Here is a 57,671-nt window from a genome sequence, read left to right as displayed (position 1 = left end):
TCTATTGATGGCACCAAGCTGCCGGATGAGGTGGAAGAAGCCATTGAAGCTGAAATGGAAAAAGAGATCACCTGTGTTGATTCCGCAGAGCTGGGTAAAGCGAACCGTATCGTTGATGCGGCGGGTCGCTATATCGAATTCTGTAAAGGCACCTTCCCGAATGAGCTGAGCCTGGCGCACCTCAAAATTGTGGTGGACTGCGCAAATGGCGCGACCTACCACATTGCCCCGAATGTCTTCCGCGAGCTCGGTGCGAAAGTGATCGCCATTGGCTGTGAGCCGGATGGTCTGAACATCAACGAGCAGGTCGGTGCGACGGACGTTCGTGCCCTGCAGGCGCGCGTTCTGGCAGAAAAAGCCGATCTGGGCATTGCGCTGGACGGCGACGGTGACCGCGTGATCATGGTTGATCACGAAGGTAACAAGGTCGACGGCGACCAGATCCTCTACATTATTGCGCGTGAAGGTCTGCGTCAGGGTCAGTTGCGCGGCGGTGCGGTCGGAACGCTGATGAGTAACATGGGCCTGGAACTGGCGCTGAAACAGATCGGTATTCCGTTCGTTCGCGCGAAAGTGGGTGACCGCTATGTGCTGGAAAAATTGCAGGAGAAGGGCTGGCGTATCGGCGCGGAGAACTCAGGTCACGTGATCCTGCTCGACAAAACCACCACCGGTGACGGAATTGTGGCCGCGCTGCAGGTGGTTGCCGCAATGGCGCGCAACCATATGAGCCTGCACGACCTGTGCAGCGGCATGAAAATGTTCCCACAGATTCTGGTCAACGTACGTTTTACTGCCGGCAAAGGCGACCCGCTGGAAAATGAGAACGTGAAAGCGGTGATGGCGGATGTTGAAGCGGCCCTCGGCAGCCGTGGACGCGTGCTGCTGCGTAAGTCTGGTACCGAACCGCTGATCCGCGTAATGGTGGAAGGCGAAGACGAAGCGCAGGTAACCGAATTTGCGCACCGTATTGCGGATGCCGTAAAAGCTGCATAATCTTGCACGCTAAATGTTTAAAAAGGCGGCGTTTGCCGCCTTTGTTTTAAGCAATTAATGGCTTTTTGCTGTTTTTTTCCGCAGTTGATACAATGCGTCGAAAATGCCCTTGCGAAGGTGATTCGCTTTGGTTAGTATTCACACCCGCTTCAGTGGGAAACAAAAATCCTGCTAATTGGTCGAAGCATTGGTATGCGGCAAATCCGCAAGGAACAGGTTGATTATGTACGAAGCTCTTTTAGTTGTTTTCCTTATTGTAGCCATCGCTCTCGTAGCGCTGATTATGCTGCAGCAAGGTAAAGGCGCTGATATGGGAGCCTCCTTCGGAGCAGGCGCTTCCGGTACGCTGTTTGGTTCAAGTGGTTCTGCGAACTTCATGACCCGCACTACGGCGATTCTGGCTACGCTGTTCTTCATCATCAGCCTGGTGCTTGGCAATATCAACAGCAACAAGACCAGCAAAGGAAGCGAGTGGGAAAACCTGAGCGCGCCAGCGAAAACTGAGCAGACTCAGCCAGCTGCACCGGCTAAGCCAACCAGCGATATCCCGCACTAAGTATTCTGTACCGAGGTGGTGGAATTGGTAGACACGCTACCTTGAGGTGGTAGTGCCCTAACGGGCTTGTGGGTTCGAGTCCCATCCTCGGTACCAATATTCCAGAAGAAAGACGTCGAAAGACGTCTTTTTTTTCGTCTGTAAATTATGTGTAGTTTTTCGTAGGCCCGGTAAGCGCAGCGCCACCGGGCAAAATGGCGGGTGGCGCTGCGCTTACCCGCCCTACGAAAGGCCAAATAAAAAAGGCGTCCCCAGGACGCCTTTTGCATGCTACATCAGCGATTATTTCTTATCGCTGTGCTCCAGGTTTTCAACCTGCGGCAGGCCGTTACCTGAACTGGCTGACAGCAAACCGTTCTCAACATAGTTGAACAGCTTTTCACGGGTATCGGTGATGTCCAGGTTACGCATGGTCAGCTGGCCAATACGATCGTCCGGTGAGAACACAGATTCACCTTTCTCCATGGTCAGACGCTCTGCTTTATAGGTCAGGTTGTCAGACACGGTGTTCAGAATGGAGTAGTCGTTACCGCGACGCAGTTCCAGGGTTACTTCACCGGTGATTGCACTCGCCACCCAACGCTGCAGCGCATCACGCAGCATCAGCGCCTGCGGATCGAACCAGCGGCCCTGATACAGCAGTTTGCCCAGCTGACGGCCGTGAGAGTGATACTGCTCAATGGTGTCTTCGTTGTGAATGCCGGTCAGCAAACGCTCGTAAGCGATGTGCAGCAGCGCCATCCCCGGGGCTTCATAGATACCACGGCTTTTCGCTTCGATGATACGGTTTTCAATCTGATCGCTCATGCCCAGACCATGACGACCGCCGATGCGGTTTGCTTCCAGCATCAGCTCCACATCGTCAGAGAAGGTTTTGCCGTTCAGCGCAACCGGATGACCGCGTTCGAAACGTACGGTCACTTCTTCTGCCGGGATCTTCACGTTCTCGTCCCAGAACTTCACGCCCATGATAGGGTTAACGATCTTCACGCTGGAGTTCAGGAATTCCAGGTCTTTCGCTTCGTGCGTCGCACCCAGCATGTTGGAGTCGGTGGAGTAAGCTTTCTCGACTGACATCTTATAGTCAAAACCGCAGGCGATCATAAACTCGGACATCTCATGACGACCACCCAGCTCGTCGATGAAGTCGGTATCCAGCCACGGTTTGTAAATCTGCAGTTCGGCGTTGGTCAGCAGGCCATAACGATAGAAACGTTCGATATCGTTTCCTTTATAGGTGCTGCCGTCACCCCAGATGTTAACGCCGTCTTCTTTCATGGCGGCAACCAGCATGGTGCCGGTCACCGCACGGCCCAGCGGAGTGGTGTTGAAATAGGTCAGGCCGCCGGTGGTGTTATGGAATGCACCACACTGAATCGCCGCGATACCTTCCGCGACCAGTTGCTTACGGCAGTCAATCAGGCGCGCGTTCTCTGCACCATACTCTTTCGCGCGACGAGGAATAGCATCATAATCGTCCTCATCCGGCTGACCCAGGTTCGCAGTATAGGCATACGGAACCGCTCCCTTCTGGCGCATCCACAGCAGTGCAGCGCTGGTATCCAGGCCACCTGAGAAAGCGATGCCAATACGTTGTCCTACCGGAAGATGCTTGAGAATCGTCGTCATAGAATAAAACCCTGCTTGATTGACTGATTAGAGACCGCTTTCGCTCTCTTGTGCATTTTTATGCAAAATAAGTGAGTATTCATTTAATCATCTTTTGGCGAAGACCGGAAGAGACTCGTGCGTTTTTTGTAAAAATTTTGGTCTGATCGATCTGGCGGAAGTCGCCTTGACAGGTGGGGTCAACTATCAATATACTAAACGCCGATTTTACGTCCCGTCTTCGGTACCAAATCCCAGCATTATTTGCAAATTCTGTCCAAAACGCGTAGAATTTGCCACGTTTCAGGCGCGGGGTGGAGCAGCCTGGTAGCTCGTCGGGCTCATAACCCGAAGGTCGTCGGTTCAAATCCGGCCCCCGCAACCACTTTCCCATAAAGTTCTTTTTCAAATATACTGTGAAGACTTAGAGCCTTCGTAGCTGGATTTGAAAAAATTCTTTAGGAAAGTGCTCCAGGCCACAGTTGTGGCTATAGGGTTCAGTTATCTAAAGCCCCGATTTATCGGGGTTTTTTGTTATCTGACTACAGAATAACTGGGCTTTACGCCCTTTTTTTATGTCTTGGGGGTGGGCTTGTCCACATTAGAGCAAAAATTAACAGAGATGATTACTGCACCGGTCGAAGCACTGGGCTACGAACTGGTCGGCATCGAATTCGTTCGCGGCCGTACATCGACGCTGCGCATCTATATTGATAGTGAAGATGGCATCAATGTTGATGATTGTGCTGATGTCAGCCACCAGGTGAGTGCGGTTCTTGATGTTGAAGACCCAATTACCGTTGCGTACAACCTGGAAGTTTCCTCACCTGGCCTCGATCGCCCGATGTTCACGGCCGAGCACTATGTGCGCTTTACCGGTGAAGAAGTGGCTCTCGTTCTGCGTATGGCCGTACAGAACCGCCGTAAATGGCAGGGAATTATCAAAGCCGTTGATGGTGAAATGATCACGGTGACAGTCGAAGGCAAAGATGAAGTGTTCGCGCTGAGTAATATCCAGAAGGCGAACCTGGTTCCCCACTTTTAACAGTCTGGATTGAGGTGAAAAGCCCGCGATGAACAAAGAAATTTTGGCTGTTGTTGAAGCCGTCTCCAACGAGAAATCACTGCCGCGTGAGAAGATTTTTGAAGCGCTGGAAAGTGCACTGGCTACAGCAACCAAGAAAAAATACGAACAAGAGATCGATGTTCGCGTAGAAATCGATCGTAAAAGCGGTGACTTCGATACATTCCGTCGTTGGGTAATCGTTGAAGAAGTGACCCAGCCGACCAAAGAGATCACGCTGGAAGCCGCCCGTTTTGAAGACGAAAGTCTGAACGTGGGTGACTACGTTGAAGATCAGATTGAATCTGTGACCTTCGACCGTATCACCACCCAGACCGCTAAACAGGTTATCGTGCAGAAAGTGCGCGAAGCCGAGCGCGCGCTGGTTGTCGATCAGTTCCGCGATCAGGAAGGCGAAATCATCACCGGCGTGGTGAAGAAAGTGAACCGCGACAACATCTCCCTGGAGATCAAATCCGAAGGGTTGCCGGGTAACGCTGAAGCCGTGATCCTGCGTGAAGATATGCTGCCGCGTGAAAACTTCCGCCCAGGCGACCGTATTCGCGGTGTTCTGTACGCCGTTCGTCCTGAAGCGCGTGGTGCACAGCTCTTCGTGACCCGTTCTAAACCAGAAATGCTGGTAGAACTGTTCCGTATCGAAGTACCGGAAATCGGTGAAGAAGTTATTGAGATTAAAGCGGCGGCTCGCGATCCGGGCTCCCGTGCGAAAATTGCGGTGAAAACCAACGACAAGCGTATCGACCCGGTCGGTGCTTGCGTCGGTATGCGCGGTGCGCGTGTCCAGGCAGTTTCTACTGAGCTGGGCGGCGAACGTATTGATATCGTTCTGTGGGATGACAACCCGGCGCAGTTCGTGATCAACGCAATGGCTCCGGCTGATGTGGCGTCTATCGTTGTTGACGAAGACAAACACACCATGGATATCGCTGTTGAAGCGGGCAACCTGGCGCAGGCAATCGGCCGTAACGGCCAGAACGTACGCCTGGCGTCACAGCTGAGCGGCTGGGAACTCAACGTTATGACCGTTGATGACCTGCAGGCTAAGCATCAGGCTGAAGCCCATGCGGCGATCGATACCTTCACGAAATACCTGGATATTGACGAAGACTTCGCCACTGTTCTGGTTGAAGAAGGTTTCTCTACGCTGGAAGAACTGGCCTATGTGCCAATGAAAGAGCTGCTGGAAATTGACGGTCTGGATGAACCAACCGTTGAAGCCCTGCGTGAACGCGCTAAAAACGCACTGACCACCCTGGCACTGGCTCAGGAAGAAAGCCTTGGCGATAAGAAGCCGGCTGATGACCTGCTGAATCTGGAAGGTCTTGATCGTGCGATTGCGTTCAAGCTGGCTGCCCGTGGTGTTTGTACGCTGGAAGATCTCGCTGAGCAAGGCGTTGATGACCTGGCTGATATCGAAGGTTTAACCGACGAGAAAGCCGGCGAGCTCATCATGGCCGCACGTAATATTTGCTGGTTCGGCGACGAAGCGTAATAAACTGTAGCAGGAAGGAACAGCATGACTGATGTAACTGTAAAATCGCTGGCTGCTGAGATTCAGACCTCCGTGGACCGCCTGGTACAGCAATTTGCTGATGCAGGGATCCCGAAGTCCGCTGATGACTCGGTGACCGCGCAAGAAAAACAAACCTTGTTAACGCACCTGAACCGTGAACACGGCTCTACGCCTGACAAGTTAACGCTGCAGCGCAAAACGCGTAGCACGTTAAACATCCCTGGTACCGGTGGCAAAAGCAAATCGGTACAAATTGAAGTCCGCAAGACGCGCACCTTTGTAAAACGTGATCCGCAAGAGGCAGAACGCCTTGCTGCGGAAGAGCAGGCACAGCGTGAAGCGGAAGAACAAGCTCAGCGTGAGGCGGAAGCAGCCGCCAAACGTGAAGCAGAATTAAAAGCTGAACGTGAGGCCGCAGAAAAAGCGAAACGCGACGCAAGTGATAAAGTGAAGCGTGACGCTGCGGAAAAAGACAAAGTGAGCAATCAACAGACAGACGAAATGACCAAAACCGCCCAGGCTGAAAAAGCCCGCCGTGAAAATGAAGCTGCCGAGCTGAAGCGTAAAGCGGAAGAAGAAGCCCGCCGTAAGCTGGAAGAAGAAGCTCGCCGCGTCGCCGAAGAAGCGCGTCGTATGGCTGAAGAAAATGAGAAGAACGGTGTTGATACCGCTGAGCAGTCTGAAGACACCAGCGACTATCACGTGACCACTTCTCAGCACGCACGTCAGGCTGAAGATGATAACGACCGTGAAGTAGAAGGCGGCCGTGGCCGTGGTCGTAATGCAAAAGCAGCGCGTCCGGCGAAAAAAGGTAACAAGCACGCTGAATCCAAAGCTGACCGTGAAGAAGCACGCGCGGCGGTTCGCGGTGGTAAAGGCGGCAAGCGTAAAGGTTCCGCTCTGCAGCAGGGCTTCCAGAAGCCGGCTCAGGCCGTTAACCGTGACGTTGTGATCGGCGAAACCATTACCGTTGGCGAACTGGCGAACAAGATGGCGGTTAAAGGCTCTCAGGTCATCAAAGCGATGATGAAGCTGGGCGCGATGGCAACCATCAACCAGGTGATCGATCAGGAAACTGCACAGCTGGTTGCGGAAGAGATGGGCCACAAAGTTATCCTGCGTCGTGAAAACGAGCTGGAAGAAGCAGTAATGAGCGACCGTGACACAGGTGCTGCGGCAGAACCGCGCGCACCGGTAGTGACCATCATGGGTCACGTTGACCACGGTAAGACCTCTCTGCTTGACTACATTCGCTCTACCAAGGTTGCCTCTGGCGAAGCGGGTGGTATTACCCAGCACATCGGTGCATACCACGTAGAAACTGACAACGGTATGATCACCTTCCTGGATACCCCGGGCCACGCCGCGTTTACCTCTATGCGTGCTCGTGGTGCTCAGGCGACGGATATCGTTGTTCTGGTTGTTGCGGCGGACGACGGCGTCATGCCGCAGACCATCGAAGCGATCCAGCACGCGAAAGCAGCCGGTGTGCCGGTTGTGGTTGCCGTGAACAAGATCGATAAGCCAGAAGCGGATCCCGATCGTGTTAAAAACGAACTCTCCCAGTACGGTATCCTGCCGGAAGAGTGGGGCGGCGAAAGCCAGTTCGTACACGTGTCTGCGAAAGCGGGTACCGGTATCGACGAACTGCTGGACGCGATCCTGCTGCAGGCCGAAGTTCTGGAGCTGAAAGCCATCCGTAACGGTATGGCGAGCGGTGCGGTTATCGAATCCTTCCTGGATAAAGGACGTGGCCCGGTTGCTACCGTTCTGGTTCGTGAAGGTACGCTGCATAAAGGCGATATCGTTCTGTGCGGTTTCGAATACGGTCGCGTTCGTGCGATGCGTAACGAACTGGGTCAGGAAGTGCTGGAAGCGGGTCCGTCCATTCCAGTGGAAATCCTGGGTCTGTCCGGTGTTCCGGCTGCTGGTGACGAAGTGACCGTTGTGCGTGACGAGAAGAAAGCGCGTGAAGTGGCACTGTATCGTCAGGGCAAATTCCGTGAAGTTAAACTGGCTCGTCAGCAGAAATCTAAACTCGAGAACATGTTTGCCAACATGACCGAGGGCGAAGTTCACGAAGTGAACATCGTGTTGAAAGCCGACGTTCAGGGCTCTGTGGAAGCGATCTCCGACTCCTTGCTGAAACTGTCTACCGACGAAGTGAAAGTGAAGATCATCGGTTCTGGCGTAGGTGGTATCACCGAAACCGACGCAACCCTGGCTGCTGCGTCCAACGCTATCCTGGTTGGCTTCAACGTTCGTGCGGATGCGTCTGCACGTAAAGTGATTGAATCCGAAAGTCTGGATCTGCGTTACTACTCCGTCATCTATAACCTGATCGACGAAGTGAAAGCAGCGATGAGCGGCATGCTGTCTCCTGAGCTGAAACAGCAGATCATCGGTCTGGCTGAAGTACGTGACGTGTTCAAATCACCGAAATTCGGTGCGATCGCGGGCTGTATGGTTACCGAAGGTAACATCAAGCGTCACAACCCAATCCGCGTACTGCGTGACAACGTGGTTATCTACGAAGGCGAGCTGGAATCCCTGCGCCGCTTCAAAGATGACGTTAACGAAGTCCGTAACGGCATGGAATGTGGTATCGGCGTGAAGAACTACAACGACGTTCGCGTTGGCGATATGATCGAAGTGTTCGAGATCATCGAAATTCAGCGTACCATCGCTTAATTACCGATTGTAAGCCGGGATCGCCTCGCGCCACCCGGCAATAATTTCAAAAAGGGGCTTTAGCCCCTTTTTTGTCTGGAGAATTTATTATGGCGAAAGAATTTGGTCGCCCTCAGCGCGTAGCGCAGGAAATGCAGAAAGAGATCGCACTCATTCTGCAACGTGAAATTAAAGACCCACGCGTCGGCATGATGACCACCGTTTCCGGTGTGGAAATGTCCCGTGACCTGGCCTATGCCAAAGTGTTCGTCACCTTCCTGAACGATCAGGACGAAGCCGCAGTGAAAAACGGCATCAAAGCGCTGCAGGAAGCGTCTGGTTTCATCCGCTCTCTGCTCGGCAAGGCGATGCGCCTGCGTATCGTGCCTGAACTGACCTTCTTCTACGACAACTCGCTGGTCGAAGGTATGCGTATGTCCAACCTGGTGACCAGCGTGGTTAAACATGACGATGAGCGCCGTGTTAACCCGGCGGACGACAGCAAGGAGGACTGATGAGTCGTCCTCGTCGTCGTGGTCGCGACGTGCATGGTGTGCTGCTGCTGGATAAACCCCAGGGCGCTTCCAGCAACGACGTGCTGCAGAAAGTTAAGCGTATTTATAACGCCAACCGTGCGGGCCACACCGGCGCGCTCGACCCGCTGGCAACCGGCATGCTGCCGGTCTGTCTGGGAGAGGCGACAAAATTTTCCCAGTACCTGCTCGACTCCGATAAGCGTTACCGCGTTATCGCTAAGCTGGGCCAGCGCACGGATACCTCCGACGCGGATGGTCAGGTCGTGGAGGAGCGTCCGGTGACGTTCAGCGCGGAGCAGCTTGATGCGGCGCTGGAGAGCTTCCGTGGGGATACGATGCAGGTACCGTCGATGTATTCGGCGCTGAAGTATCAGGGGAAAAAACTCTACGAATATGCGCGCCAGGGCATTGAGGTCCCGCGTGAAGCCCGTCCGATTACCGTGTATGAGCTGCTCTTTATTCGCCACGAAGGTGATGAGCTGGAGCTGGAAGTGCACTGTTCGAAAGGGACCTATATTCGCACCATCATCGACGACCTCGGTGAAAAGCTGGGCTGCGGCGCGCATGTGATTTACCTGCGTCGTCTGGCGGTGAGCAAGTATCCGGTGGAGCGGATGGTGACCCTGGAACATTTGCGCGAGCTGGTTGAACAGGCGGAAGCGCAGGGGATCGCGCCGGCAGATTTGCTGGATCCGCTGCTGATGCCGATGGACAGTCCGGCTGCGGACTTCCCGGTTGTTAATCTTCCTTTAACATCGTCCGTTTACTTTAAGAACGGCAACCCGGTTCGTACGGCGGATGCTCCGCTGGAAGGTCTGGTGCGCGTGACCGAAGGTGACGAAGGGAAATTCATCGGGATGGGCGAAATGGATGGCGAAGGGCGCGTTGCGCCGCGTCGTCTGGTCGTCGAATATCCGGTCGACGCGTGACGGTGATAACGGCTCACCTTGCGATAAGCAGGGGAGACGAGTAGAATATCGCCGCTTAACGCCTGGTAAATTGTTTAACAATCTGCGGGGCGTACATGGGATTGCTGAATTAGAGATCGGCATCCTTACATTCTTTATACTTTGGAGTTTGAAAATGTCTCTAAGCGTTGAAGCTAAAGCTAAAATCGTTTCTGAGTTTGGTCGTGGTACTAACGACAGCGGTTCTACCGAAGTTCAGGTTGCACTGCTGACTGCACAGATTAACCACCTGCAGGGTCACTTTGCAGAGCACAAAAAAGATCACCACAGCCGTCGTGGTCTGCTGCGTATGGTTTCTCAGCGTCGTAAACTGCTCGACTACCTGAAACGTAAAGATGTTGCACGCTACACCGCGCTGATCGAGCGTCTGGGTCTGCGTCGCTAATTCTTGCGAGTTTCAGAAAAGGGGGCCTGATGGCCCCTTTTTTCAAGCAGACGGCAGCAATTCACTGGAAACTATTGTATTGTTGCTATAAATGATCTTCATTGCAGAGGTTCGCGCGGCTAATGAGAGGCTTCACCCAGGGGGGTGTTGGTTGTCATTAGTCGCGAGGATGCGAAGAAGGTCGGGTCAAATCGACAGCACACCGGTGGTGTGCTGTCAAACATTTAAGAAAGGACAGAACTTTGCTGAATCCGATCGTTCGTAAATTCCAGTATGGTCAACATACCGTCACGCTGGAAACCGGCATGATGGCACGTCAGGCTACTGCTGCCGTTATGGTAAGCATGGATGACACCGCGGTATTCGTTACCGTTGTGGGCCAGAAAAAAGCTAAACCAGGTCAGGACTTCTTCCCGCTGACCGTTAACTACCAGGAGCGTACCTACGCTGCCGGTAAAATCCCGGGTGGCTTCTTCCGTCGTGAAGGCCGTCCAAGCGAAGGCGAAACCCTGATCGCGCGTCTGATTGACCGCCCGGTTCGTCCGCTGTTCCCGGAAGGCTTCGTTAACGAAGTACAGGTTATCGCGACCGTTGTTTCCGTTAACCCACAGGTTAACCCGGACATCGTGGCGATGATCGGTGCGTCCGCTGCCCTGTCACTGTCTGGTATTCCATTCAATGGCCCAATCGGTGCCGCGCGCGTCGGTTACATCAACGACCAGTACGTACTGAACCCAACTCAGGAAGAGCTGAAAGAAAGTAAGCTGGACCTGGTGGTTGCGGGTACTGAAGCCGCTGTGCTGATGGTTGAATCCGAAGCTGAACTGCTGAGCGAAGACCAGATGCTGGGTGCTGTGGTCTTCGGCCATGACCAGCAGCAGGTTGTTATCCAGAACATCAACGATCTGGTGAAAGAAGCCGGTAAACCACGTTGGGACTGGCAGCCAGAAGCAGCTAACGACGCACTGAATGCACGCGTTGCAGCTCTGGCAGAATCTCGTCTGAGCGATGCGTACCGCATCACTGACAAACAGGAGCGTTACGCTCAGGTTGACGTGATCAAGTCTGAAACTATCGCAACGCTGGTTGCTGAAGACGAAACGCTGGATGCTAACGAGCTGAGCGAAATTCTGCACGCTATCGAGAAAAACGTTGTTCGTAGCCGCGTTCTGGCAGGCGAGCCGCGTATCGATGGCCGTGAAAAAGACATGATCCGTGGTCTGGATGTGCGTACTGGCGTGCTGCCACGTACTCACGGTTCCGCGCTGTTCACCCGTGGCGAAACGCAGGCGCTGGTTACCGCGACCCTGGGTACGGCACGTGACGCACAGATCATCGACGAACTGATGGGCGAGCGTACTGACAGCTTCCTGTTCCACTACAACTTCCCTCCGTACTCCGTAGGCGAAACCGGTATGGTTGGCTCGCCGAAGCGTCGTGAAATTGGTCACGGTCGTCTGGCGAAGCGCGGCGTGCTGGCAGTCATGCCAGAAGCAGACAAATTCCCGTACACCGTACGTGTGGTGTCTGAAATCACCGAATCCAACGGTTCTTCTTCTATGGCTTCCGTGTGTGGTGCCTCTCTGGCGCTGATGGATGCAGGCGTGCCAATCAAAGCCGCCGTTGCGGGTATCGCAATGGGCCTGGTGAAAGAAGGCGACAACTATGTTGTTCTGTCTGACATTCTGGGCGACGAAGACCACCTGGGCGATATGGACTTCAAAGTGGCGGGTTCCCGCGACGGTATCTCTGCGCTGCAGATGGATATCAAAATTGAAGGTATCACCAAAGAGATCATGCAGGTTGCTCTGAACCAGGCTAAAGGTGCGCGTCTGCACATCCTGGGCGTGATGGAACAGGCTATCAACGCGCCACGCGGTGATATCTCTGAATTCGCACCGCGTATTCACACCATCAAGATCAATCCAGACAAGATCAAAGATGTTATCGGTAAGGGCGGTTCCGTAATCCGTGCGCTGACCGAAGAGACTGGCACCACCATCGAAATCGAAGATGACGGTACTGTGAAGATCGCAGCAACCGACGGCGAGAAAGCGAAATTCGCGATCCGTCGCATCGAAGAAATCACTGCAGAAATCGAAGTGGGCCGCGTCTATGCAGGTAAAGTGACCCGTATCGTTGACTTTGGCGCGTTCGTTGCCATCGGTGGCGGTAAAGAAGGTCTGGTTCACATCTCTCAGATCGCTGACAAGCGCGTTGAGAAAGTGACCGATTACCTGCAGATGGGTCAGGAAGTACCGGTTAAAGTTCTGGAAGTTGATCGCCAGGGCCGTATCCGTCTGAGCATTAAAGAAGCAACCGAGCAGTCTCAGCCAGCTGCTGCGCCAGAAGCACAGGCCGCAGAACAGCAAGGCGAGTAAGTTGCCATTTGCCCTCCGCTTTGCGGAGGGCCTATTATCAGGCAGGACGCCTTGTTAAGCCGCCGGGGGACAGGACGTTCATCCAATAGTTGTCTTCGGGAGTGGGAAATGAAGCCTTTTTTGCGCTGGTGTTTCGTTGCGACAGCTTTAACGCTGGCAGGATGCAGCAACTCTGCCTGGCGTAAGAGCGAAGTCCTCGCAGTGCCATTGCAACCGACTTTGCAGCAGGAAGTGATCCTGGCACGCATGGAACAAATACTTGCCAGTCGGGCTTTAACCGATGACGAACGCGCACAGCTTTTATATGAGCGCGGAGTGTTGTATGATAGTCTCGGTCTGAGGGCATTGGCGCGAAATGATTTTTCACAAGCGCTGGCTATCCGACCTGATATGCCTGAAGTATTCAATTACTTAGGCATTTATTTAACGCAGGCAGGCAATTTTGATGCTGCCTATGAAGCGTTTGATTCTGTACTTGAGCTTGATCCAACTTACAACTACGCGCACTTGAATCGCGGTATCGCATTGTATTACGGCGGTCGTGACAAGTTAGCGCAAGATGATCTGCTGGCGTTTTATCAAGACGATCCTAATGATCCTTTCCGTAGCCTGTGGCTTTACATCGTTGAGCGGAAGCTCGATGAGAAGCAGGCAAAAGAGGCACTGAAACAGCGCTTCGATAAATCGGACAAGGAACAGTGGGGATGGAACATTGTCGAGTTCTACCTGGGCAACATTAGCGAAGCAACGCTGATGGAACGCCTCAAGGCGGACGCAACGGATAACACCTCGCTCGCTGAGCATCTCAGTGAAACCAACTTCTATTTAGGTAAGTACTACCTAAGTCTGGGGGATAAGGACAGCGCTACGGCACTGTTCAAATTAGCGGTTGCTAACAACGTACACAACTTCGTTGAGCACCGTTATGCATTGTTGGAATTATCGCTCTTGGGCCAGGAGCAAGACGACCTGGCAGAATCGGACCAGCAATAGCTGACGACATAAACATCAGCCCGTAATCTTTTGATTGCCATCACCTTAACTGGTGAGGGCGTTGTTGTTCGTCAATACACCTACTTTGAGCCGGTTCACACTTTTCAATGAAAATTGCTAATCATTTTCACGATGAGCTAAGTAGACTGGCCGCCATTGACATTGAGGCACTCGTACTACATGGCTGAATTCGAAACCACTTTTGCAGATCTGGGCCTGAAGGCTCCTATCCTTGAAGCCCTTAACGATCTGGGTTACGAAAAACCATCTCCGATCCAGGCTGAGTGTATCCCACACCTGCTTTCTGGTCGTGACGTGCTGGGCATGGCCCAGACTGGTAGCGGTAAAACTGCAGCGTTCTCGCTGCCGCTGCTGAACAACATTGATCCGGACCTGCGTGCACCGCAGATCCTCGTTCTGGCTCCAACCCGTGAACTGGCTGTTCAGGTTGCAGAAGCCATGACGGAATTCTCTAAACATATGCGCGGCGTAAACGTGGTTGCCCTGTACGGCGGCCAGCGTTATGACGTGCAGTTACGCGCCCTGCGCCAGGGCCCACAGATTGTTGTCGGTACGCCGGGCCGTCTGCTGGATCACCTGAAGCGCGGTACCCTGGACCTCTCTAAACTGAGCGGTCTGGTACTGGATGAAGCAGATGAAATGCTGCGTATGGGCTTCATCGAAGACGTTGAAACCATTATGGCGCAGATCCCGGACGGTCATCAGACCGCGCTGTTCTCTGCAACCATGCCGGAAGCTATCCGTCGCATTACCCGCCGCTTCATGAAAGAGCCGCAGGAAGTGCGTATTCAGTCCAGCGTAACCACTCGCCCGGACATCAGCCAGAGCTACTGGTCTGTGTACGGCATGCGTAAAAACGAAGCGCTGGTACGTTTCCTGGAAGCGGAAGATTTTGATGCGGCGATTATCTTCGTTCGTACCAAAAACGCGACCCTGGAAGTGGCTGAAGCCCTGGAGCGTAGCGGCTACAACAGCGCAGCGCTGAACGGTGACATGAACCAGGCCCTGCGTGAGCAGACTCTGGAGCGTCTGAAAGACGGTCGTCTGGATATCCTGATTGCAACCGACGTGGCAGCACGTGGTCTGGACGTTGAGCGTATCAGCCTGGTTGTTAACTACGACATCCCGATGGATTCCGAGTCTTACGTTCACCGTATCGGCCGTACCGGTCGTGCGGGTCGTGCTGGCCGTGCGCTGCTGTTCGTTGAGAACCGCGAGCGTCGTCTGCTGCGTAACATCGAACGCACCATGAAGCTGACCATTCCAGAAGCGGACCTGCCAAACGCAGAGCTGCTGGGCAAACGCCGTCTGGAAAAATTCGCCGCCAAAGTACAGCAGCAGCTGGAAAGCAGCGATCTGGATCAGTACCGCGCGCTGCTGTCGCAGATTCAGCCTGTTGCTGAAGGCGAAGAGCTGGATATGGAAACCCTGGCTGCAGCACTGCTGAAAATGGCTCAGGGCGAACGTAGCCTGATCGTGCCACCAGATGCGCCGATGCGTCCTAAACGTGAATTCCGTGACCGTGACGATCGCTTCGAACGTCGTGGCGACCGTAACGATCGTGGCCCACGTGGTGACCGTCCAGAGCGTGGTGGTGAAGACCGTCCACGTCGTGAACGTCGCGACGCAGGTGACATGGAACTGTACCGCATTGAAGTGGGCCGTGATGATGGCGTTGAAGTTCGTCACATCGTTGGCGCGATCGCTAACGAAGGTGACATCAGCAGCCGTTACATCGGTAACATCAAGCTGTTCGCATCCCACTCTACCATCGAGCTGCCAAAAGGCATGCCGGGTGAAGTACTGCAGCACTTTACGCGTACCCGCATCCTGAACAAGCCGATGAACATGCAGCTGCTGGGCGATGCACAGCCACGTCCTGACCGTGGCGGCGAACGTCGTGGCGGTGGTCGCGGTTTCGGCGGCGAGCGTCGTGAAGGCGGTCGCAGCGAAGGTCGCGGTGGTGAAGGTCGTCGTTTCTCCGGCGAGCGCCGCGAAAGCCGTGGTCCACGTCGTGAAGAAGGCACCAGCCGTCGTCGTTTTGGTGACGCGTAAGCCTTACGCTTCTGACGTAAAGTAAAATATACAGCCCCGATACATGCTATCGGGGCTTTTTTTATTCCCTTTGTACTCTTGTACTGGTACAGTGCGTCACATTAAAATGCAGAACCGCATGATTGACTGGAGAAAAGGCTGTATGGCGACACTAACCACCACCCAAACGTCACCTTCGCTGCTTGGCGGCGTGGTGATCATCGGCGGAACCATTATAGGTGCCGGGATGTTCTCCCTGCCCGTGGTCATGTCCGGTGCGTGGTTCTTCTGGTCGCTGGCCGCGCTGGTCTTTACCTGGTTCTGTATGCTTCATTCCGGGCTGATGATCCTCGAAGCCAACCTGAACTACCGCATTGGCGCGAGCTTCGACACCATCACCAAAGACCTGCTGGGCAAAGGCTGGAACCTGGTGAACGGTCTGTCCATCGCGTTTGTGCTCTATATCCTGACCTACGCATATATTTCGGCGAGCGGTTCGATTCTGCATCACACCTTCTCTGAGATGTCGCTGAACGTTCCAGCGCGTCTGGCCGGGCTGTGCTTTGCGCTGGGCGTGGCGTTTATCGTCTGGATGAGTACCAAAGCGGTAAGCCGGATGACGGCAATCGTACTGGGCGCGAAGGTCATCACCTTCTTCCTGACCTTCGGCAGCCTGCTGGGGCACGTGACGCCCGCCACGCTGTTTAACGTTGCCGAAGTGAATACCTCCTATACGCCGTACCTGCTGATGACGCTGCCTTTCTGTCTGGCGTCGTTCGGCTACCACGGCAACGTGCCGAGCCTGATGAAGTACTACGGCAAAGATCCGCGCACCATTGTGAAGTGTCTGGTCTACGGCACGCTGCTGGCGCTGGCGCTGTACGTCATCTGGCTGCTCGGAACGATGGGCAACATCCCGCGCCCGGAATTTATCGGTATTGCGCAGAAGGGCGGTAACATTGACGTGCTGGTGCAGGCGCTGAGCGGCGTGCTGAACAGCCGCAGCCTGGATCTGCTGCTGGTTATCTTCTCTAACTTTGCGGTGGCGAGCTCTTTCCTCGGCGTGACGCTGGGCCTGTTTGACTACCTGGCGGATCTGTTCGGCTTTGATGATTCTGCGATGGGGCGCTTCAAAACCGCGCTGCTGACCTTCCTGCCGCCGATTGTGGGCGGCCTGCTGTGGCCGAATGGCTTCCTGTACGCGATCGGCTATGCCGGACTGGCGGCAACCATCTGGGCGGCAATAGTGCCCGCGCTGCTGGCGCGTAAATCACGTAAACGCTTCGGTAGCCCGAAATTCCGCGTTTGGGGCGGTAAGCCGATGATTGCGCTGATCCTGGTGTTCGGCGCTGGCAATGCCCTGGTACACGTGCTGTCGAGTTTTAATCTGTTGCCGGTGTACCAGTAAACATTTTGTGCCGGATGGCGGCTACGCCTTATCCGGCCTACGCGTCCCCGTAGGCCTGGTAAGCGAAGCGCCACCTGGCAAAAAGGCTACCCCACCAACTCCTCTTTCACCTGCATGGCTAAATCAAACGAGTGCAAACGCGCCTGGTGATCGAAAATCTGGCCGTTAACCATAATTTCATCCGCCTGCGTTTCACGCAGTACCGCCTCCAGTCCGTGACGCACTTTCGCTTTATCGCCTACCAGCGACATGCTCAGCGCCTGCTGAACGCCATACTGCTCTGAAGCTGACCACAGCTGATGCATATTCTCCACCGGTGGCGGAAGCTGGCCCGTCTCCCCGCGACGCAGCTTCACAAACGCCTGCTGCATGGAGGTGAACAGGAATTCCGCGTCGCGATTGCTGTCGGCAGCAATGATGTTGATACACACCATCGCGTACGGTTTCTCCAGACGCTCGGACGGTTTGAAGTGCGTACGGTAAAGATGCAGCGCCTGATGCAACATATCCGGCGCGAAATGGGAGGCAAACGCAAACGGCAGCCCCAGCTGTGCGGCGAGCTGCGCGCTGTAGAGGCTTGAGCCCAACAGCCATACCGGGATCTTCTCGCCGTAACCCGGTACCGGGCGCACGTGCGGGTTCGGGTCACGCGCGTCGAACCAGTCCACCAGTTCGGCCACGTCGCGTGGGAAGTTATCAATATCGCCGCTCATATGGCGACGCAGGGCGCGCATGGTCGGCTGGTCGCTGCCGGGCGCACGGCCAAGCCCCAAATCGATACGGCCAGGATAGAGGGTATTCAGCGTGCCGAACTGCTCGGCGATCACCAGCGGGGCGTGGTTCGGCAGCATCACGCCGCCGGAGCCCAGGTGCAGCGTGGTGGTATTTGCCGCCAGATAACCAATCAGTACCGAGGTGGCGGCGCTGGCAATGCCCACCATGTTGTGGTGTTCGGCCAGCCAGTAGCGGTGATAGCCACGCTTTTCGGCCAGCTGAGCCAGATCCAGAGAGTGCGAAAAGGCTTCTCTCGCCGAGGAGCCTTGTGGGATCGGCGCCAGATCCAGCACCGAAAACGGAAGGGTTTTGTCAGTCATAACAGCTCACTTTGTCGACGGTGAATCTTTAATACTGCATTAAAAAATGATAACCGTTGTTAACAAAGTGAGCCTTTTTTAGGCCTGAAGTTCCAGCCCGGCCAGGCGCTTCCAGTAGCCGTTACAGTCGCTGTTCGCCGTCAGCGGCAGCGGAGCGGCACCGTTTTCGTTGGCGCGGAAGGCATCCAGCATCGCGAACACGCCGTTATCGAGCGGCGACAGGCGCACCATATCTACCAGCCCGTCCATCGACGCCAGCTCGTTGCCGAGGTTATAGACATAGCCGCTCATGGTCTGAATACCGTTGAGAACAAACACCTGCTGGTTCTCCTGCGACAGCATGCTGCGCCCGTTCGGGTACTTAATGCAGCAGGTTTCGCACTCGTCTTTCGGACGATCTTCCGAGCGTGCGGTAAAGCAGCGGGCGGAATAGGCCAGCGGCAGATGCCCGTAGCTCAGCACTTCCACTTCAAACTTGTTGCGAATACCCAGCTCTTCGCACTGCGTGAGCAGGTTTGCCAGCCAGTCGCGGGAGAGTTCAACCGGCATGCACCAGCGCGTCATGCCCTGTTTGAGCAGCAGGCGCAGGGTCACGGCGTTGTAGCAGTTCAGGGCATGGCCCGCGACAAACGGCAGCCTGCGTTCGGCGCACATGTTCACCACGCCGAGATCGCTCGCTTCCAACAGGAACTCGCCGTTCTCTACGTAGCGCTTCAGCTCACCCAGTTCGGAAGAGGCCTGCACCAGCGCAAGCGTGGAGAGCACCACCTGCTTGCCGCTGCCGGCCAGGCTTTTCGCCATCTCCAGCCAGTCGCCCACTTTGGTGGCGCGGCGCTTGCTGCACACCGCCTCGCCGAGGTAAATCACATCGGCGCTGCTGGTGGCGGCCTGTTGGTAAAAGTCTTCCAGCGTCTCTTTTGGCCAGTAGTAGAGCACCGGCCCTAATGAATATTTCATGATTTTCTCACTGCCATTTACGGTGATACGCGCCCAGCGTGGTTTGCGTGCCTTCGGACATCGATCCGAGCGTCTCCATCCAGGCCTGCTGCGGAGCGTAGTTCTGCGGGTCCGCCATGCAGCGGTCGATGGCCTGACGCCACACTTTCGCCACCTGGCTCACGTAGGCCGGGCTACGCTGACGACCTTCGATTTTCACCGAGGCAATATTGGCCGCCAGCAGTTCCGGCAGCAGCTCCAGCGTGTTGAGGCTGGTGGGCTCTTCCAGGGCGTGGTAACACTCGCCGTCGACCAGATAGCGGCCTTTACACAGGGTGGGATAACCAGCGTTTTCACCGTCCTGATAGCGGTCGATCAGCACCTCATTCAGGCGGGATTCCAGCCCCTGCGGCGTTTGCTGCCAGCGGACAAAGCGGGCAGGGGAGCAGGCCCCGACGGTATTTGGCGACTCGCCGGTCAGATACGAGGAAAGATAGCAACGGCCTTCGGCCATAATGCACAGGCTGCCAAAGGCAAAAACTTCCAGCGGCACTGGCGTGACGCGTGCGAGTTGCTTAACCTGATGAATAGAGAGCACGCGCGGCAGCACCACGCGGGCCACGTCAAAGTTTCGGTGATAAAAACGCACGGCCTCTTCGTTGGTGGCAGATGCCTGAACAGAGACGTGGCGCTCAATATGGGGATAGCGTTCTGCCGCATACTCAAGCATGGCGAGGTCGGCCAGAATCAGCGCATCGGCACCCAGTTGTGCCGCCATATCCACCGCGCGCTGCCAGCGGGCGTACCCGTCAGGATGAGCAAAGGTATTGATGGCGATATGCAGCTTGCGGCGGTGCTGGTGAACGAAGTTAACGGCTTCCTGAAGCTTTTTCTCCGTAAAGTTGAGGCCAGCAAAATGGCGGGCATTGGTGTCATCTTTCAGCCCGATATAGACCGCATCGGCCCCATTTTCGATGGCCGCCTTAAGCGCCGGAAGGTTTCCGGCAGGGCAGAGCAGCTCCATAATTTATCCTGATGTTGTCGATCGCAAAAATGTTAACGAGCTGGGATTTTAATTAACCCATACGCGACAATTTTTGATTTAAGGCAGCTAATGGCGTATTGATGGCACCAATAATGAGGTTGTCCGGACGACGGTTTGTTGATTTACGCCGCTATGTTGTGCGTCGGATATGGCAAAATAGCATGACTATAGATATCAGGGAGTAAAGCTCGTGCTGGATAAACTGCGTTCACGTCTCGTACAATTTGGCCCATCAATGCTGAGCGTGCCGGTCAAGCTGGCGCCGTTCGCGCTTAAACGTCAGGTGCTGGAGCAGGTCCTGAGCTGGCAGTTCCGCCAGGCGCTGCAGGATGGCGAGCTGGAATTCCTGGAAGGCCGCTGGTTGAGCATTGAAGTGCGTGACATCGGGCTGCGTTGGTTTACCTCCGTTGAGAATGACCAGCTGATCGTCCGCGAAACCGCCGAGGCGGACGTGAGCTTTAGCGCCAACGCCAGCGATCTGCTGATGATCGCCGCGCGTAAACAGGATCCGGATACGCTCTTCTTCCAGCGCCGTCTGGTGATTGAAGGCGACACGGAGCTGGGCCTGTACGTGAAGAATTTAATGGATGCCATTGAGCTGGAGCAGATGCCGAAAGCGCTGCGCGTGATGTTGATGCAAATGGCAGATTTCGTTGAGGCCGGGCTGAAAGCCCCGCCGGACAGTAAACACACTTCAGTAGGTGAGCCATGCTGATTCGAGTCGAAATAGGGATTGATGCGCCGGGGATCGATGCGCTGCTGCGCCGTGCTTTCGCGAGCGATGCCGAAGCCCAGCTGGTCCACGATCTCCGCGAAGACGGTCTGATTACGCTGGGGCTGGTCGCCACCGATGACGAAGGTCAGGTGGTGGGCTATGTTGCCTTCAGTCCTGTCACCGTTCAGGGCGAAGAGCTGCAGTGGGTCGGTATGGCGCCGCTGGCGGTGGATGAAAACTATCGCGGGCAGGGGTTGGCGCGTCAGCTGGTCTATGAAGGGCTGGATTCGCTCAATGAGTTCGGTTATGCGGCCGTTGTTGCGCTGGGCGATCCGGCGTTCTATGGCCGTTTAGGCTTCGAGCAGGCCGCGCATTACGATCTGCGCTGCCGCTGGCCGGGTACGGAATCCGCGTTCCAGGTGCACCGTCTGGCGGACGACGCGCTCAACGGCGTCAATGGCCTGGTCGAGTACCACGACCATTTCAATCGCTTTTAATCAGGCTCTCGCGTAGCGCCTCAAAGGAGCCGTCTCCGGTCACGAGGCGCTCTTTCTGGCGCTTCGTCAGCTGTTTGATGCGGTATTCCAGCTTGAGCGCCAGCGATCGGTCACCGACGGGCGCCGAAAAGGCGAGCTGTAATTCCCCTTTCCCTCGCAGCGCTTTTGCCCCTTTCCCCGTTTGATGTTGTAAAAAACGCCGCGCCACATCGGTGGTTATTCCGGTGTAGAGTGCGTTATCAGCGGTTCGGACGAGATAGAGAAACCAGCACACGGTAAACAGATTCAGTATGTTAAGGTGAACGCACCATAGCATGAGAGAGAACGAAAATGGAAACACTGGCAGCCATCAACCGCTGGCTGGCGAAGCAGCACGTCGTCACCTGGTGCGTCTACAGCGAGGGTGAGATGTGGTGCGCAAACGCGTTTTACTACTACGATCCGGAGCGCGTCGCGTTTTATGTCATGAGTGAAGACAAAACGCGTCATGCGCAGATGACCGGCCAGCAGGCGAAGGTCGCGGGCACGGTGAATGGCCAGCCGAAAACGGTCGCGCTGATCCGTGGAGTACAGTTTAAAGGGGAAATCCGTCGTCTGGACGGAGAAGAAAGCGACGCGCGTCGTAAGCACTACACGCGCCGCTTTCCGGTTGCCGCTGCGCTAAAAGCCCCGGTGTGGGAAATCCGGCTCGATGAGCTGAAATTTACCGACAACACCCTGGGCTTCGGCAAGAAGCTGCACTGGCTACGCGCCGAGCAGGCGTAGCGCTTCGCGGTTAAACGCCGGGAGATCGTCCGGGGTCCGGCTGGTGATCAGCTGGTCTTTGTCGTTGACCACCTCCTGATCGTAAAACTCGGCCCCCGCGTTTTTCAGATCGATAACGATCGGTTTCACCGCCGTGAGCTTACGCCCGCGGACAACCTCCGCGCTGATGAGCAACTGCGGGCCGTGACAGATGGCAAAGACCGGTTTGCCGGTAGAGACAAAGTCCCGGGTGAAGGTCACGAACCGCTCGTCTCCGCGCAGGGAATCCGGTGAATGGCCGCCGGGTAACAGCAGGGCGTCAAAATCGGAGGGGCTAACGTTATCGATGGTCTCATCAATGGTTACGGTCGCCTCGCCCTTATGACCTGTCACCGTTTTGCCCGCTTCTTTCTCGATGGTGATGACCTCATGTCCCGCCTTGCGGAATGCCTCCGCAGGAGAGGTGAATTCTGAATCTTCAAACTCGTCGGTAATCAAGACTGCGATTTTCTTGCCCATGCTTCCTCCGTTGTTTTGGCTTCAGACTGATTTTTCTCCGCTTGTGGTAAATACTTACCTGTAACAGACTTCTAAGTGTGGTCGACGACGCTGAGTTCGCAAACGGACAATTCTGTAAAGGGGATACGATGAGTCAGGTACTGATTACCGGGGCTACCGGGCTAGTGGGCGATCATCTGCTGCGGCTGCTGATTCAGGATCGCCGCGTGAACTACATCGCCGCCCCGACGCGTCGACCGCTGGCGGACATCTCCGGCGTCTTTAATCCGCACGATCCTCAACTGACGGATGCGCTGGCGCAGGTGCAGGATCCCATTGATATCGCGTTTTGCTGTCTGGGCACCACGCGGCGGGAGGCGGGGAGCAAAGAGGCATTTATCCACGCCGACTATACGCTGGTGGTGGACACCGCGCTTACGGCGAAAAAGCTGGGGGCCAGACATTTTCTGGTGGTCAGCGCGCTGGGCGCCAGTGCCGGATCGCCTTTCTTCTACAACAAGGTGAAGGGCAAGATGGAGGATGCACTGATTGCGCAGAAATGGGAGCAGCTGACGATTGTGCGCCCCTCGATGCTGATCGGCCACCGCGACGAGCGTCGCTTTAACGAGTCGATCCTGGCCCCGCTGTTTCGGATCCTTCCCGGCAACTGGAAAGCCATCGAGGCGCGGGATGTCGCGCGGGCGATGTTAAAAGAGGGACTGGCCCCGTCAAAAGCGGGCGTAAACATTATCCCTTCGGCAAAACTGCGTGAAATCGCGCAGGGCGAGGCGTAAACTCCCCCGGCTAATTACTCATACTCTCCGGGGAATGCTATGACTGGTCAGTCTTCATCTCAGGCGGCAACACCTGTTCAATGGTGGAAGCCCGCACTCTTCTTTCTCGTGGTCATTATTGGCCTCTGGTACGTGAAATGGCAGCCGTACTACGGCAAAGCCTTCACCGCCGCCGAAACGCACAGCATCGGTAAATCTATTCTCGCTCAGGCGGATGCCAGCCCGCTTCAGGCGGCGTGGGACTATGCCATGGTCTACTTCCTTGCCGTCTGGAAGGCTGCCGTCCTGGGCGTGATCCTGGGCTCTCTGATTCAGGTGCTGATCCCGCGCAACTGGCTGGTGAAAACCCTCGGGCAGCCGCGCTTTCAGGGTACGTTGCTGGGAACGATCTTCTCCCTGCCGGGCATGATGTGCTCCTGCTGTGCTGCACCCGTGGCGGCAGGCATGCGCCGCCAGCGCGTATCAATGGGCGGCGCACTGGCGTTCTGGATGGGCAACCCGCTGCTCAACCCGGCGACGCTGGTGTTTATGGGCTTTGTCCTGGGCTGGCATTTCGCGTTCATTCGTCTGGTGGCAGGACTGCTGACCGTGCTGGTGGTGGCGACGCTGGTGCAAAATCTGGTGAAGGATAAGACGCCAGAGTCCGCGTCTGTTGAGCTGGACGTCAGCGAGCCGCAGGGCGGGTTCTTTACCCGTTGGGGCAGGGCGCTATGGCAGCTTTTCTGGAGCACCATCCCGGTCTATATCCTGGCGGTGCTGGTTCTCGGGGCGGCGCGCGTCTGGCTCTTCCCGCATGCGGATGGCGCTATCGACAACACGCTGTTGTGGGTCATTGCGATGGCCGTTGCAGGCTGCCTGTTTGTGATCCCTACCGCCGCAGAAATTCCCATTGTTCAGACCATGATGTTGGCCGGCATGGGCACCGCACCGGCGCTGGCGTTGCTAATCACGCTGCCTGCCATCAGCCTGCCGTCGCTGATTATGCTGCGTAAGTCATTCCCGGCGAAAGCGCTGTGGCTGACCGCAGGGCTGGTGGCGTTGAGTGGGGTGATGGTGGGGAGTATTGCGCTTCTGTGAAAAACGCCCGGTGGCGCTACGCTTACCGGGCCTACAAAAAAATCCCCTCACTTGAGGGGATTTTTTTATTTAATGTAAGTAAACGCGGTGGTGACGTGCTTCACGCCGCTCACCCGGCTGGCAATATCGGCCGCCGCTTTTCCTTCACGGTCGGTCACCAGACCCAGCAGGAACACTTCACCGTTTTCCGTCGTCACCTTCACGTTGGAGGATTTCACCTGGTCCGAACCCAGCAGCTGGGAACGCACTTTGGTGGTGATCCAGGTATCGGAAGAAGCATCACCCAGGCCAATTGGCTTGCCTTGACGCACTTCGTTAAACACCTCTGTGGTCCCTTCAACGCCCATCGCAATCTGTTTCGCACGCGAGGCGAGTTCCATATTCGGCGCCTGGCCTGCCAGCAGCACTTTGCCCTGGTAAGCCGTCACGTTGATACGCGCCTCTTTTTTGATCTGTTCGTCTTTCGACAGCGCACTGTTGACGCGCAGCTCCAGCGTACCGTCATCCACCTGTGTCCCCACAGAGCGCGGATCGGTTGCCGCTTTGGTGCCTACTGCTGCGGTACCCACAACGGCCGCAGCGATACATCCCTGAAGCAGTAATGCAGACATAAGGACTGCGAGGGTCGATAAAGCCTTCATAAGAACTCCTTAATCATCCTGGTGAGGGAAAAGCGTGTTATCGATTAAGTCACATAAGCAGTTCACCGTGAGCATATGCATTTCCTGAATACGTGCGCTCCGGTGAGACGGAATGCGGATTTCCACATCCTGCGGCCCAAGCAGACCCGCCAGCTCACCCCCGTCATAGCCGGTTAAGGCCACGATAGTCATGTCGCGGGTGACGGCGGCTTCAACGGCTTTGACAATATCCCGGCTATTGCCGCGCGTGGAGATGGCCAGCAGCACATCTCCGGCATGACCCAGAGCTCGCACCTGCTTTGCGTAAATTTCGTCATGCAGACGATCGTTAGCAATCGCCGTTAAGACCACATTATCGGTATTAAGTGCAATGGCAGGTAAACTCGGGCGTTCTGTTTCAAAACGATTGATCATGCTGGCAGCAAAATGCTGTGCGTTGGCGGCTGACGTGCCGTTGCCACAACAGAGGATTTTGTTGCCGTTTAGCAGGGATTGCACCAGCGTCATTGCGGCACGCGAGATAGCATCCGGAAGGGCTTCCGCCGCGGCAATCTGAGTCTGGATGCTTTCTGTGAAGCACACTTTAATTCTTTCGAGCACGTTATCCCTTTTAAATCTTAATTATGCGTCTTCGCCAAAAGCGTTTTTAAGCCATTCGATCTCATTTCCGGTGAAGGCTATCACATCGAACCGGCAATCCACAGTATCAAAACTCCCATTATGGCGGGCAAGCCACAAGTGGGCAGTCTGTAATAATTTATGTTGTTTGGCGAGCGTCACGCTGGCGGCAGCACCGCCAAAACGGGAGGACTGTCGAAAGCGCACTTCTACAAACACGATGACCTGACCGTCTTTCATGATCAGGTCGATTTCGCCGCCACGCCCGCGGACGTTGGCGGCGATGAAATGCAGTCCTTTGCCTTCAAGCCAGCGACGCGCCTTTAACTCCCACGCATCGCCGGTCTGTTTACGGCTTAACTGGCCGGGACGATCTGCCCCTGCTGGTATTTGAGCCATGATAACTTCCTGTTAATCACACAATCCTGAGTGGCGGTCAGATCGCCGGTGTTGCCGTTAAGCTCGAAGCCCGGCACCTGACGCATCTGGGTAAAGTGGTTCGCCAGCGCCCACGCATCAACCCCCATCGCATACAGACGCGCCAGAGAGTAATCGTTACGCACCGCGCTCAGCGCCTGCTGCATCAGGGATGGATTGCTGCCAGCCAGCATCGGGATTTCGCTGTACTGCAGACCGTCCATTTCCAGACGGAAATCCGGGCCTGCGGTGCCCTGTGCGCTGCGGGAGCTGGCGTAGAGCGTTGCGCCGCTCTGGCTGCCGTTACGCATTGCAATCATCGGTTTGATAAAGGCGATCTCCTGCGGTGTGGCAACGATATAGGCCGCATCCACTTTACCGCCACCGCTAATCTGCGCGTCGGTTGGCGGCGCAGGGATCGTCAGGCCGCCAATCGTCACGCCCTGCTGCTGTGGCAGGCTCGCGGTGACCGGGCTACCGTTAAGCGCGATACCCGCCCCGCCGTTGACGCCCGCGCGCAGTTCAGAGACGGAACCGAATTTCTGCTGCAGTACCACGCCGCCGCCCAGCTTCTGCCACTCATCGGCAAAGGCATTGGCCACGCGATCGCCCAGCGCGCTGCGTGGGATGAGCAACAGCGGCGCCTGCTTACCCTGCTCGTGAATATGACGCGCCGCATCGCGGGCTTCATCTTCCGGAGAGAGCGCGAAGTAGCAGATATTGGCCCGGTTCTGAACCTGCTCTGGCTGGTTGAGCGCCAGCACGTTCAGCGTGGTATTGCTCTTCATCAGCTCTTCCACGTTGTTTTTCAGCAGCGGACCGACAACGATGCTCGCGCCATCCTGTTGAACCTGCGCCAGAACCTGGTCCAGCGGCTGCGAACTGGTATCGTAGATTTTCAATTCAGCGCCCGGGTTGGCGCTGGTGGTTGCCACGGACTGCGGCTGCGCGGCAGGTTGAGCAGTTGGCTGTGCAGGCTGCTGTTGAGGCTGTTCTGCTGTTGTGGCAGGAGCTGGAGCAGATGCTGGCGCCGCTTGCGTCTCGGCCGGAGCCTGGGTCGCAGGTGCTGTAGTCGACGGTGCCGCTGTCGCTGGCGGTGTCGTCGGGGCCGTCACCGGGTTTTGCATCGTGCCCTGCGCTGGCGCTTGCGCCGTGGTCAGGTCGCTGGTCTCTGCGGCGGATGGGCTGACAACATCATTCACGTTAGCCGCCTGGGCCGCCTGTGCGGGAACGGCGCTGCCGGTGACCGCCGTCGTGCCGTTTTTCGCCGCTTCAAAGCCCTGCTGAATGGTGCGTCCAAATACCGCCGCCTGGCCGTTGAGTGGCAGAAGGAGGGCGATTTTGCTGGTCGAGGCAGGCTTAAAGTTCTGCACGTTCACCAGCTGGGTTGGCAGCATTTTCGCGCCCGGGTTTTGCGGGTAGCGCGTCTGCCAGTCCGTAATGCCGGCTTTCAACATCTTAGGGTAGCTGCGGTTGTTAAACCACATCTGCTGCAGATCCAGCCAGCCCTGCAGGACGTTTTCATCCGCGTTGATGACCAGCGCCTGCGCCTGTTCCTGCGTCATCGACGCCAGCGCTTGCCAGGTGGCATCAATATTTTTCTGCTTATCAGCACCGCCAAGCAGCGGTTCTTGGGCGACGAGCGCACGGAGCAAGGTCAGGGAAGGGCGTCCCTGCTCAGCGGTAATGCCCGCCTGCCAGAAGCGCGCCTGCTGGTTTTTATCCAGCGCGCTCACGTCGATATCACCGAGGATCTTCTTCGCGGCGGCGTAATCTTTCAGCGCAACTTTCAGCTCGGCAGAGAGCAGGCTCTGCTCACGACGCTGGGCGTCGTTAAGATCTTTTGGCAACTGGTTAAACAGTTCGGCTGCCCGCTGGGTTTTACCCTCTTTCAGCAGTGCACGAATGGCGAGTAATTGCCAGTTGGTCTTGGTATCATTTGAACTCTGCGACATTTGTTGCAGATAAAAGCCAGAATCAGCCTGAGCAGAACCCTGGAGATGGGCGGTGCTCTGGTCAGGTGCCTGGGTGCCACAGCCTGCAAAGATCAGGGCTGCCAGCAGAAGCGGCACGCTGCGCGTGGCTTTTTTTCGAAGAAACGTTAACGGTACCATACTGTATCCAGTGATTTTTTTACGCAATGCTCAATATTAAATCGGCAATACGGACGAAACAATGAAACAACACGAAACGGCAGATAATTCTCAAGGCCAGCTATATATTGTACCTACTCCTATCGGGAATTTGTCTGATATTACCCAACGTGCGCTGACCGTACTGCAAGCTGTTGATTTAATTGCTGCTGAAGACACCCGCCATACCGGCTTACTGCTGCAACATTTCGCGATTAACGCCCGTTTGTTTGCTCTGCACGATCACAATGAGCAACAAAAAGCCGAAACGCTGGTGGCCAAACTGAAAGAGGGGCAAAACATTGCCCTGGTCTCCGATGCCGGTACGCCGCTGATCAACGATCCGGGCTATCACCTGGTGCGTACATGTCGCGAAGCCGGTATTCGCGTGGTACCCCTGCCGGGACCGTGCGCCGCGATTGCTGCGTTAAGCGCCGCAGGTCTGCCGTCTGACCGTTTCTGCTATGAAGGCTTCCTGCCCGCTAAATCCAAAGGCCGCCGCGACGTCTTAAAAGACCTGGAGGCGGAACCGCGTACCCTGATTTTCTACGAATCCACGCACCGCCTGCTGGAGAGCCTGGAAGATATGGTGACCGTCTGGGGGGAAGGCCGCTACGTGGTGCTGGCGCGCGAGCTGACCAAAACCTGGGAAAACATCCACGGCGCGCCGGTAGGTGAACTGCTGGCGTGGGTGAAGGAAGACGAAAACCGCCGCAAGGGTGAAATGGTGCTGATCGTCGAAGGGCACAAGGCGGAAGAAGACGCGCTTCCAGCCGATGCGCTGCGTACGCTGGCGCTGCTGCAGGCGGAACTGCCGCTGAAGAAAGCCGCTGCGCTGGCGGCAGAAATTCACGGTGTGAAGAAAAATGCGCTGTATAAGTATGCTCTGGAGCAGCAGGGGGAGTAAGTCAAATGAGCCGCTATCAGCCTCCTTTCACCATCACCCCTCTTATCCTCAATCAGGTGGTTGAGATTGGTGAACTATTAGGGCATTGGGCGGCACATTCAGGTCGAACTTCTCCGCTACTTCGTAAAGAGAACCGTATTCGGACCATTCAGGCCTCGTTAGCGATTGAACACAATTCTCTGACGACAGGTCAGGTGACGGCAATCATGGATGGCAAGCGCGTACTTGCTCCTGAAAAAGATATTCAGGAAGTACGCAACGCTATTCTTGCCTACGAGAAACTCCCAGAATGGAAGCCCTGGAAGCTTAATGATTTACTCAATGCACACCGATTATTAATGACTGGTCTGGTCGATCATCCCGGCAAGCTCAGGAATGGAGATGTTGGGATATACCGTGGAAACCAGTTAGTTCACATGGCTCCGCCCGCTTCGCAGATAGATCGCCTTATCGACGATCTTCTTACCTGGCTTAAGCAAACCGATCTTCACCCCCTGATTGCCAGTTCAGTATTTCATTACGAGTTTGAGTTTATTCATCCCTTTTCGGATGGAAATGGCCGCATGGGGCGGCTGTGGCAAACCTTGATCTTAAGTCAGTGGCGTGCAGAACTGGCATGGCTGCCCGTTGAGACACTGATTCACTTCCAGCAAGCACGCTATTACCAGATTTTAGGGCAATGCGATCGGGCCAGTGATTGCACGGTATTCGTGGAATTTATGCTGCAAAATATGGCGGAAGCCTTGCGGGAAGGCATAACCATGTCGTCCGTCATGTCGGAAAAAATGTCGGAAGAATTGTCGGAAAAGGAAAAGGCTATCCTTGAGCTTCTTACCGTTCAACCGCAATTGACTGCGGTAATGTTGGCATCTGTACTGGGCGTGACTTCCCGCACCGCGGAACGTTATCTCCATTCTTTGCAAACAAAAGGTAAGTTAAAACGCATCGGGGCAAGGAAAGGCGGAAGCTGGCAGGTCATGGCTTAACCTGCCAGCTGAACACGTTTTATTTCCCTGGTATTGCCTCAAACACCAGCGTTTCCAGCGGTTGCAGCGTAATCACCACGGCGTTTTTGTACGCCTCCGGTACGGTTGAATTACGGCCATACACCGCCTTCAGACTAAACCGCGCCGCGTTTCCTGTCGGGACTTCGAAATCTCTCGTCAAATCCAGGTAGTAGCTTTGCGGCTTATCCGACGGGTTACGTAATCCAAGAATCGCTTTGTCTTTATTCCATGAAGCCCAGCCGTAAACCTGCAGCGCCGTTGGGTCGCCGCCTATCCAGTGGGTGTCCACCAGCACGCTGGCGTTTTCCCGGGACCATTTCGCGGCCTGCGCCAGGGTGTCCCACTTCGCCTTATTCAGCATTGACGGGGTGATATACAGCTCCTGCAGCTGTGTACCGGTCGCGAAGTAGCTCCAGACCTGGTCGGCAAAATCGCTGTCCGTTTGTACCTTCTCCAGACCGTAGTAGGCATTCTCCGCGCTGACGATCCCGTGGTACATCAAGGAGTTCAGCGGGAACAGCGGGCCCTTGCGCACAATCGAGCGGTACGTTTCCGCATCGCGGTAGGTCATCCACTGCTGCACCGGCGTGCCGGGGCCGTACAGGTTGATGTCGTCCCCCTGGCGCCAGATCGAATCAGCGTAGAACAGCCAGGACGGGCTGGCGTTGGTCCCGGTGGTCAGGTTGATAAACAGGTTTGGGTTAGCGCTGCGCATGTTATGCAGCAGGGCGATAGAGGCGTCAAAATCCGAGGCGAACGGACTGCCCTTAATATGCGAATTGGCGTTTCCCATCCCATCAAGTTTGAACGAGGTAATATGTTCGTTTTTGATCAGCTTAACGATCTGCTCATTGAAGTTCTTAAAGTAGTTCGGCCCTGACAGCGCCAGCTTCCCGTCGACGGTTTCGAATCCATACTCTTTTGCATGCGAGACGCGAACGTCGCGGGGCTTGTTGTAGCCTCCCCACGGTGAGAGCCACAGCCCGACCGAGCTGTGCAGGCTGTCGGCTTTTTCCCGTACCTTGCCAAAACCGTTGCTGAATGCCGGACCAAACAGCCAGCGCCCGGTAAGGTCGTCCCAGCCGTCGTCCAGCAGGAACGCGTCCAGCGCCACGCCGCGTCCGGTAATAAATTCCTTATTCCACTCGTCCATCCGCCCCAGCACATCCTGCTCGGAGTAAGGTGTAAAGAAGCCGATATCCATCCAGCTGTTGTAGTGCAGGTAAGGCTTATACGGACGGGGGCGCACGGCATCGATAAACTGGTTCACGCTGCGGCGCAGTTGGCTGGTTTCCGGGAAGGTGCCGAAATACATCGTGTAGCTGACCGGCGTTTCAGGCTGAATGGGGGTTTTCAGCTCGACATTGAGGTTGGTCGTCGCTTCATAGGCGTAAGTATTCACGATCGGTTTATCCGGCAGAATAAAGAACGAATCAGCCACGATCGGCGAACTGTTAATGGCCCCGTCAACATACGGTGCCTGTGACTGCTTTTTCGTCGGGAAGAAGGTGATTTTCGCCACGTCTCGCGGCTGACCAACAGCCGCGAGGGTGTAATCGATACTGGCATATTTATCCTTCACCAGATTCAGCTTCACCGTTACGTTAAAATCCGGGCGCGTAAAGTCGATGACAATCGCGTTGTCCCGCTTTTCGACATGCTTGATGGAGAAATCAGCGGCGTGGATTTTTGTCTCATCCGGCAGCGTCAGAAAGAACAGCTCCTGGGGCGTGAGCGGATGGTTAGCCTTGCTGTCCTTCACTACTACCGTTGCGTTTGCATCATCAAACGAAAGGGCAATATTGTCGTTATTGAGCGCGTAGTTGGCGGCCGCCGCGCCATGAGAAACAGAGAGAGCCAGCAGCGAAAGAGTGAGCACTTTTTTCATCGGGTTTAGATCCTTATCAGTAATGCTTCAGCATTCGGGTGATGGACTGCTCCAGCCAGTAGCGCTGGGTGCCGAAGTTGATCCGCAGGTAGTTTTCGCCGTTTTGCACGTAGTGGCTGCCGTCTTCAATGACCACGCCCGCCTGCCGGGCAAAATGTTGGGTTAACTGGGTGGCGCTGCGCTCGTCGGCGCTCACGTCTATCCAGGCCAGATACGACGATTCCGGGTTCATCATCTTCCAAGCCGGGAAGTGGGTCTGAATCGCGTCTGCAAGGTAGCGCGCGTTGCCTTGCAGATACCCGTTCAGCGCGTCGAGCCACGGCAGACCGTGCTGGTAGGCGAGGATAATCCCCCATACGCCGAACATATTGGGGGATGTAATCGAGTTCTTCTCAAGCTGCTGGCGGAAGCGCTGGCGCAGCGAATCGTCCGGGATCATCGAATAAGATGTTTTCAGCCCGCCCAGGTTGAAGGCTTTATTGGGGGACGTCAGCACGATCAGGTTGTCCTGCGCGGCACAGCCCGAAGTCAGACAGCTGACAAATGTACCGTCCAGAATGTGCTCGGCGTGAACCTCATCGACCACCAGAATCGTGCCGTAGCGCTTACAGAGATCGGACACCTGCCGTATCTCATCTGCGCGCCAGATTCGGCCCGAGGGGTTATGCGGCGAGCAGAAAAACCACAGTTTTGGACGGTGGGTTTTGAGCTGATCTTCAATCAGATGAAAATCCAGCTGATAGCGGTTTTCCTCCACGCGAAGCGGGTTAGCGAGGACCTTAACGCCCTGGCGCTGTGCCGCCATTGCAAACGGGTCGTAGACTGGGGTGTTCATCATCACGCTGTCGCCAGCCGTGCAGAACGCCTGAACCGTGTAGTGCAGGGTGGACACAGTGCCGTAGGTCAGCGTGATCCACGACCTGTCTACCTCAACCTGATGACGCGTGCGCTGAAAGGCGAACGTCGCGTCGTAGAATTCGTCGAAACACCACGTATAGCCAAAGGTGCCGTGCTCCACGATGCGCTGGAAGCCTTCAATAACGGCGGGCGGTGAGGTGAAATCCATATCTGCGATCCACAGCGGAATAAACCCCTCCGGAACATCACCAAAGCGTGAGCAGACAAACGCATGGTCCCATTTACGGCACTTATCGCTTTTACGCTCGATGATTTTGTCGAAATCAAACACAACGACCCCCTGTTAAATTAAGGCTTCAATGCCGGTTTTGACGCTCTGCACCTGCGGGCCGATGATCACCTGTACGCTGTGAGCATCCAGCACCACCACCGACAGGGCGCCCGCTGCTTTCAGCGCCTGCTGATCGATAAGGCCCATCTCTTTCACCACCAGACGCAAGCGGGTGATGCAGTTGTCGAGCGACTCGATGTTCTCTTTGCCACCGAGCGCCTGCAGGATAAGCCCATGATCGTATTTCGATTTTCCACGCGCGCGGGTGTTGGCTTCGACGGCCTGCTGTGCAGCCTGTACATCCACTTCACGTCCCGGCGTCTTGATATCGTGTTTGAGGATGTACCAGCGGAAGACGACGAAGTAGATAGCAAACCAGGCGATACCGACCGGGAACAGCAGATACCATTTGGTCGACATCCCCTGCATCACGCCAAAGATCAGCAGATCCAGAATCCCACCGTCGGTGTTGCCGATGGTCACCCCAAGCAGAGCCATCACCATCAGCGCCAGGCCCGACATCACGATATGGAAGGCGTAAAGCGCAGGCGCGATAAACAGGAACAGGAACTCAATCGGCTCTGAAATACCGGTAACGACGGACACCAGCACGCCGGAAAGCAGCAGTCCCTTAATCACCGGGCGGTTTTCCGGACGCGCGGTGCGGTAGATGGCATAGGCCACGGCAGGTAAGCCAAAGATAAAGGTCGGCATAAACCCTTGTGACAGAAACGCGGTAACGTGCGGGCTAAACGGCAGTCCGGCTTTCAGCTCGGCGTAGAAGATATTCAGCGCGCCGGCCACTTCATGGCCGTTGACCATCTCAATCCCGCCTGCTGGCGTGAAGCGCACCATCGCCAGCAGAATGTGGTGCAGGCCGAAGGGTTTAAGCAGCAGCACGCCCACGCCGTAAAGGAAGGGGCCGAAAACGCTGGTGCTCTGGATAATATGGCCAATCCCGGTAATCCCCAGCGCCACGTATTCCCACAGCAGGGGAATGAACAGCCCGACCAGCGAAAGGGTAAGGGCAGTGATAATCGGTACAAAACGGATGCCGCTAAAGAAGGCAAAGGCGTCGTGGAGGACCGTGTCCTGAAAACGCTCGTGCAGGAAATAGGTAATCACCCCCACCACGATGCCGCCCAGCACGCCCATCTCCAGGGTCTGGATCCCCAGCACGATCGATTGTCCCACCTGTCTCATGGTCGCGGCATCGGCAAGCTGGTGGGTGGCGGTCAGGTAGTAGTTGATGCTCATGTTCATCAGCATGTAGCCAACGAACCCGGCAAAAGCGCCCACGGCCTTGTTGCGTTTCGCGAGGCCCATCGGGATCGCCATGGCGAACATCAGCGGCAGATAGGTAAAGGCGAAGCCGCCCACCATGGCGATAAAGCCAAAGGTTAACTGCGTTAACTCGCCGCCCAGAAAGGGAAAGCTTTTAATGGTGGAAGGGCTGGTGACGGAGCTACCGATCCCCAGCAGCAACCCCATAAAGGCCAGCAGGGAGACCGGGAACATAAAGGTCTTTCCCAGGCTTTGGAAAAATTCCCACGCTTTCGATTTAAACGACTTTTCCTGTGTCATGTAGGGACTCCTCGGATTTTTAGGATAATGGAAGGCGCTGTCCGGCTTAAGGACGCGCCTTCATATTTGCGAGGCTTATAGTTATTTTTAGGTACTGACGTAATGCGCGATGGGATCAGGCTTCCGCTGGAAGCAGCAGCCGGTTTGCGGAGCCGCAAACGGTGATTTTGCTTCTGACCACCTCTTTCATGGCGTCCATGCCGACCCGCATATAGAAGCGCGGATCGTTGCCCTGCGGGTTGTCGGCAAACCAGGCTTTCACCGCGTCAGAGAAGGCGATTTTCAGCTCGGTTGCCACGTTAACTTTGCACACGCCCAGTTCGATGGTGCGACGCACATCCTCATCCGGCACATCGCTCGCGCCGTGCAGCACCAGCGGCACGGAGACCACTTCACGGATCTCGGCCAGCCGCTGGAAGTCTATTTTTGGGCGCTTGGTATACAGGCCGTGAGCGGTGCCGATGGCGACGGCAAGGCTGTCGACGCCGGTCAGTTCGACAAAGCGTTTCGCTTCCTGTGGATCGGTGAGAAACGCGCTTTCCGCATCAACACTCATGTCATCTTCCACACCGCCCAGGCGGCCCAGTTCGGCTTCGACGCTGCAGTCGTTGAGGTGGCAGAAATCGACCACCGACTTCACCAGCTTCACGTTCTGTTCAAACGGATAGTGGCTGCCGTCGATCATCGCGCTGCGCACGCCCGCGTTGACCTTGCGGCGAATATCGTCCAGCGATTCGTGGTGATCGAGGTGCAGCGCCAGCGGCATGTCGTAGGTGAGGGAGTAGGCGCTGCACAGGGCGTAAATCTCTTCCAGTGCAATATGCTTAAAGGTGCCCGGCGTGCCCGCGAGGATCACTGGCGATCGCATTTCGCTGCACACTTCGAGGATCGCCTGGATCGTCTCCGCGTTGTGGATGTTGAACGCCGGAACGGCATAGCCTTTTGTCTGCGCGTCCTGGAGAAGATATTTCGTCGAAATAATACTCATAATCAGATCCTCTTAAGCCTGCCACGGATGAATAACAACGCCCTGCACCACGCGGTTGACCGTCCCGCTGGCGGATGGCGTATCGGGCGTATTGCCTACGCTGAGCGACTGGGTAAGGGCAAAGACCTGCGCATACATCAGGAAGCAGAACGCCTGTTCCATATCGCTAAACGGACGGGAAGGCGGCAGGAGAATATGCGGCCCCGCTTCAATGGCCGGATCGTTTTCAGCGGCGATGGCGACGACGCGCAGGGCCTGGCGATCGCGGCGCAGCTCGGCCAGCAGATCCAGATCGTACTGGCGCGTATACGGATGGCTGGAGATGAACACCACCACCAGCGTTTCGTTATCCACCAGCGACTTCGGCCCGTGACGGAAACCGGTGGGGGAGTCGTAGAATGCCGCCAGCTTGCCCGCCGTCAGCTCCAGCACCTTCAGCGCCGATTCGCGCGCCGCGCCCTGCAGACCGCCGCTTCCCAGATACACGATCCGTTTCCACGGTTCGCTGCCAAAGACGCCATGGCTGAAATCGCCGAGCGAGGTGAGGATCGCCTGACAGCGATCGGCCACGTCGCGGAAGGTGTGACTGTTGATCGTTTCCGGGGCGAATACGGCCAGACAGCTCGCCATCATGGTGGTGATGCTGCTGGTCATCGCGAACCCGCGATCGTGCGTTTCGGCAGGCATCAGCAGGGCATAAGCGTTATCGCTGTCGACGGCGGTCTGGTAAAGGCTTCCGGCCTCGTTACAGGTGATCGACAGGTGGTAGCACTCCGGTACGAACTGATTGGCCAGCTCAACGGCTGCAACGCTTTCCGGACTGTTGCCGGATCGGGCAAACGAAACCAGCAGCAGCGGATGCGCAGGGCTGAAGTAATCCATCGGGTTTGTGACCAGGTCAGTGGTCGGGACGGCGGAGATAGTTTTCCCGGTGTGGCTCGCAAGCCATGGCGCAATGATATCGCCGATAAACGCGGACGTGCCCGCGCCGGTCAGGACGATCCGCAGATCGTGCTTGCGCAGCAGCGGCGTAAGGAAGCTGTCGATCGAAGAGCGCAGGCTATCGATATTGTTGAGCGAGCGGATCCAGCTGGCAGGCTGCTGGCGGATCTCTTCCTCGGTCCAGGTGCCGGTTGCGGCGGTGGTAGTTTGTGGCATAACTCAGTCCTTAGTCGTGTGAATTCCACATCAGACGCTGGCAATCGTGTCGCTATCTTTCGTTTCGTTTCACTTGTTCACTTTAGCAGTTAAATAAAATCTATAGAAAAGAAATCGAAACTTCAATGAAAGAAAAGAAATAAAACGAAAAGTGTGATCATGAAAGGAAGAGGCAGATTAAAGGAAAGGAAAAGAAAGGCCTTACGGTTTCAGGCCGTAAAGCCAAAAGGAGACACAATGAAAGGGCTAAAGGGGGAGAGCCTGGCCCTGAATCCAGATCTGCTGGAGGTGTAAACCCCCGTTCAGCGCGTTGAGATTCGCGTGTTTACCCGGCGCTAACGAACCGAGTTGGTTATCCATACCCAGCAGGCGGGCGGGATGCAGCGAGGCCATATGAATGGCGTCTTCGGCAGTGATGCCCGTATGTTCCACCATATTGCGTACAGCGGCATCCAGCGAGAGCGTGCTCCCGGCCAGCCCGCCGGAGCCGGTTCGAACCACGCCGTTTTGCATCGTGACCGCTTCACCACAGAGCGTATACCGACCGTCCGGCATACCGGCTGCCTGCATGGCATCGGTGATCAGCACCAGGCGTTCTTTTGCACAGCAACGGCATAACCGCATGGCTCCCGGATGGACATGGTGGCCGTCGGCAATCAGCTCCAGCCACGCCCGTTTGTCCGTCAGCCCTGCGCCGACCATGCCGGGTTCCCTGTGGTGCAGTCCCGTCATGCCGTTATAGCAGTGCACCAGCCCATCGGCACCCGCGTCAAACGCGGCGAGGGTTTGATCGAACGTAGCGGCGCTGTGGCCCAGCATCACGCGTATTCCGCGCTGTTTGAGATGGCGAATCGCCAGCAACGCGCCAGGTTTTTCCGGCGCCAGCGCCACCACCCGTAACGTGCTCAGTGAAACGTCAATCAGGCCGTCCAGCTCGGCGACATCCAGTTCCCGGAACAGGTCAGGCGGATGCGCCCCTTTGTTCTGCGGCGTAAAGTACGGTCCTTCCAGGTAGCTGCCCAGGATCTGCGCGCCGGGGCCGCCCGACTGACAGCGACGGGCGATTCGCGCGAGCGCGCCGTGGATAGCCTCCAGCGGCGCGGTAACAGTGGTGGGTAAAAAGGCGCCCACGCCTTCGCGCGCTTTATGCATCGCGAGAATATCCAGCACGTCAGGCGGATCATCCATCACGTCCACGCCCGCGCCGCCATGGACGTGCGTATCGATATACGCCGGGCAGAGCAGTTCCGCATCGCGCGACGTCACGCCCGCCGGGACAGGCTCAATAGCCGTAATCACGCCGTTTTCAATGCGTAGCTGGTGGTCATCCAGCCAGCCCTGTTCGGTAAGCACCCGCCTCGCGCGCAGCAGCTGCCTCATATCCCTTCCTCGGCAGGGGCTTCCTCGCGACAGCGTCCCATTTCGTCTACGAGGCTCGTCAGGCCGCGGTGCCCGCACTCCAGCGCCTGCAGACGAAACGCTTCGCTGCTTAATCCGTCGCGCTCCAGCACCATCTCCAGCAGCAGCTGCAGGTTGGTCCCGGTGATCACTTCGCTGCCCGGCCGTTGCATGGCGAGCGTCGATGCCACGCGAAACGGCGTGCCGCCGAGCAAATCGGTGAGAAACACAATATCGTGCTCTGCATCGAGTTCACTCACTGCCTGCTCAAGCTGAGCGGTCAGCCGCGCGGTGGTGGACGTTTCAGGAAAATCGATGGCGATAAACTGCGGCTGTTCGCCGAGGATCTGCTTCATCGCCTGCTCAAGCCCGCTGGCAAAACCGCCGTGACCCGTCAAAATAATGCCTAACATCGCAACCTCTTTGCTTTTACAGGAAGTGACAGAACTTACCGACTACGCCCAGCAGCACGGTGATACCAATCAGCCGCAGCGGGCTCCAGCCGCGGCGCACCAGCCAGAACATGGTCAGGGTGTAGACCAGCGGCAGGAACGCGGGCATCAGCTTGTCGATAACGTCGGCCTGCAGTTTGACGACGGCATCACCCGCCTTGATTTCAAGCGTCGTATTGAGTCGGACATAGGTTGCCACCAGCGCGCCAATCACCGTCATCCCGACGATAGACGCCGCGTGACCGACCTTTTTGGTGTTGGCTTTGATCAGCGGAATGGCCGCAACGCCCATCCGGTATGCGTAGTGCGCCAGACCAAAACGCAGGCCGAGGTGCACCACGTTAAACAGCACGATAAAGACCACGGCCCCCAGAATCGACCCTTGCAGCGCCAGGCTGGCGCCGATACCGCCGCAGATGGGCAGCAGGGTTAGCCAGAACATGGCGTCGCCGATACCGCCGAGCGGCGCGCCGACGGCAATTTTGGTGCTCTGGATGCTGTTCACATCCTGCTTGGAGCGCTCCATCGCCAGAATGATGCCGATAACAAAGGTCACCAGGAACGGGTGGGTGTTAAAGAAGCCCATATGGCCTTTCATCGCCCGCGCCAGGTCTCGCTTGTTGGTGTGGATCTTTTTCAGCGCGGGCAGCAGCCCGTACAGCCAACCGGAGGCCTGCATACGTTCATAGTTAAACGAGGCCTGCAGCAGCATTGAACGCCAGGCCACGCGGTTAATATCTTTTTTCGTCAGTTCGGCACCGATGTTCTGGTCTTCGTAGACGTTTTCGTTGACGCCTGTCAGCAGCGTCTCTTCGGATTCAGACACGCCCGGTAACGTTGTTTGATTAGATGCCATCTTCGAATTCCTCTTTCTGGGCCGCTGGAGCCGTCGGTTCAGGTGATTTACGCATCAGGTCGATCAGCGCCATGGCCAGCGCGGCGGCCGCAATCGCCAGCACCGGAAGCTTGAGCCAGGCGGCGGCGACAAAACCGATAATGAAGTAAGGGATGTAGACGTTTTTCATCATGATCTTCAGCAGCACGGCGAAGCCGATGGCAGGCATGATGCCGCCCGCGACGCCGAGGCCGTCAATCAACCGTGCCGGCAGAACATCAATGGCGGTTTTCGCATGTTCCGCACCGAAGTAGATCGGCAGGAAGGCGCACAGAAAATAGAAGATGCCGAGCGCCAGCAGCGCAAGATAGTTCACCCGTTCAATACCGTGAGTATCTGCATTGGCCGCCATGCGATCGCAGCGTGACATCACGCCGGACATCACCGAGAAGAGGAACGTAATTCCCATCTGTACCGCGACGGCAAACGGCACGGCGACGCCCACGGCAACTTCTGGCTTCACCCCGGTGCTGATGGCAAATGCGGTACCCACAATGGTGCCGATAATGACGTTCGGCGGCTGGGCACCGGCGAGCGGGGCCAGCCCCATCCAGACCAGCTCTAACGTGCCGCCGGTCAAAATACCGGTATGCAGGTCGCCCAAAATCAGGCCGACCAGCGGCCCGAGCACCACCGGGCGGTGCATGTGCGTTAACCCGTTAAACATATCCAGACCGGCGATAAAGGCGAGTATGCCCAACCCCAGCGCCTGCAACAGACTGATTTCCATTGTGAATCCCTCAGAGCAGTTTAAAGAGATCCAAAGCAGTTTCTGTTGGAACGCCCTGAACGAAGCATTCCACCCCGGCCACTTTCAGGCCGTTGAACGCGGCGATATCGTTCGCGTCGACAGAGACCGTTTTGGCAATTTGTTGTTTGCCACTGGCGTAGTGCATGTTTCCTACGTTGATACGGGTGATGGGCACGCCGCCCTCAACCAGCTTCAGAAAATCAGCGGGTGATTTGCAGACCAGCAGGATTTTCTGGCGGTCAGCGGCGCGGTGAATGTTGTCGATCACTTTTTGCAGTGACCAGAAGCGCACGGCGATCCCTTCCGCGAGCACCATCTCCATCAGGTTCTGTTGAACCGGATCTTCAGCCACCTCATCGTTGGCGACGAGTACCAGGTTTGCCCCCGCAAACCCCACCCACTGCACGCCTACCTGACCGTGGATCAGGCGTTCATCAATGCGGCATAAGACAATGTTTGGCATAGCGCTTTCCTCTTTTTATTATGCGTTTTGCGTTGTTACGCCTTCGCAGGCGGCGTGGTACTGCTGGAGTATGTCCTGAATGTGGTCGATGATGAGTTCCCGCGGCGTTGACTTGAGAGCGCCCTCGCGAACTTTGCCGTACTGCAGCGGCAGGTACTGGCTGATCAGCGGCAGCGGAATGGGCTCGTCTGCCAGGTTGCGCACCAGCCGTTCAAAAGCGTCGTCAATCTGGCTGTCCGGCCAGTAATAGCGCACGCGGTCAGAGTAGCTGTAGCCGCGGGCCAGGCGACGCGCGTTGCCGTCACCGTGGTAATGGCTTTGCCAGTATTCCGGGCGATCGAGCATGACGTTTTCCAGCACGTGACGCAGGCCAGAAACGGCTTTCGCTGGCAGCAGTTCCTCTTCGATGGCGGCCAGCGCGAAGAGCGCTTCGCGCAGGGCGAAGGTCAGGGCGGGGCCAACTTTCAGAATCGCAAAGTGATCGGTGACCAGCTTTCGCAGCGCCTGCGGCGTCTGGTAGTCTGTGGAGTGCGCTTCAAACACCAGCGTGTCGTAGGCTTCAACCATTTTGCTCAGGGCGACGGCTTTCTGCGGCTGATAGTCGCAGACGTGCGCATGGTCGAACTCCACGCCGGGCTGGACGACCAGACCAATAATGCGCGGCCAGATGTCGGTTAAGCCTTCCTTTTCGAATGCATGACGGTGCGCTTCAAGCGTGGCGCGGGCTGCGTCCGGCGTGGTGACTTCAAGTTCGGTGAGCGTCTCGTGCGCGCCACCGGGAACCGGTACTTCCGTGCCGATAACGTAGACCAGATCGGCTACACCAAACTGCTCGCGACAGGTCGCTTCGGCAATCTTCGCCAGGCGTGCGGCGCGTCCGGCGACGATCGCATCAGTCAGGGGAACCGGATCGTCCTCACAGGACATGCTGCAGTCGAGGTGGATCTTTTTGAATCCGGCAGAAACATAGCTTTTGATCAGATCGTCTGCGTTGGCCATCGCCTGTTCCGCAGGGAGATTTTGCCAGCGGTTGGGGCCTAAATGATCGCCGCCGAGGATCAGCTGTGACGTCGGGAAACCGAGCGACTCGGCAAGCTTGCAGACAAACCCGTGAAAATCAGCGGGCGTCATGCCGGTATAGCCGCCAAATTGATCCACCTGGTTGGAGGTGGCCTCGATCAGCAACGGGGATCGATGCGAATGCGCATAACGAATGGCCGCTTCCAGTACCAGCGGATGCGCGGAGCAGACGGCGTAAATCCCGTTTGAATTCCCCCGTTTATGGTGTTCCACCATTTCTGTCAGATGTTTCACTTTCCTCTCCATTTCGGATGGTAATGATATTTATCTTTCGTTTTGTTTCATTTAATCCTGCATCATGGTGATATAAAAATAAAACGAAAGATAATAGTTTTCCGATCTGTTTCACAAAAGAAACATAATGAAAGGTTTCAGCGCGATGCCAGCTTGCGTATCGTCACCATACAGGGCTTGCATTCCCGTAAAGGAAAGGCCTTAATAGGCAAAACGAAATGAAACGAAAGAATATTGATTAAGGAGCTCGTATGAGCAGCACCGATTCATCCGCAGAAAAGCGCATCACCGGCACCAGTGAAAGGCGAGAGCAGATCATTCAGCGGTTGCGGGCGCAGGGAAGCGTGCAGGTTAACGATCTGTCTCATCTGTACGGCGTTTCGACGGTGACGATCCGCAATGACCTCGCCTTTCTTGAGAAACAGGGCATTGCCGTTCGCGCCTACGGCGGGGCACTGATTTGCGAAGGTAATGTGCCGGGCGCTGAGCCTTCCGTGGAAGATAAAAGCTCGCTAAATACGGCGGTGAAGCGCAGCATCGCCCAGGCCGCTGCCGCGCTGGTCAAACCCGGGCACCGCATCATTCTGGATTCGGGTACCACGACGTTTGAAATCGCCCGCATGCTGCGTCAGCACACGGATGTGATTGCGATGACTAACGGCATGAACGTGGCGAACGCGCTGCTGGAAGCTGATGGGGTGGAGTTGCTGATGACCGGCGGACATTTGCGTCGTCAGTCGCAATCCTTCTACGGTGACCAGGCCGAGCAGTCGCTACAGAATTACCATTTTGACCTGCTGTTCCTGGGCGTCGATGCCATCGATCTCGATCGGGGCGTGAGTACGCATAACGAAGACGAAGCCCGTCTGAATCGCAAAATGTGCGAGGTGGCGGAGCGTATTATCGTTGTTACTGACTCCAGCAAATTTAATCGCTCAAGCCTGCATAAAATCATTGATACGCAACGGATTGATATGATTATTGTCGATGAAGGTATTCCGGCGGAAAGTCTTGAAGGATTACGGAAAAGCGGGATTGAGGTGGTGTTGGTTTAAATTTTTTTACCCTCTCCCTGGGGGAGAGGGTAGAGTGAGGGGAAATCACGTCACCGGTGCCGGGTTAAACACCGCCAGCTGGTTGTGTAATCCCCACTGATCCGAAAAGGTTTTCTTCCGCCCGCTGGCGACATCGAGAATGAAGTGGAACAGCTTCCAGCCCACGTCCTCAATACTCTCTTCTCCGGTGGCGATGGTGCCCGCGTTGATATCCATTAAGTCATACCAGCGGTTCGCCAGCGCGGTGCGGGTCGCCATTTTAATCACTGGCACCGCCATCAGGCCGTACGGCGTGCCGCGCCCGGTGGTAAAGACCTGCACCGTAATGCCGGATGCCACCTGCTGCGTGCCGCACACAAAATCGCTGGCCGGCGTTGCCGCGTAGATCAGTCCGCGTTTCGTCGGGCGCTGGCCCGGAGAGAGCACCTCTGCAATGGCGCTCTGCCCGGATTTGGCAATAGAGCCGAGGGCTTTTTCCACCACGTTTGCCAGGCCGCCTTTCTTATTCCCGGGGGAGGGATTGGCGCTGCGGTCGGTTTTGCCCATATCGAGATAGTTATCGTACCAGGCCATCTCCTCAAGCAGGCGCTTACCGACCTCTTCATTAACCGCACGCGGCGTCAGCAGATGGATGGCGTCTCGCACTTCGGTCACCTCGGAGAACATCACCGTGGCGCCGCAGCGAATGAGCAGATCGGACGCATAGCCCACCGCCGGGTTGGCCGTTACGCCGGAGAAGGCATCGCTGCCGCCGCACTGGGTGCCCACAACCAGCTCAGAGGCCGGGCACGTTTCGCGCTGGCGGCGGTTGAGCTTGTCCAGATGGCGTTCTGCTACCTGCAAAATATCGTCGACCATTGAGCGGAAACCGACGTGGCGTTCGTCCTGCAGGCGCACGATGCTGGCCTCGTCTGCCGGGATGGCTTTGACATCCTCGGTCCCCTGCAGCAAACGTTCTGGCTGCAATTTTTCACAGCCGAGGCCAATGACCATTACCTCGCCGCCAAAGTTCGGGTTCAGGGCGATATTGTGGATGGTCCGGATAGGCACCACGGCAGCAGGGGCGTTAATCGCCACGCCACAGCCGTAGAGGTGGTTCAGGCCTACCACGCCGTCGACGTTCGGGTATTTTGGCAGCAGATCGCGTTCGATGATTTTCACCACGTAATCCACTACGCCCGCCACGCAGTGCACGCTGGTGGTAATGCCGAGCAGATTTTTGGTGCCGACGCTGCCGTCCGCATTGCGATAGCCTTCAAAGGTATAGCCTTTCAGTGGGGGAAGCGGTTCCGGCACGCGGGTTGCCAGCGGAAGCGTATTCAGCGGCGGCGCTTCTGGCAGCGCCACCAGCGACTCCTCCACCCAGCTTCCCTGCGGTATCGAACGAACGGCATAGCCGATGACTTCACCGTAACGCACGATTTCGCTGTTAACAGGGATATCCACCAGGGCGACTTTATGTCCCTGCGGAACATGCTCAATCAGTTCCAGCCCGTCCGGAAAGCGGGTTCCCGCTTTTAAGCCATTGTCGTTGACGATAATCGCCACGTTATCGGCGTCGTGCACTTTTATATAAAACGCTGTCGGCGGTGCCTGTCGAATTTCAATGTCGGCCATTGTTCAGTATTCTCCAGCAAAAACTCTGATAATAAATTCAGCCATTTTTCTAATGGTAGAAATAAATACGCGGCTTTCAGAAATAAAGCATGTCAGCAGAATGAATAGCAAAATGTGATCCCGATCGCTTCAGAACCCGTAATCCTTGATTCTGTGCATTAGCGCCCAGTGCTTTGTGCATATGCAAAAATTTTTATCAAAATATACCGTAATACCTGAGCATTAAAACAATGTGCGGTCGCGGATAGCGTCTTATACTGAATGACGTTTTTATCACGCCAGAATACGGCAGAATAATAAATATCATGCTGGCGCGGTGTCTGAATAAATAAAATGATGCTGAAAAAGGCTGCTGAATTAAAAAGGTAAATACGATGAATAACGCGATCTTCCCGAATAAATTTAAAGCGGCTCTCGCGGCGCACCAGATTCAGATTGGCTGCTGGTCCGCGCTGGCAAATCCCATCAGCACCGAAGTGCTGGGCCTGGCCGGTTTCGACTGGCTGGTGCTGGACGGCGAGCATGCGCCGAACGATATCAGCACCTTTATTCCGCAGCTGATGGCGCTTAAAGGCAGCCACAGCGCTCCGGTGGTGCGTGTCCCCACCAACGAACCAGTGATTATCAAGCGTCTGCTGGATATCGGCTTCTACAACTTCCTGATCCCGTTTGTGGAGACGGAAGAGCAAGCGGCGCTGGCCGTTGCGTCAACGCGCTACCCCCCGGAAGGGATCCGCGGCGTCTCCGTTTCACACCGCGCCAATATGTTTGGCACCGTCCCGGACTATTTCGCGCAGTCCAACAGCAACATCACCATTCTGGTTCAGATCGAGAGCCAGCAGGGCGTTGATAACGTCGACGCGATTGCCGCCACAAACGGCGTGGACGGTATCTTCGTCGGTCCAAGCGATCTGGCTGCTGCCTTTGGCCATCTGGGCAACGCCAGCCACCCTGACGTGCAGCGCGCGATCCAGCACATCTTTGCCCGCGCCAAAGTACACGGTAAACCGTGCGGCATTCTGGCGCCGGTTGAGGCTGACGCACGCCGCTATCTGGAGTGGGGAGCCACGTTTGTTGCCGTCGGCAGCGACCTCGGCGTTTTCCGCTCGGCTACGCAGAAATTAGCGGACGCTTTTAAAAAATAACCATCATTGAGGAAACAGATTATGACGCTGAAAGTGGGCTTTATTGGCCTGGGGATCATGGGTAAACCAATGAGTAAGAACCTCATCAAAGCGGGTTACTCACTGGTGGTATCCGATCATAATCCACAGGCCGTGGCTGAGGTGATGGCGGCGGGAGCAGAAACGGCCACCACCGCGAAAGCGATTGCCGAGCAGTGCGATGTCATCATCACCATGCTGCCAAACTCCCCGCATGTTAAAGAGGTTGCGCTGGGTGAAAACGGCATTATTGACGGCGCGAAGCCAGGCCTGGTGCTGATCGATATGAGCTCTATCGCACCGCTTGCAAGCCGTGAAATCAGCGAGGCGCTAAAAGCAAAGGGCGTCGATATGCTGGATGCGCCGGTCAGCGGCGGTGAGCCGAAAGCGATCGATGGCACGCTGTCGGTGATGGTCGGCGGCGATAAAGCTATTTTCGATAAATTTTACGACCTGATGAAAGCCATGGCGGGCTCCGTGGTGCACACCGGAGAGATCGGGGCGGGTAACGTGACCAAGCTGGCAAACCAGGTGATTGTGGCGCTCAACATTGCCGCCATGTCTGAAGCGCTGACGCTGGCAACCAAAGCGGGCGTCAATCCGGACCTGGTCTATCAGGCCATTCGCGGTGGTCTGGCGGGCAGTACCGTGCTGGATGCCAAAGCGCCCATGGTCATGGATCGCAATTTCAAACCTGGTTTCCGCATCGACCTGCATATCAAAGATCTGGCCAACGCGCTGGATACCTCCCACGGCGTGGGCGCACAGCTGCCGCTGACCGCAGCGGTCATGGAGATGATGCAGGCGCTGCGTGCCGATGGCCTGGGCACGGCCGATCACAGCGCAATTGCATGCTACTACGAAAAACTGGCGAAGGTGGAAGTGGCGCGTTAATCACGCCTTACCTATACCTGAGGGTGACAGCGGCGCGCAAACCCTCTATACTGCGCGCCGAAGCTGACCAGACAGTCGCCGCTTCGTCGTCGTCCCTTTCGGGGGAGACGGGCGGAGGGGAGGAAAGTCCGGGCTCCATAGGGCAGGGTGCCAGGTAACGCCTGGGGGGGAAACCCACGACCAGTGCAACAGAGAGCAAACCGCCGATGGCCCGCGCAAGCGGGATCAGGTAAGGGTGAAAGGGTGCGGTAAGAGCGCACCGCGCGGCTGGTAACAGTCCGTGGCACGGTAAACTCCACCCGGAGCAAGGCCAAATAGGGGTTCACATGGTACGGCCCGTACTGAACCCGGGTAGGCTGCTTGAGCCAGTGAGCGATTGCTGGCCTAGATGAATGACTGTCCACGACAGAACCCGGCTTATCGGTCAGCTTCAACTTCTTCTAAAACAATTCGTTGGTGTGTCTCAGGCTTTCTGTCTCAGGCTTTCTAAGGCAAAACTGTGACACAGACTGTGATACAAATGAGGCACACCAACGGCTGTTCCATCCCGACTATCCTGAAACTTGGCAACCGCGACAGCCTTCATTTCTGACTACCTTCAGGTGGTTTTTTCGTATGTCTCTGGATTGCGATTCATGTTGATTCCCTGTCAATATTTGATCTTCAGACCACCCTGGCTCACTAAAATGTATGAGAAAAATAAATGAATCGTTAATAAATACAGTTTACCCCTAATTAATTTCTGAAAATGAAGAGGGGCTATTGCTACAGGATGATAAGAGCGCTTAACTCAACGCCTAATTTACCCATCGGTATTCAGTTGAGCATGAACAAAAAAAACAAACTAAAAAAACTGATTAAATATCATAGAAATATACTGAAAGATCACCGATACCAGCCTGATTTGGCAGGTGCAGACCTGCGGTTTATGGATCTCAGGGGGCTCTATTTACGCAATATTGATTTATCGGGATGCGATATTTCGTTTTGTGATCTTCGGGGAGCCGATTTCTCCTGTGCTAATCTTGCAGGCGCTAATCTTAGCTACTGTAAAACGGAAGGTACTATCTTTAGTCATGCTGATTGTACTTGCGTGGATTTTACTGGAAGCGATATCCATAATGCCTGCTTCAACGATCGCACCGGGCCATTGACGGAACATGAGAAAATTGAAAGTGACATGCCACTATCCCGACCTCTCATCTCCATCTATATGCCAACCTGGAACCGCCAGACATTGGCGATCAGAGCCATACAATCGGTGCTGAATCAAGACTATGTGCACTGGGAACTCATTATCATTGATGATTTCTCATCGTCATTTGACCAGCTCTTGACGTATATCACTGAACTGAATGACCCGCGCATTACCTATATTCGCAATGAATTTAACTCTGGCGCTTGTGCAGTTCGAAATCAGGCTATACGGATGGCCCGAGGCGATCTTATTACGGGTCTGGACGATGATGATGAATGGCTGCCGACACGCCTGTCCTCCTTTCTTACCTGTCAACATCAACTTCAGTTGCACAGTTTTTTATACGCAAATGATTATCTCTGTGACGGTACCGGATATCATCACCCTGATGAGTTGCAGGTATATCCGAAACCGGCTTATAAAAAAAGCCTGTTTGATAAAAGGAATATTATAGGCAACCAAATGCTGACCTTAACCAGTAGAATGCAACAGATCATGTTCGACGACGCCTTGCCTGCGGCTCAGGATTATGATGCGTTTTATCGGCTTGCAGAAACCTTCGGTGAACCTTTCAAACTGGATGACATCACCCAGGTGCTTTATGTCAATCACGGCGACGTCCGCATCACCTGCTCAGGGCGAAAATTTTCAGGTTATCTACGTTTTTACCGGAAACACAAAGCCAAATTAGACGTGCCGAGTAAAAAATATCAGCTCTTCACTCTTTACTACATTCGCAACAAAAAAATGCGCCCGCAAACCCTGATGAAATTGATGACGCTACGCAATCTGAAACGCTATCTGATGATGTATACCCGCTTCCGGAACAAAAAGTTCTAAGGCCTACAAACGACAAGAGTCGTGGTGGTGTTCAGAATGAGTAGATGGATACGGAAATCTTAGCGACGAGGGGCTGGGTAAGTCGCCGGGAATCACCCCGGCAGACAACCTCGACGAACGGGTAAGCACAGCGCCACCCGGCAAGCACACAAACGACATCAATTCTCATATTTGCGATATTAAGCACATTTCACTGTTTTTCCCTTATCAATTCCACCCCGGTATCTGCATACGATCGACATCACAAAATTTAAATCCAAAAAACCGACGATCTGTAGTATTGATAATTTGTTATGATTGTTATCTTAATGATCGCAAATCTTTTCTCGTTTGATATGCACATATTGAAATCAAATACATTTCTCCCATGAATGTGTGACGTATTCCACTCTTTTTCTGAAGTCTGAAAATTCACGCCGTAAAAAATTGATAAATTGAAAGAATGTTTCAAACAAATAACGGTTATTTATTGGCCTTTAATTGCCTGAAATATCGTCTTTATTGATTTTTTAAGAACGGTGAAATTTATCCGGGTTATCGCCATAAAATAAATTTATTACCGCTATTTTTGTTGATCAATATCAGCGTTGTAGCGTATTTTTATGTTTCTATTTTGTTGATTTATAAGGTTTTTAATGGGTTTTTGAGAGGTGGGTTAAAAGGGCTGAAAAGCAAATTGTGAGTAACAGCACATACCCCTTTAAACATTATTGAGTAGAATTCACCCCGTCATAGGGAAATAAGCGCAGAATATTATGAACACTATTATTCTACCGAAAACACAGCACCTCGTGGTATTTCAGGAAGTCATTAAAAGTGGCTCCATAGGTTCTGCAGCAAGACAGCTGGGCCTGACGCAACCCGCCGTCAGCAAAATTATCAGCGATATTGAGTCCTACTTCGGCGTGGAAGTGATGGTGCGCAAAAACACTGGCGTGAAACTGACCGCCGCGGGCCAGGTTCTGCTCTCGTACTCAGAGTCGATCACCCGCGAAATGAAAAACATGGTGAGCGAAATCAACAGCCTGAGCTTCAGCACCGTTATGGATGTCTCCTTTGGCTACCCGTCACTGATCGGCTTTACCTTCCTGTCCGGGATGATCAAAAAATTTAAGGAAGTGTTCCCGAAAGCGCGCGTCTCAATGTATGAAGCCCAGCTCTCCTCTTTCCTCCCGGCCATTCGCGACGGTCGTCTGGATTTTGCCATCGGTACGCTGAGCGACGAAATGCTGCTGCAGGATCTGCACGTCGAACCGCTGTTTGAGTCCGAGTTTGTGCTGGTCGCCAGCAAAACGCGAACGTGCACCGGCCCTACGACACTGGCATCGCTCACGCACGAGCAGTGGGTGATGCCGCAAACCGATATGGGCTACTACAAAGAACTCCTGACTACCCTGCAAGACAACCACATCAGCATCGAAAACATCGTCCAGACCGATTCGGTCGTCACCATTTATAACCTTGTCCTGAACGCCGATTATCTGACGGTGATTCCCCGCGACATGATCGCCCCATTCGGTTCGGATCAATTTATTGTGCTGCCTGTGGAAGATGAATTACCCGTGGCGCGTTATGCCGCCGTGTGGTCTAAAAATTACAGAATTAAAAAATCGGCGTCCGTATTAGTTGAGCTTGCAAAACAATATTCGTCGATGAATGTCGAAAGACGACGATAAATAATAAGTTACTATTTAAAAAATACCCAGAGCTTAACGTATTAACGCTCTGATACCCTGACTTTGCCTGAAAAGAATGAATTATTATAACGAGGATATTATGCATATTACTTACGATCTCCCGGTAACCATTGAAGATATTCAGGATGCCAGAAAACGCCTGGCAGGCAAGATATATAAAACCGGTATGCCACGCTCGAATTATCTCAGCGAACGTTGTAAGGGTGAAATATTCCTGAAGTTTGAGAACATGCAGCGTACCGGCTCGTTCAAAATTCGCGGCGCGTTTAATAAATTAAGCTCGCTGACCGATGCTGAAAAACGCAAAGGCGTGGTCGCCTGCTCAGCGGGAAACCACGCGCAGGGGGTTTCCCTTTCCTGCGCCATGCTCGGCATCGATGGCAAAGTGGTGATGCCAATGGGCGCACCAAAATCCAAGGTGGCCGCGACGCGCGACTACTCGGCGGAAGTGGTGCTGCACGGTGAGAACTTTAACGACACCATCGCCAAAGTCAGCGAAATCGTCGAGATGGAAGGGCGCATTTTTATCCCGCCTTACGATGACGCCAAAGTGATTGCCGGTCAGGGCACCATCGGCCTGGAAATTCTCGAAGATTTATATGACGTGGATAATGTGATTGTCCCTATCGGCGGCGGCGGTTTAATTGCCGGTATTGCAACGGCGATTAAATCCATCAACCCGACCATTAATATTATCGGCGTACAGTCTGAAAACGTGCACGGAATGGCAGCCTCCTGGCAGGCAGGAGAAATAACCAACCATCGCGTCACCGGCACGTTAGCCGACGGCTGCGACGTCTCTCGCCCGGGCAAATTAACCTTCGAAATCGTTCGTGAACTGGTCGATGACATTGTGCTGGTGAGCGAAGACGATATTCGCAACAGCATGATTGCCCTTATTCAGCGAAATAAAGTGGTGACGGAAGGCGCTGGCGCACTGGCCTGCGCGGCGTTATTAAGCGGCAAACTGGATCACTATATTCAGGGCCGCAAAACCGTCTGCATTATTTCCGGCGGCAATATCGATCTCTCCCGTGTTTCCCAAATTACCGGCTTCGTTGACGCATAAAGGTGACCTATGAGCAACACAGAAAGCATTATCGTTGGCCAGACAAAAACGTCCTCCTGGCGTAAGTCTGATACCACCTGGACGCTTGGCCTGTTTGGTACCGCCATTGGCGCAGGCGTGCTGTTCTTCCCCATTCGCGCAGGCTTTGGCGGATTAATCCCTATCCTGCTGATGCTGGTTCTCGCGTTCCCGATTGCGTTTTACTGCCACCGCGCGCTGGCGCGCCTCTGCCTGTCCGGCAGCAACGTTTCCGGCAACATTACCGAAACGGTGGAAGAGCATTTCGGTAAAACCGGCGGGGTGGTGATCACGTTCCTCTACTTCTTTGCCATTTGCCCGCTGCTGTGGATTTACGGCGTCACCATTACTAACACCTTCATGACCTTCTGGGAAAACCAGCTCCAGCTGCCTGCGCTGAACCGCGGCGTGGTGGCGCTGTTCCTGCTGCTGCTGATGGCTTTTGTTATCTGGTTCGGTAAGGACCTGATGGTGAAGGTGATGAGCTTCCTGGTATTCCCGTTTATTGCCAGTCTGGTGCTAATTTCCCTGTCGCTGATCCCTTACTGGAACTCCGCGGTGATCGACCAGGTCAACCTGAGCGATATCGCCTTCACCGGCCATGACGGCATCCTGGTCACGGTGTGGCTGGGGATCTCCATCATGGTCTTCTCCTTTAACTTCTCGCCTATCGTCTCCTCGTTTGTGGTTTCCAAGCGCGAAGAGTACGAGCCGGAGTTCGGTAAAGAATTCACCGAGCAGAAATGTTCCAAAATCATCGGTCGCGCCAGCATGCTGATGGTCGCCGTGGTGATGTTCTTCGCCTTTAGCTGCCTGTTTACGCTCTCTCCGCAGAACATGGCGGATGCCAAAGCGCAGAACATCCCGGTGCTCTCTTACCTGGCGAACCACTTTGCCTCCATGTCCGGCACCAAATCGACGTTTGCGACGGTACTGGAATACGGCGCTTCCATTATTGCCCTGGTCGCTATCTTCAAATCCTTCTTTGGCCACTACCTGGGCACGCTGGAAGGGCTGAATGGCCTGATCCTCAAGTTCGGCTACAAAGGCGATAAGAAGAAGGTCTCTGTCGGCAAACTGAACACCATCAGCATGGTCTTCATCATGGGCTCCACCTGGATTGTGGCGTACGCCAACCCGAATATTCTCGACCTTATCGAAGCCATGGGCGCGCCAATTATCGCCTCTCTGCTGTGCCTGCTGCCGATGTACGCCATCCGCAAAGTGCCAGCCATGGCGAAATATAAGGGCAAACCCGAGAACATCTTCGTCACGGTTGTGGGCCTGCTGACCATTCTGAATATCGTTTACAAACTGTTCTAAACCATTGCTCAGGAAGAGCGGAGTCACATGATGATTGAGTTTCCGGTTGTACTGGTAATTAACTGCGGTTCGTCCTCTGTTAAGTTTTCGGTGCTCGACGCCAGCAGTTGCGACGCCCTGATGACGGGCATTGCTGACGGCATCAACACTGAAAAGGCCTTTATTTCCGTGAACGGGGGTGAGCCAGCCAGACTGGCTCACCAGGACTACGAAGGGGCGCTGGCTGCCATCGCCCTGGAGCTGGAGAAGCGTGACCTGATGAGCAGCGTGGCCTTAATTGGCCACCGCATTGCGCACGGCGGCGACCTCTTCAGCGAGTCGACCCTGATTACGGAAGAGGTGATTGAGCAGATCCGCCAGGTCTCTCCGCTGGCGCCGCTGCATAACTACGCCAACCTGAGCGGCGTGGAAGCCGCAGAGCGTCTATTCCCGGGCGTGCAGCAGGTCGCGGTATTTGATACCAGCTTCCACCAGACGCTGCCGCCGCAGGCGTATCTGTACGGTTTGCCGTACCGCTATTTTGAAGCGCTGGGCGTGCGCCGCTACGGCTTCCACGGCACCTCTCACCGCTATGTGGCCGCGCAGGCACATTCGCTTCTCGGGCTGTCCCCCGATGACAGCGGCCTGGTGATCGCCCATCTCGGCAACGGGGCATCCATCTGCGCGGTGCGCAACGGCCAAAGCGTGGATACATCCATGGGGATGACCCCCCTGGAAGGACTGATGATGGGTACGCGCTGCGGCGACGTGGATTTTGGCGCGATGGCGTGGATTGCTCAGCAGACCGGTCAGTCGTTTGAGGATCTGGAGCGCGTGGTCAACAAAGAGTCCGGGTTGCTGGGGATCTCCGGCATCTCTTCTGACCTGCGGGCGCTGGAGAAAGCCTGGCATGAAGGCAACGAGCGGGCTGTGCTTGCGATCCAGACCTTCATTCACCGCATTGCGCGACACATTGCCGGGCACGCAGCGTCGCTGCACCGCCTGGATGCGGTGGTCTTTACCGGCGGCATCGGCGAAAACTCAACGCTGATTCGCGCCCTGGTGGCTGAACACCTGAAGGTGTTTGGCATCCTCCTCGACGACGCCAAAAACTCCCTGCCGGGCAGCGCGGGTGAGCGCGTCATCAGCACCGATTCGTCCCGCGTGGCCTGCGCGGTGATCCCTACCAACGAAGAAAAAATGATCGCGCTGGACGCCCTCCGTCTTGGGAAGGTTACCCCGGCTGCGGCTTACGCCTGATAAAGCGAGAAACACATGAACGTAACAATCGATACGGGCGTCGCCCCCTACAGCGACGCATGGGCCGGGTTTCGCGGTGAAGAATGGAAAAACGCCGTCAACGTGCGCGATTTTATTCAGCATAACTACACCCCTTACGACGGCGATGAAGCTTTCCTCGCGCAGGCGACGCCAGCAACGACGGCGCTGTGGCAGAAGGTGATGGTCGGCATTCGTCAGGAGAATGCCACCCACGCCCCGGTGGATTTTGACACCAACATTGCCACCACCATTACGGCCCACGGGCCGGGCTATATTGACCAGGATCTGGAGACGATCGTCGGCCTGCAAACCGACAAGCCGCTCAAGCGCGCCCTGCATCCGTACGGCGGGATCAACATGATCCGCAGCTCGTTTGAGGCCTACGGGCGGGAGATGGATCCGCAGTTTGAATATCTCTTTACCGAGCTGCGCAAAACCCACAACCAGGGGGTGTTTGACGTCTACTCCCCGGAGATGATGCGCTGCCGCAAATCCGGCGTGCTAACCGGTTTGCCGGACGGCTACGGGCGCGGGCGTATCATCGGCGATTACCGCCGCGTGGCGCTGTACGGCATCCGCTATCTGGTACGCGAGCGTGAACTTCAGTTCGCCGATCTGCAGGGCAGGCTGGAGCGCGGCGAAGATCTTGAGGCGACGATCCGCCTGCGCGAAGAGCTTGCGGAGCACAAGCGCGCGCTGCTGCAGATCCAGCAGATGGCGGCGAACTATGGCTTTGATATCTCACGCCCGGCGATGAATGCCCAGGAAGCGGTGCAGTGGCTCTATTTTGCCTACCTGGCGGCGGTGAAATCCCAGAACGGCGGAGCCATGTCGCTGGGGCGTACGGCCTCGTTCCTCGATATCTACATCGAACGCGACATGCAGGCGGGACGCCTGAATGAGGTGCAGGCGCAGGAGCTGATCGACCACTTCATCATGAAGATCCGCATGGTGCGCTTCCTTCGCACGCCGGAATTCGACACGCTCTTCTCCGGCGATCCGATCTGGGCCACGGAAGTGATCGGTGGCATGGGGCTGGACGGCCGCACGCTGGTGACCAAAAACAGCTTCCGCTATCTGCACACGCTGCACACCATGGGACCCGCGCCAGAGCCGAACCTGACTATCCTCTGGTCAGAACAGCTGCCGATCGCGTTCAAGAAATACGCCGCGCAGGTGTCGATCGTTACTTCGTCGCTGCAGTATGAAAACGACGACCTGATGCGTGCCGACTTCAACAGCGACGACTACGCGATTGCCTGCTGCGTCAGCCCGATGGTGATCGGCAAGCAGATGCAGTTCTTTGGCGCGCGCGCTAACCTCGCCAAAACGCTGCTGTACGCGATCAACGGTGGGGTGGACGAGAAGCTGAAGATCCAGGTCGGCCCGAAAACCGAGCCGCTGCTGGACGACGTGCTGGATTACGGCACCGTGATGGCGAGCCTCGATCACTTTATGGACTGGCTGGCGGTGCAGTACATCAGCGCGCTGAATCTCATTCACTACATGCATGATAAGTACAGCTACGAAGCCTCGCTGATGGCGCTACACGACCGGGACGTTTACCGCACCATGGCCTGCGGCATTGCCGGGCTATCGGTAGCGGCGGACTCCCTGTCCGCCATTAAATACGCCACGGTGAAGCCGGTGCGCGACCATACCGGTCTGGCGGTCGATTTCGTGATAGAAGGGGACTATCCGCAGTACGGCAACAACGACGATCGCGTGGACAGCATCGCCTGCGATCTGGTGGAGCGCTTTATGAAGAAAATTCAGGCGCTGCCAACTTACCGCAACGCGGTTCCGACTCAGTCGATCCTGACCATCACCTCCAACGTGGTTTACGGGCAGAAGACCGGGAACACGCCGGACGGACGACGCGGCGGCACGCCGTTTGCCCCAGGCGCGAACCCAATGCACGGCCGCGACAGAAAAGGGGCGGTGGCCTCGTTAACGTCGGTCGCCAAGCTGCCGTTCACCTATGCCAAAGATGGCATCTCCTACACCTTCTCCATCGTGCCGCAGGCGCTGGGCAAGGACGAGCTGGTGCGCAAAACCAACCTGGTAGGGCTGCTGGATGGGTACTTCCATCACGAAGCGTCTATTGAGGGCGGGCAGCACCTGAACGTTAACGTGATGAACCGGGAGATGCTCCTCGATGCCATTGCGCATCCCGAGAACTACCCGAACCTGACCATCCGCGTCTCGGGCTATGCGGTGCGGTTTAATGCCCTGACACGCGAGCAGCAGCAGGATGTGATTTCGCGAACGTTTACACAGTCAATCTGACGTAAACCCCTTCTCATGCCCCTCACTGCGGGGGGCATTTTTTTGCCCGCTAAACATACAAAATTGTTTATATAATTACTCACACATATTCATCCGCTCTTGAAAAACAATACGCCTGCTTTCCCCTATAACAGAATGTAAGGACAGTAAGATGATGAAAATGACCCGTATTGCGTTGGCCGCCGCCACGCTGGCCGTGTGCAGTTTTACGGCACAGGCCGCTAACGTTGAGGCTGCTCCGTCTCCATCGCAGGACCCGCTGGTTCAGCACCTGAAGCTCAGCAACGAGCAGGTTAAGAAGATTGACGATCTGCATAAGCAGCTGGAACAAAATGTCAGCAAGATCCCAATGACGGGCGTGAAGGACGGTGCGCTGATCGACATGTTCCAGGCGGGTAAATGGGACGAAAGCACGGTGAAAAGCCAGCTTAGTGCATTCAGCAAAATTGAAGAGCAGACCCGCTATTACCGCGTGAAATATTACTTCGACGTCAGCCAGGTGTTAACGCCGGAACAGCGCAAACAGATAAGAACGGATATGGCTAACGCGCTGGCTCACTGATTTTCAGCCCGCGCACCGCGCGGGTTTTTATTTCTTGATCGGCGTCACTTTTAGAAAAATACCGTCTATCAACCCAGTAAAAAAGCAAATTTTCCTCTATCATTCGAAAATCCTCATAAAGGTTGTGACTTTTTTCTCCCTCGCTCCGGTTAAGATTTTCTCACACCAATAACAAGCACCTGCTGCCATCTGAATCGCAATCGCTGGCGATCGGAACCCTATAAAAACAACTGTTTACCCTACAAAATAAGCGAGTGCCCCATGGATACGGCAACAAACAGCAGTGTCATTGTGAATGATTCCCCCGCGGCAAGGCGGGCGGGAATGAGTG

The 57,671-nt window shown here is 55.5% G+C and carries 52 protein-coding genes, 2 tRNA genes, 1 other RNA gene and 2 pseudogenes (2 of these 57 cut by a window edge); 35 read left to right on the top strand and 22 right to left on the bottom strand.

Features of this window, described 5'->3' with window-relative positions:
* The 3 genes from glmM to BMW97_RS12830 all read left to right on the top strand — a co-directional run.
* On the top strand, positions 1–996 hold the 3' portion of the coding sequence (gene glmM, locus BMW97_RS12840; protein ID WP_045910099.1) for a phosphoglucosamine mutase. Its footprint begins 342 nt before the window's first position; only the last 996 of its 1,338 coding nucleotides appear in the window; its start codon lies off the left edge, out of view; it ends in the stop codon at positions 994–996.
* A 223-nt stretch (positions 997–1,219) separates the two neighbouring features.
* The gene (secG, locus tag BMW97_RS12835) at positions 1,220–1,552 is read left to right on the top strand and encodes a preprotein translocase subunit SecG (protein WP_023309338.1); all 333 of its coding nucleotides are present in this window, start codon (positions 1,220–1,222) and stop codon (positions 1,550–1,552) included.
* Between the two features lie 9 nt (positions 1,553–1,561).
* Positions 1,562–1,648 (top strand) — tRNA-Leu (locus BMW97_RS12830).
* Positions 1,649–1,834: 186 nt separating this feature from the next.
* On the opposite strand, the gene argG is transcribed toward BMW97_RS12830, so the two are convergent.
* Complete coding sequence (argG, locus tag BMW97_RS12825; protein ID WP_014833433.1) at positions 1,835–3,181, bottom strand: argininosuccinate synthase; 1,347 nt, start codon at positions 3,179–3,181, stop codon at positions 1,835–1,837.
* Between the two features lie 287 nt (positions 3,182–3,468).
* Here argG and BMW97_RS12820 point away from each other — a divergent pair.
* The 12 genes and pseudogenes from BMW97_RS12820 to mtr all read left to right on the top strand — a co-directional run bounded on the left by BMW97_RS12820 (position 3,469) and on the right by mtr (position 17,153).
* Positions 3,469–3,545: transfer RNA gene (locus tag BMW97_RS12820), tRNA-Met, on the top strand.
* 207 nt (positions 3,546–3,752) lie between these two features.
* Positions 3,753–4,205: a ribosome maturation factor RimP gene (gene rimP / locus BMW97_RS12815; protein WP_014833432.1), complete on the top strand. Its 453-nt coding sequence runs from the start codon at positions 3,753–3,755 to the stop codon at positions 4,203–4,205.
* Between the two features lie 28 nt (positions 4,206–4,233).
* Positions 4,234–5,736 carry a transcription termination factor NusA gene (gene nusA, locus BMW97_RS12810; protein ID WP_003861798.1) on the top strand — a complete coding sequence of 501 codons (1,503 nt, stop codon included), beginning with the start codon at positions 4,234–4,236 and terminating at the stop codon, positions 5,734–5,736.
* Positions 5,737–5,760: 24 nt separating this feature from the next.
* The gene (infB, locus tag BMW97_RS12805; RefSeq protein WP_045910098.1) at positions 5,761–8,448 is read left to right on the top strand and encodes a translation initiation factor IF-2; all 2,688 of its coding nucleotides are present in this window, start codon (positions 5,761–5,763) and stop codon (positions 8,446–8,448) included.
* A gap of 89 nt (positions 8,449–8,537) precedes the next feature.
* On the top strand, positions 8,538–8,942 hold the full coding sequence (gene rbfA / locus BMW97_RS12800; protein WP_003024988.1) for a 30S ribosome-binding factor RbfA: 405 nt from the start codon (positions 8,538–8,540) through the stop codon (positions 8,940–8,942).
* Positions 8,942–9,892 (top strand): tRNA pseudouridine(55) synthase TruB, encoded by a 951-nt coding sequence (gene truB / locus BMW97_RS12795; protein ID WP_045910097.1) that lies wholly within the window; start codon positions 8,942–8,944, stop codon positions 9,890–9,892. Before rbfA ends, truB begins: the two co-directional genes overlap by 1 nt.
* A gap of 154 nt (positions 9,893–10,046) precedes the next feature.
* A complete protein-coding gene (rpsO, locus tag BMW97_RS12790; protein WP_003861789.1) occupies positions 10,047–10,316 on the top strand; it encodes a 30S ribosomal protein S15 in 270 nt (89 codons plus the stop codon).
* A 242-nt stretch (positions 10,317–10,558) separates the two neighbouring features.
* Positions 10,559–12,755, top strand: a pseudogene (gene pnp / locus BMW97_RS12785) (polyribonucleotide nucleotidyltransferase).
* Between the two features lie 50 nt (positions 12,756–12,805).
* Complete coding sequence (gene nlpI, locus BMW97_RS12780; RefSeq protein ID WP_008501476.1) at positions 12,806–13,690, top strand: lipoprotein NlpI; 885 nt, start codon at positions 12,806–12,808, stop codon at positions 13,688–13,690.
* Between the two features lie 107 nt (positions 13,691–13,797).
* On the top strand, positions 13,798–13,878 hold the full coding sequence (yrbN, locus tag BMW97_RS24420) for a protein YrbN (protein ID WP_100122156.1): 81 nt from the start codon (positions 13,798–13,800) through the stop codon (positions 13,876–13,878).
* Entirely contained in the window at positions 13,871–15,766 is a 1,896-nt protein-coding gene (locus BMW97_RS12775; protein ID WP_048028855.1) for a DEAD/DEAH family ATP-dependent RNA helicase, read from the top strand. The genes yrbN and BMW97_RS12775 overlap by 8 nt, the downstream gene beginning before the upstream one ends.
* A gap of 142 nt (positions 15,767–15,908) precedes the next feature.
* Complete coding sequence (gene mtr / locus BMW97_RS12770) at positions 15,909–17,153, top strand: tryptophan permease (RefSeq protein WP_008501478.1); 1,245 nt, start codon at positions 15,909–15,911, stop codon at positions 17,151–17,153.
* 86 nt (positions 17,154–17,239) lie between these two features.
* Here the strand turns inward: mtr and BMW97_RS12765 are convergent, their stop codons facing one another.
* The 3 genes from BMW97_RS12765 to BMW97_RS12755 form a co-directional block, all read right to left on the bottom strand.
* On the bottom strand, positions 17,240–18,247 hold the full coding sequence (locus BMW97_RS12765) for a luciferase-like monooxygenase (RefSeq protein ID WP_023326163.1): 1,008 nt from the start codon (positions 18,245–18,247) through the stop codon (positions 17,240–17,242).
* 78 nt (positions 18,248–18,325) lie between these two features.
* A complete protein-coding gene (locus BMW97_RS12760; protein WP_045331007.1) occupies positions 18,326–19,204 on the bottom strand; it encodes a U32 family peptidase in 879 nt (292 codons plus the stop codon).
* 7 nt (positions 19,205–19,211) lie between these two features.
* Positions 19,212–20,207 carry a ubiquinone anaerobic biosynthesis protein UbiU gene (locus BMW97_RS12755; protein ID WP_045910094.1) on the bottom strand — a complete coding sequence of 332 codons (996 nt, stop codon included), beginning with the start codon at positions 20,205–20,207 and terminating at the stop codon, positions 19,212–19,214.
* A 211-nt stretch (positions 20,208–20,418) separates the two neighbouring features.
* Between BMW97_RS12755 and BMW97_RS12750 the strand changes: the two genes are divergently transcribed.
* Both BMW97_RS12750 and BMW97_RS12745 read left to right on the top strand, forming a co-directional pair.
* Complete coding sequence (locus BMW97_RS12750; protein ID WP_045910093.1) at positions 20,419–20,943, top strand: ubiquinone anaerobic biosynthesis accessory factor UbiT; 525 nt, start codon at positions 20,419–20,421, stop codon at positions 20,941–20,943.
* On the top strand, positions 20,937–21,440 hold the full coding sequence (locus tag BMW97_RS12745; protein WP_045910092.1) for a GNAT family N-acetyltransferase: 504 nt from the start codon (positions 20,937–20,939) through the stop codon (positions 21,438–21,440). The genes BMW97_RS12750 and BMW97_RS12745 overlap by 7 nt, the downstream gene beginning before the upstream one ends.
* Here BMW97_RS12745 and BMW97_RS12740 read toward each other — a convergent pair.
* The gene (locus BMW97_RS12740; protein WP_120247320.1) at positions 21,427–21,756 is read right to left on the bottom strand and encodes a GIY-YIG nuclease family protein; all 330 of its coding nucleotides are present in this window, start codon (positions 21,754–21,756) and stop codon (positions 21,427–21,429) included. The two genes, BMW97_RS12745 and BMW97_RS12740, sit on opposite strands and share 14 nt — an antisense overlap.
* Positions 21,757–21,770: 14 nt before the next feature.
* On the opposite strand from BMW97_RS12740, the gene BMW97_RS12735 reads away from it, so the two are divergent.
* Complete coding sequence (locus tag BMW97_RS12735; RefSeq protein ID WP_008501485.1) at positions 21,771–22,205, top strand: YhbP family protein; 435 nt, start codon at positions 21,771–21,773, stop codon at positions 22,203–22,205.
* Here the strand turns inward: BMW97_RS12735 and BMW97_RS12730 are convergent.
* The gene (locus tag BMW97_RS12730) at positions 22,185–22,703 is read right to left on the bottom strand and encodes a type 1 glutamine amidotransferase domain-containing protein (RefSeq protein WP_023333577.1); all 519 of its coding nucleotides are present in this window, start codon (positions 22,701–22,703) and stop codon (positions 22,185–22,187) included. The two genes, BMW97_RS12735 and BMW97_RS12730, sit on opposite strands and share 21 nt — an antisense overlap.
* A 128-nt stretch (positions 22,704–22,831) precedes the next feature.
* On the opposite strand from BMW97_RS12730, the gene BMW97_RS12725 reads away from it, so the two are divergent.
* Positions 22,832–23,476: an NAD(P)H-binding protein gene (locus BMW97_RS12725; RefSeq protein WP_045910091.1), complete on the top strand. Its 645-nt coding sequence runs from the start codon at positions 22,832–22,834 to the stop codon at positions 23,474–23,476.
* Positions 23,477–23,515: 39 nt separating this feature from the next.
* Complete coding sequence (locus BMW97_RS12720; RefSeq protein ID WP_045910090.1) at positions 23,516–24,553, top strand: permease; 1,038 nt, start codon at positions 23,516–23,518, stop codon at positions 24,551–24,553.
* A gap of 65 nt (positions 24,554–24,618) precedes the next feature.
* On the opposite strand, the gene dolP is transcribed toward BMW97_RS12720, so the two are convergent.
* Genes dolP through BMW97_RS12700 form a run of 4 tightly spaced genes read right to left on the bottom strand, consistent with a single transcriptional unit; the run spans position 24,619 to position 28,343 of the window.
* Positions 24,619–25,194, bottom strand: a complete 576-nt coding sequence (gene dolP, locus BMW97_RS12715; protein WP_024906379.1) for a division/outer membrane stress-associated lipid-binding lipoprotein — start codon at positions 25,192–25,194, stop codon at positions 24,619–24,621.
* Between the two features lie 9 nt (positions 25,195–25,203).
* Positions 25,204–25,794: a DnaA initiator-associating protein DiaA gene (diaA, locus tag BMW97_RS12710; protein ID WP_003861754.1), complete on the bottom strand. Its 591-nt coding sequence runs from the start codon at positions 25,792–25,794 to the stop codon at positions 25,204–25,206.
* A gap of 21 nt (positions 25,795–25,815) precedes the next feature.
* Positions 25,816–26,211 carry a YraN family protein gene (locus BMW97_RS12705; protein ID WP_045910089.1) on the bottom strand — a complete coding sequence of 132 codons (396 nt, stop codon included), beginning with the start codon at positions 26,209–26,211 and terminating at the stop codon, positions 25,816–25,818.
* Positions 26,169–28,343, bottom strand: a complete 2,175-nt coding sequence (locus BMW97_RS12700) for a penicillin-binding protein activator (protein WP_090392888.1) — start codon at positions 28,341–28,343, stop codon at positions 26,169–26,171. Before BMW97_RS12700 ends, BMW97_RS12705 begins: the two co-directional genes overlap by 43 nt.
* A 61-nt stretch (positions 28,344–28,404) precedes the next feature.
* Here BMW97_RS12700 and rsmI point away from each other — a divergent pair, with 61 nt between their 5' ends.
* Positions 28,405–29,268 carry a 16S rRNA (cytidine(1402)-2'-O)-methyltransferase gene (gene rsmI / locus BMW97_RS12690; protein ID WP_045910087.1) on the top strand — a complete coding sequence of 288 codons (864 nt, stop codon included), beginning with the start codon at positions 28,405–28,407 and terminating at the stop codon, positions 29,266–29,268.
* 5 nt (positions 29,269–29,273) lie between these two features.
* Complete coding sequence (locus BMW97_RS12685) at positions 29,274–30,254, top strand: Fic family protein (RefSeq protein ID WP_045910086.1); 981 nt, start codon at positions 29,274–29,276, stop codon at positions 30,252–30,254.
* 19 nt (positions 30,255–30,273) lie between these two features.
* Here the strand turns inward: BMW97_RS12685 and BMW97_RS12680 are convergent, their stop codons facing one another.
* The 11 genes from BMW97_RS12680 to kbaZ all read right to left on the bottom strand — a co-directional run bounded on the left by BMW97_RS12680 (position 30,274) and on the right by kbaZ (position 42,367).
* Positions 30,274–32,163 carry an alpha-galactosidase gene (locus BMW97_RS12680; protein WP_045910085.1) on the bottom strand — a complete coding sequence of 630 codons (1,890 nt, stop codon included), beginning with the start codon at positions 32,161–32,163 and terminating at the stop codon, positions 30,274–30,276.
* A 16-nt stretch (positions 32,164–32,179) separates the two neighbouring features.
* Positions 32,180–33,352 (bottom strand): MalY/PatB family protein, encoded by a 1,173-nt coding sequence (locus tag BMW97_RS12675; RefSeq protein ID WP_045910084.1) that lies wholly within the window; start codon positions 33,350–33,352, stop codon positions 32,180–32,182.
* A 12-nt stretch (positions 33,353–33,364) separates the two neighbouring features.
* The gene (gene malX, locus BMW97_RS12670; protein WP_045910083.1) at positions 33,365–34,936 is read right to left on the bottom strand and encodes a maltose/glucose-specific PTS transporter subunit IIBC; all 1,572 of its coding nucleotides are present in this window, start codon (positions 34,934–34,936) and stop codon (positions 33,365–33,367) included.
* A gap of 115 nt (positions 34,937–35,051) precedes the next feature.
* Entirely contained in the window at positions 35,052–35,924 is an 873-nt protein-coding gene (kbaY, locus tag BMW97_RS12665; RefSeq protein WP_045910082.1) for a tagatose-bisphosphate aldolase subunit KbaY, read from the bottom strand.
* A gap of 12 nt (positions 35,925–35,936) precedes the next feature.
* Positions 35,937–37,082, bottom strand: a complete 1,146-nt coding sequence (locus BMW97_RS12660; RefSeq protein WP_045910081.1) for an SIS domain-containing protein — start codon at positions 37,080–37,082, stop codon at positions 35,937–35,939.
* Positions 37,083–37,328: 246 nt separating this feature from the next.
* Positions 37,329–38,462 carry an N-acetylglucosamine-6-phosphate deacetylase gene (gene nagA / locus BMW97_RS12655; RefSeq protein WP_045910080.1) on the bottom strand — a complete coding sequence of 378 codons (1,134 nt, stop codon included), beginning with the start codon at positions 38,460–38,462 and terminating at the stop codon, positions 37,329–37,331.
* Positions 38,459–38,893 carry a PTS galactosamine/N-acetylgalactosamine transporter subunit IIA gene (gene agaF, locus BMW97_RS12650; protein WP_045910079.1) on the bottom strand — a complete coding sequence of 145 codons (435 nt, stop codon included), beginning with the start codon at positions 38,891–38,893 and terminating at the stop codon, positions 38,459–38,461. Before agaF ends, nagA begins: the two co-directional genes overlap by 4 nt.
* A 16-nt stretch (positions 38,894–38,909) precedes the next feature.
* Entirely contained in the window at positions 38,910–39,788 is an 879-nt protein-coding gene (agaE, locus tag BMW97_RS12645; RefSeq protein WP_029739649.1) for a PTS N-acetylgalactosamine transporter subunit IID, read from the bottom strand.
* Positions 39,778–40,557, bottom strand: a complete 780-nt coding sequence (gene agaW / locus BMW97_RS12640) for a PTS N-acetylgalactosamine transporter subunit IIC (protein WP_024906387.1) — start codon at positions 40,555–40,557, stop codon at positions 39,778–39,780. The genes agaE and agaW overlap by 11 nt, the downstream gene beginning before the upstream one ends.
* A gap of 10 nt (positions 40,558–40,567) precedes the next feature.
* Positions 40,568–41,041, bottom strand: a complete 474-nt coding sequence (agaV, locus tag BMW97_RS12635) for a PTS N-acetylgalactosamine transporter subunit IIB (RefSeq protein WP_045910078.1) — start codon at positions 41,039–41,041, stop codon at positions 40,568–40,570.
* Positions 41,042–41,059: 18 nt separating this feature from the next.
* Entirely contained in the window at positions 41,060–42,367 is a 1,308-nt protein-coding gene (gene kbaZ, locus BMW97_RS12630; RefSeq protein WP_045910077.1) for a tagatose-bisphosphate aldolase subunit KbaZ, read from the bottom strand.
* A gap of 239 nt (positions 42,368–42,606) precedes the next feature.
* Here kbaZ and BMW97_RS12620 point away from each other — a divergent pair, with 239 nt between their 5' ends.
* A complete protein-coding gene (locus tag BMW97_RS12620; protein WP_045415290.1) occupies positions 42,607–43,410 on the top strand; it encodes a DeoR family transcriptional regulator in 804 nt (267 codons plus the stop codon).
* A 45-nt stretch (positions 43,411–43,455) separates the two neighbouring features.
* Here BMW97_RS12620 and garD read toward each other — a convergent pair whose 3' ends face one another.
* On the bottom strand, positions 43,456–45,027 hold the full coding sequence (gene garD / locus BMW97_RS12615) for a galactarate dehydratase (protein ID WP_045910076.1): 1,572 nt from the start codon (positions 45,025–45,027) through the stop codon (positions 43,456–43,458).
* A 374-nt stretch (positions 45,028–45,401) separates the two neighbouring features.
* Between garD and garL the strand changes: the two genes are divergently transcribed.
* From garL to BMW97_RS12560, 12 genes and pseudogenes are all read left to right on the top strand, one after another.
* On the top strand, positions 45,402–46,172 hold the full coding sequence (gene garL, locus BMW97_RS12610; RefSeq protein WP_045910075.1) for a 2-dehydro-3-deoxyglucarate aldolase: 771 nt from the start codon (positions 45,402–45,404) through the stop codon (positions 46,170–46,172).
* A 21-nt stretch (positions 46,173–46,193) separates the two neighbouring features.
* Positions 46,194–47,084 (top strand): 2-hydroxy-3-oxopropionate reductase, encoded by an 891-nt coding sequence (gene garR, locus BMW97_RS12605; RefSeq protein WP_045910074.1) that lies wholly within the window; start codon positions 46,194–46,196, stop codon positions 47,082–47,084.
* A gap of 59 nt (positions 47,085–47,143) precedes the next feature.
* An RNA gene (gene rnpB, locus BMW97_RS12600) (RNase P RNA component class A) lies at positions 47,144–47,520 on the top strand.
* 312 nt (positions 47,521–47,832) lie between these two features.
* A pseudogene (locus BMW97_RS24390) lies at positions 47,833–48,210 on the top strand (pentapeptide repeat-containing protein); the annotation flags it as partial.
* A gap of 54 nt (positions 48,211–48,264) precedes the next feature.
* Complete coding sequence (wcaA, locus tag BMW97_RS12595) at positions 48,265–49,122, top strand: colanic acid biosynthesis glycosyltransferase WcaA (protein WP_045910169.1); 858 nt, start codon at positions 48,265–48,267, stop codon at positions 49,120–49,122.
* Between the two features lie 755 nt (positions 49,123–49,877).
* Positions 49,878–50,798 carry a transcriptional regulator TdcA gene (tdcA, locus tag BMW97_RS12590; protein WP_045910073.1) on the top strand — a complete coding sequence of 307 codons (921 nt, stop codon included), beginning with the start codon at positions 49,878–49,880 and terminating at the stop codon, positions 50,796–50,798.
* Between the two features lie 100 nt (positions 50,799–50,898).
* Positions 50,899–51,888, top strand: coding sequence for a bifunctional threonine ammonia-lyase/L-serine ammonia-lyase TdcB (gene tdcB, locus BMW97_RS12585; protein ID WP_023326154.1), 990 nt, complete (start codon positions 50,899–50,901; stop codon positions 51,886–51,888).
* Positions 51,889–51,897: 9 nt separating this feature from the next.
* Positions 51,898–53,229, top strand: coding sequence for a threonine/serine transporter TdcC (tdcC, locus tag BMW97_RS12580; RefSeq protein WP_045910072.1), 1,332 nt, complete (start codon positions 51,898–51,900; stop codon positions 53,227–53,229).
* 30 nt (positions 53,230–53,259) lie between these two features.
* The gene (tdcD, locus tag BMW97_RS12575) at positions 53,260–54,468 is read left to right on the top strand and encodes a propionate kinase (RefSeq protein WP_045910168.1); all 1,209 of its coding nucleotides are present in this window, start codon (positions 53,260–53,262) and stop codon (positions 54,466–54,468) included.
* Between the two features lie 15 nt (positions 54,469–54,483).
* Complete coding sequence (gene pflB, locus BMW97_RS12570; RefSeq protein ID WP_045910071.1) at positions 54,484–56,778, top strand: formate C-acetyltransferase; 2,295 nt, start codon at positions 54,484–54,486, stop codon at positions 56,776–56,778.
* A gap of 151 nt (positions 56,779–56,929) precedes the next feature.
* Positions 56,930–57,340, top strand: a complete 411-nt coding sequence (locus BMW97_RS12565) for a Spy/CpxP family protein refolding chaperone (RefSeq protein WP_045910070.1) — start codon at positions 56,930–56,932, stop codon at positions 57,338–57,340.
* Positions 57,341–57,601: 261 nt separating this feature from the next.
* Positions 57,602–57,671, top strand: the 5' portion of a protein-coding gene (locus tag BMW97_RS12560) for an SLC5/6 family protein (RefSeq protein ID WP_045910069.1). Its footprint extends 1,262 nt past the window's final position; the window shows 70 of its 1,332 coding nt (coding positions 1–70); its start codon is at positions 57,602–57,604; the stop codon falls past the right edge of the window.

The sequence above is a fragment of the Enterobacter sp. NFIX58 genome (genome assembly GCF_900110475.1).
Lineage (GTDB): Bacteria > Pseudomonadota > Gammaproteobacteria > Enterobacterales > Enterobacteriaceae > Enterobacter > Enterobacter quasiroggenkampii.
Note: the sequence above shows the minus strand (reverse complement) of the source record. Positions and strands in the feature narration are given on the sequence as shown.

Bases quoted from the DNA above. Each gene is read 5' to 3' on its own strand.
- secG (WP_023309338.1), top strand. From the start codon at position 1,220: ATGTACGAAGCTCTTTTAGTTGTTTTCCTTATTGTAGCCATCGCTCTC.
- argG (WP_014833433.1), bottom strand. From the start codon at position 3,181: ATGACGACGATTCTCAAGCATCTTCCGGTAGGACAACGTATTGGCATC.
- nusA (WP_003861798.1), top strand. From the start codon at position 4,234: ATGAACAAAGAAATTTTGGCTGTTGTTGAAGCCGTCTCCAACGAGAAA.
- infB (WP_045910098.1), top strand. From the start codon at position 5,761: ATGACTGATGTAACTGTAAAATCGCTGGCTGCTGAGATTCAGACCTCC.
- rbfA (WP_003024988.1), top strand. From the start codon at position 8,538: ATGGCGAAAGAATTTGGTCGCCCTCAGCGCGTAGCGCAGGAAATGCAG.
- truB (WP_045910097.1), top strand. From the start codon at position 8,942: ATGAGTCGTCCTCGTCGTCGTGGTCGCGACGTGCATGGTGTGCTGCTG.
- rpsO (WP_003861789.1), top strand. From the start codon at position 10,047: ATGTCTCTAAGCGTTGAAGCTAAAGCTAAAATCGTTTCTGAGTTTGGT.
- nlpI (WP_008501476.1), top strand. From the start codon at position 12,806: ATGAAGCCTTTTTTGCGCTGGTGTTTCGTTGCGACAGCTTTAACGCTG.
- yrbN (WP_100122156.1), top strand. From the start codon at position 13,798: ATGAAAATTGCTAATCATTTTCACGATGAGCTAAGTAGACTGGCCGCC.
- BMW97_RS12775 (WP_048028855.1), top strand. From the start codon at position 13,871: ATGGCTGAATTCGAAACCACTTTTGCAGATCTGGGCCTGAAGGCTCCT.
- mtr (WP_008501478.1), top strand. From the start codon at position 15,909: ATGGCGACACTAACCACCACCCAAACGTCACCTTCGCTGCTTGGCGGC.
- BMW97_RS12765 (WP_023326163.1), bottom strand. From the start codon at position 18,247: ATGACTGACAAAACCCTTCCGTTTTCGGTGCTGGATCTGGCGCCGATC.
- BMW97_RS12760 (WP_045331007.1), bottom strand. From the start codon at position 19,204: ATGAAATATTCATTAGGGCCGGTGCTCTACTACTGGCCAAAAGAGACG.
- BMW97_RS12755 (WP_045910094.1), bottom strand. From the start codon at position 20,207: ATGGAGCTGCTCTGCCCTGCCGGAAACCTTCCGGCGCTTAAGGCGGCC.
- BMW97_RS12745 (WP_045910092.1), top strand. From the start codon at position 20,937: ATGCTGATTCGAGTCGAAATAGGGATTGATGCGCCGGGGATCGATGCG.
- BMW97_RS12740 (WP_120247320.1), bottom strand. From the start codon at position 21,756: ATGCTATGGTGCGTTCACCTTAACATACTGAATCTGTTTACCGTGTGC.
- BMW97_RS12735 (WP_008501485.1), top strand. From the start codon at position 21,771: ATGGAAACACTGGCAGCCATCAACCGCTGGCTGGCGAAGCAGCACGTC.
- BMW97_RS12730 (WP_023333577.1), bottom strand. From the start codon at position 22,703: ATGGGCAAGAAAATCGCAGTCTTGATTACCGACGAGTTTGAAGATTCA.
- BMW97_RS12725 (WP_045910091.1), top strand. From the start codon at position 22,832: ATGAGTCAGGTACTGATTACCGGGGCTACCGGGCTAGTGGGCGATCAT.
- BMW97_RS12720 (WP_045910090.1), top strand. From the start codon at position 23,516: ATGACTGGTCAGTCTTCATCTCAGGCGGCAACACCTGTTCAATGGTGG.
- dolP (WP_024906379.1), bottom strand. From the start codon at position 25,194: ATGAAGGCTTTATCGACCCTCGCAGTCCTTATGTCTGCATTACTGCTT.
- BMW97_RS12705 (WP_045910089.1), bottom strand. From the start codon at position 26,211: ATGGCTCAAATACCAGCAGGGGCAGATCGTCCCGGCCAGTTAAGCCGT.
- BMW97_RS12700 (WP_090392888.1), bottom strand. From the start codon at position 28,343: ATGGTACCGTTAACGTTTCTTCGAAAAAAAGCCACGCGCAGCGTGCCG.
- rsmI (WP_045910087.1), top strand. From the start codon at position 28,405: ATGAAACAACACGAAACGGCAGATAATTCTCAAGGCCAGCTATATATT.
- BMW97_RS12685 (WP_045910086.1), top strand. From the start codon at position 29,274: ATGAGCCGCTATCAGCCTCCTTTCACCATCACCCCTCTTATCCTCAAT.
- BMW97_RS12680 (WP_045910085.1), bottom strand. From the start codon at position 32,163: ATGAAAAAAGTGCTCACTCTTTCGCTGCTGGCTCTCTCTGTTTCTCAT.
- malX (WP_045910083.1), bottom strand. From the start codon at position 34,936: ATGACACAGGAAAAGTCGTTTAAATCGAAAGCGTGGGAATTTTTCCAA.
- kbaY (WP_045910082.1), bottom strand. From the start codon at position 35,924: ATGAGTATTATTTCGACGAAATATCTTCTCCAGGACGCGCAGACAAAA.
- BMW97_RS12660 (WP_045910081.1), bottom strand. From the start codon at position 37,082: ATGCCACAAACTACCACCGCCGCAACCGGCACCTGGACCGAGGAAGAG.
- nagA (WP_045910080.1), bottom strand. From the start codon at position 38,462: ATGAGGCAGCTGCTGCGCGCGAGGCGGGTGCTTACCGAACAGGGCTGG.
- agaF (WP_045910079.1), bottom strand. From the start codon at position 38,893: ATGTTAGGCATTATTTTGACGGGTCACGGCGGTTTTGCCAGCGGGCTT.
- agaE (WP_029739649.1), bottom strand. From the start codon at position 39,788: ATGGCATCTAATCAAACAACGTTACCGGGCGTGTCTGAATCCGAAGAG.
- agaW (WP_024906387.1), bottom strand. From the start codon at position 40,557: ATGGAAATCAGTCTGTTGCAGGCGCTGGGGTTGGGCATACTCGCCTTT.
- agaV (WP_045910078.1), bottom strand. From the start codon at position 41,041: ATGCCAAACATTGTCTTATGCCGCATTGATGAACGCCTGATCCACGGT.
- kbaZ (WP_045910077.1), bottom strand. From the start codon at position 42,367: ATGGAGAGGAAAGTGAAACATCTGACAGAAATGGTGGAACACCATAAA.
- BMW97_RS12620 (WP_045415290.1), top strand. From the start codon at position 42,607: ATGAGCAGCACCGATTCATCCGCAGAAAAGCGCATCACCGGCACCAGT.
- garD (WP_045910076.1), bottom strand. From the start codon at position 45,027: ATGGCCGACATTGAAATTCGACAGGCACCGCCGACAGCGTTTTATATA.
- garL (WP_045910075.1), top strand. From the start codon at position 45,402: ATGAATAACGCGATCTTCCCGAATAAATTTAAAGCGGCTCTCGCGGCG.
- garR (WP_045910074.1), top strand. From the start codon at position 46,194: ATGACGCTGAAAGTGGGCTTTATTGGCCTGGGGATCATGGGTAAACCA.
- wcaA (WP_045910169.1), top strand. From the start codon at position 48,265: ATGCCACTATCCCGACCTCTCATCTCCATCTATATGCCAACCTGGAAC.
- tdcA (WP_045910073.1), top strand. From the start codon at position 49,878: ATGAACACTATTATTCTACCGAAAACACAGCACCTCGTGGTATTTCAG.
- tdcB (WP_023326154.1), top strand. From the start codon at position 50,899: ATGCATATTACTTACGATCTCCCGGTAACCATTGAAGATATTCAGGAT.
- tdcC (WP_045910072.1), top strand. From the start codon at position 51,898: ATGAGCAACACAGAAAGCATTATCGTTGGCCAGACAAAAACGTCCTCC.
- tdcD (WP_045910168.1), top strand. From the start codon at position 53,260: ATGATTGAGTTTCCGGTTGTACTGGTAATTAACTGCGGTTCGTCCTCT.
- pflB (WP_045910071.1), top strand. From the start codon at position 54,484: ATGAACGTAACAATCGATACGGGCGTCGCCCCCTACAGCGACGCATGG.
- BMW97_RS12565 (WP_045910070.1), top strand. From the start codon at position 56,930: ATGATGAAAATGACCCGTATTGCGTTGGCCGCCGCCACGCTGGCCGTG.